Raw genomic sequence first — 57,671 nt, forward strand, 5'->3', positions numbered from 1 at the left:
ATTTGACGACCAAAGGCATCTTTACCTTCGAGGGTCACAATAAAGTTTAAGCTTTTGTTGACCAAACGCGGAAATGGATGAGCTGGATCCAGACTAATCGGAGTCAGTACCGGTGCCACTTGCTCCTGAAAATACTTTTTAATCCACGCAGACTGAGCAGGTGTCAGTTCTCCACGGCGTAAAAAACAGATATCTTCTTCACGCAGCTTTGGCAAGATTTCTTCATTTAAAATACGGTATTGACGTTCAATCGCAGCATGGGCAGTTTTAGAAATAATTTCCAAGACTTGCTTAGGGGTTAAACCATCAGGACTGTGACTTTCATTGCCTAAATCGAGTTGCTCCATCAAACCAGCAAAACGGATTTCAAAAAACTCGTCCAGATTACGCGAGAAAATTAGCAAAAAATTCATGCGTTCAAGTAAAGGATGCAGTGGGTCAACCGCCTGTTCTAATACACGAAGATGGAAATCTAGAATAGAAAGTTCACGATTAATGTAGCGATCGTTATATGTATATTCTGTTTGTGTAGGAGATGGGCCTGCTGCAGTATTCATACCTAACCTATAATTGTTCGAAAGTAATCCTTATCCTCTTAAGTATGCTTCAAAATTATGACAATTTCATAAAAAAAAGCCCAAATTTTTGGGCTTTTTAATCCAGTCTCGAATTAGGGAATATTGCTATAACGCATATATTTTTGAATCATCCGTTTGCGGTATTGCAGTTTTCGGTCATCACGGTGGTCTTGGTAATATTTCGGATTGGGCAAAATAGCGGCTAAAAAGGCAGCTTGCTCGCGACTTAAACTTCTCGCACTTTTGCTAAAATAATGCTGGCTTGCCGCTTCCACTCCGTAAATATTGTCGCCAAATTCAACCGAGTTTAAATAGACTTCTAAAATGCGTTGTTTGGTCCACACCCGCTCCATCATCCAAGTCGCTACGGCCTCTTGGCCTTTACGCAAAAATGATCGCTTATTATATAAAAATAAATTTTTTGCCAATTGCTGGGAAATGGTCGAACCGCCGGCCACCACTTTGCCTTTGTCTTTATTGCGCTCTAAGGCAAACTGCATGCCTGCCCAGTCAAAACCGTGATGTTGCAAAAATTTACCGTCTTCTGCGGCAACAACTGCATTTTTAAGGTAGTCACTGATTTGATCGTAATCACGCCATTGGTGTTTGATTGGCTTAGAGGGTTCAGACCAATAATCCAGACGCATCATCATGGTGGTGTCAACCGGATGAGTGCGCCACCACACCAGACTTGCAAAAATCCAAAGTTGTATCAAAAGTACCAAACTGACAAGTATTAACAAACTACGAACAATAAAAGCTTTCATGTCAGTGAGTTACTCCAAAATATCTGTTTTTTCGTGCTAAGCTTGAAGCTGAATATAGCAAAGATTATAAAAGAATAGCATGGCTGAACTTTCACCTCCTTCCATTCAAAGTAAACTCGAAGTTCACCTTTGGTGGCTGACTGCAGTTTTTATTGCCATTAATGTCGGTTTATTTCTCTGGCAAGTGCTCACAGGCGTCAATATTACCAGCCCAAGTCTGGTCGATGCTATTCGTTGGGGAGCTGATTATGCACCTTTAACCTTTTTAGAGGAACCCACTCGCCTGTTTAGCAGCATGTTTTTTCATTTTGGGCTGATCCATTTAATGCTCAATATGTGGGCACTGTATATTTTCGGCAGTGTGGCGGAACAGCTTTTTGGCCGATTCTATTATTTGGGTTTATATATTCTTGCAGGCCTGATGGGGAGTTTGCTCAGCGGTTTTATCGATATTCAAAATACCTTTGAACTGCTGCAAAGCAATGATCCCAAACTTCTCCCGACTGTCAGTGCCGGTGCTTCTGGCGCAGTGATGGGGATTGGTGGCGCTTTGACTGTTTTATCTTTATTGCCCATCTTGCCGAAGCAGCGTTTCATTTTAGATAAAAAAACCTTGGTGATGGTGATGGGGATTAACTTGTTCATTGGCTTCACCATGCCCGGCATTAACAATGCTGCCCATATTGGCGGCATGCTGATGGGTGCGGTATTAGCGGCTATTTGGTATATGGGACAGCGCGTTCATAAACCTAATTTAGGCTTTACTCTCGGTTTAGTGGTGGGTGCAGTAAGCTGCTATGTATTTTATGATTATTGTATGCAACAGGTTCAAATCCTTGAACCTGTATGGCGTCAGATCCTTGCAGCCATGCGCGCACAGCTGCATTTTTAAAGTTAAAGCATCATTTTTGTGAGATGAATTATTATTGATTCATCTCGCGCAAACTTTGCAGTGGTGGAATATCACATAAATAACTTAAACGATAACGACCAATCAAGGCACACACCACAGTCATTAAAATCGGTAAAATCAGCCAAATTTCCCAATGCGCCTGAATCATCAAATTCATTTTATAACTGGCAATCGCACTAATCACTTCTGCAAACAGGCATGAAACTATCCCTGCCATAAATCCAATGAAGCCAATCTCCACAGTCATCATCTGTTTTAATTTTTGTTTAGAGCTGCCAAATGAACGCAACAAAGCCACTTCACGTTTGCGTTCATCCATCAACAGGTTTAAACAGGCAATTAAGACCAAAACGCCAGAGACACTGACCAATAGCGCGAGTATGGTAATAATCTGTACCAGTACATTTACCAGGCGTTTCACTTCATCCAGAATTAAGCTGACATCAATAAAAACCGTGTTGGAAAATTGTTGAATCACGGAAACCAGTTGCTTTTTATCCTGTTCAGGCACATAAAAACTGCCTAAATAACTGCCCGCATTTTCATCCCTCGTCTTGGGTGCAAAAATAAAGAAAAAATTCGGACTAAAGCTTTCCCATTCCACACTACGCAAGTTAACGACTTTGGCCTGAATCAAACCTTCAGGCAGACTAAAAGTCAGTCGATCGCCTATTTTGATTCCCAGCTCTTGTGCAGTTTTCACTTCAACCGAGACATCACCGACCTGTTTCAATGCTGCTGAGCCCTGCACGATTTTATTATCCGCAGGATATTCTGATGTCTGGGTTAAATTGAGTTCACGGCGTAACGAGTTATTGTTGTCCAGCAATTCATTGGAAAAAGGTTGATCATTCTTTGCCACCAATCGCCCCCGAATATTGGGATATAAAGGTGTGCTTGGCCACCCATGTTGCTCAATCTGGGCTTTGAATAAAGGCATATCAAACGGCGGCAAACCATAAACAAATTGATTTGGCGTACCTTGCGGTAATTGTTGCTGCCAGCGCTCGAGTAAGTCCGTTCGCAATACGGCCAAAACCGTAATTAAACTGAGACCAAGAGCCAAAGCAGTAATTTGAAAGGCAGTTTGATAAGGTGCGCGGACATAGGGTGAAATGGACCATTTCAGACTTTTAATTAATTTTAAGCAGCCCCAAATGATCATATACAGCAGCATACACAAGATGATCATTGCACCTATGACCCAGGCAGTCAGCACAATATTTTCAGTCAGTACCACACTAAACAGCACCAGACTGGCTGTGCCCATCAACAACATCCAGAGCATTGACTGGACTGATTTTTCTTGCTGGCGAATCACCCGAATCGGCGGAGTATTGAGCAGCTGCCATAAACTTGGCAGGATAAAACCCAGCAATACCACGGCACTGGTCAGCATTGCAATCGGTAAGGGGCCAAGCAGCATATCCAAGGCAGAAAACTGAATTTGCAGATGGGGAATCAGCTTGAGCATCAATTGCAATAAACCATAGCCAAGCCCTACTCCTGCCAGACTACCAATCGCCATTGCCACAATTAACACCACACCCAATAAAGTCAGATATGCGCTAAGAATTTGATTCTTTGTTGCTCCAATACAGCGCATTAGCGCAATATTGTCCTGATTTTGCTGTACATAACGCTGACTGGTTAAGGCAATCGCAATGCCGCACAGTAAAATGGTCAAAATATTGGCAAGTTGTAAAAAGGTATCTAAATTGGCAATCGGCTTCATTAAACGGGTATTGCCTTCACTGGCATTGCGTAATTTTAGACTATTCTGTTCATTGTCTATTTTGCTTTGAGCAGACTTATGCAGTTGATTGAAATCCTGTTCAAAGCGTTTGGTCTGTTGGGCAGGCCCTGCCATTAATAACCGGTATTCCACCCGACTGCCCACTTGAATGGCATTGGTTTTCGCTACATCGGCCTGGGAAATAATCACCGTAGGCGAAAAGCCGGAAAAGCCCAGCTCCTGATTGGAATCATGTTCAATTTGAGCGGTGACTTTAAAGCGCCCATCCGCAATATTGACCCGATCCCCGAGTTTGACATGCAACAAATCCATGGCACGATTACTGAGCCAAACCTCGCCTGGCTGAATTTTCTTTGCTTGGGGGATAACCCGAATTTCGCCGCGCAAAGGAAAGGCATCATCAATGGCTTTCACATTGACCATGACAAATTGATCATTGGTATGTGCCATCGAACTAAAGGTGATGACTTCAGATTGTTGCAGGGATAACTGGTCAGCTTTGTGTTGCCACTTTTTTTCAAGCGGCTGATTGTCGCTCAGGACCAAATCCCCTGCCAGCATTTCAGCGGCCTGTAATGCCACGGCATTTTGGATTTGTTCATTACTAAACTTTAGTGCCGTGGTCGCACTGATCGCCAAAGTTAGAGCAATAATCAGTAAGTAAACACCGGTGCTTTTAAAACTCTGGGTCAGTAAAGGTCGAAAGAGTGGATTCATTTCAGCCCTCACCGTTACGATGTTCAATCAAATGACCATCCAACAATTCGAAATGGCGCTGACATTGCTCGGCCAGTTTTGGATTATGGGTGACCAAAACTAAGGTCGTGCCAAATTCACGATTCAGCTGAAATAACAGTTGCTCAATTTCACTGGCGGTTTGTGTGTCTAGGTTACCTGTAGGCTCATCGGCGAAAATAATTTTCGGGTCGCTAATTAAAGCACGCGCAATGGCCACCCGTTGCTGCTCACCGCCCGAAAGCACTTTGGGGGTTTGTGTTGCCTGACGTTCCAAACCGACTTTTTTAAGTAAGGCCAATGCCTTTTTCTCAGCAGCTGCAAAATTAAAATTATTCTGCAAGCGCAGCGGCAACATCACATTTTCCAGTGCGGTTAAATGCGGCAATAACTGGAAAGACTGAAATACAAAACCGATATATTTTAAACGTACCAGCGCACGCTGTTCTTCATTTAATTCAGCGATGGACTCTCCACACACCGCCAATTGGCCCGAGCTGGCTTGATCCAAAGTTGCCAAAATTCCAAGCAAGGTCGATTTTCCTGAACCTGAACGTCCAGTGATAGCAACTTGTTCACCTGCCTGGATTTCAAAGTTTAAATTTTCAAAAATGCACAGCTCTTTTTGTACAAGTTTTATCTTTTGTGTCAGTTGCTGGGCAGAAATAATCACTTGTGGCATGATGGAAGAGTCGCTCCTAACTTGGTTCATAAAATCCCTATATGCAAAATCGCAATTTAAAAACTCGTGTATTTGCTTGTTTGGCGATGCTCAGCCTGTGTCTTGCTCCGGTCGTGGTGCGTGCTAAAACCATTATGATTGTGGGTGACAGTATTAGCGCGGGTTATGGAATTCAGGCACAGCAAGGTTGGGTGCATTTATTACAAAAAAGCCTAGAGCAACAGTATCCGAAACAACATAAAGTGGTCAATGCCAGTGTCAGTGGTGAAACCACCAGTGGTGCTTTGGCGCGGTTGCCTAAATTATTGCAAATTCATAAACCGCATGTTGTGGTGATTGAGTTAGGGGGAAATGATGGTTTACGTGGTCAATCCCCGCTATTGATTCAAAAGAATCTGGCTCATCTAATTCAACAAAGTCAAAAAGCTAAAGCCACAGTGATTGTTTTGGGAATGAAAATTCCACCGAATTACGGTACAGCCTATAGCAAGGCCTTTGAAAAAAATTACCAGATTGTCAGTCAACAGTACAAAGTCAAATTGATGCCTTTCTTTTTGGAAGGCGTTGCAGGTAAGAAAGACTTGATGCAACAGGATTTAGTTCATCCCAATGCCAAGGCACAAAGTATTTTACTGAACAATGCCTATCCCTATATAAAAGGCGCTTTATAAAGCGCCTTTTGTTCAGTTTGAAGCCTGATTTAATTTTAAAAATCAAAGAACAAAACTTCACCTGTTTCTAGAGAGTATTCGGCACCGACAACTTTCAACTGACCTTTGGCAATCAGGCATTCTAAAACTGCAGAACCATGACGCAACTGATTTACAGAAGCAAAGACATTAGAACGAACTGCATGTTTAGACAGTTTAGATAAATCGTTTTTTAGTTCAGTTTGCATCAATGTTTCAACCGATGGTCGAACACGATTGACAATAGACATCAGGTTTAATGAAGGCGGATGATCGGGATTCATTAAGGTATCAATAGTCGCTTGAATAGCGCCACAATGACTATGTCCGAGTACAACCACAACAGCACAATCATAACGTTCTGCAGCAAACTCCACACTGCCTACCTGTGAAGGTGCGACCACATTCCCTGCAACACGGATTACAAATAAATCACCTAGCCCCTGATCAAATACCATTTCCGCAGGAACACGAGAATCGGAGCAACCCAAGACGATGGCAAAGGGATTTTGATTTCCTGCCATTTCCGCCCTTTGCTGATGTGAAAGTTGTTTGGGGTGTGTCGTTTCCCCGGATACAAAACGCTGGTTCCCTTTTTTTAAACGATCTAAAGCTTCTTCTGCTGTTAGCATGCTGGTCTTCCAATGTTTGAAGTTGTAATATTTTAATGCGATGAAATTGGAATGTCACTTGCAAAAAACATAGCTGTTTATTTTATAACTAAGTTACAAAATATTTTATTTCGCGGATAAATTTGACCGAGTGCACGTTTTTAGCACTTCTCGCAACAGACTTCAACAAACAATTCAGTGACATTTCCACAATAATATTTACAATAAACTACAGACATTTTAAAAAAAATTAAATGCAGTCTAATTCAGATGATTTTTATAGTGTTGCTTATAAAAAATTATCGTCATGAATACATTAGGATGATGATCAATGACATTGCTTCACTCGATTTTATCCCGCAGTTTGCAGATGGCATGCCTAGCTATTTCAATCAGTGTGCCGATCTTTTCTCATGCAACTATAAATAAAAAAATCTATGTTGCCCAACCTTCATTCGAAAATTATTTAGCCAAAGAGCGTAGTGCAGCCGGACTACGCAGTAAAACCATTAAAATTGATGATATCACCTGGAGCTACAGTGAAAGTGGCGCGAGCAATAAACCTGCCGTATTGCTCCTTCATGGCTTGGCTGGAAATCGTGATAACTGGAATGGGGTGGCACATTTTTTAACACCTTATTACCACGTGATTATTCCCGACCTTCCGGGCAATGGCGAAACCAAAGTTGCGGATGATTTTGATCTGTCGGTTCCCAATGTCACACAGCGCCTGCGCCGTTTTGCTGAAGCCATTGACGTGGAAGACAAACTGAATGTTGCTGGACACTCGTTAGGCGGCTCCATCGCCACGGTTTATGCATCACAATATCCATTTGATACGCAAAGTCTGTTTCTACTCAATAGCGTAGGGGTTTACAAACAGGCCAATACTGCCTATACCCAAAACCCTTATTTTTTAAAGCATCTGATTGTGTCTAAACCGGGCGATCTGGACGATGTCATGGCTCAAGTCATGCAAAACCCACCGGACTTACCTATTTATTTTAAAAAAGCACAAGAAAAACTGCTGATTTCTCAGTCCGTACAAACTCGCAAAATGATTGACCAATTGATTACGCTGAGCCGTATTTATACCCCTGAATCTTTTGCCCGAATGACGCAAACCATTGAAGCACCCACACTCATCCTGTGGGGCAAGCAAGATAAAATTATTAATGTCGAAGCCGCAAATGAATTACAATCTTTATTAAAGCGTGCCGAAACCCCGGTTATTTTAAATAATGTCGGGCACATGCCTATTTTAGAAGCAGAACAACAAGTGGCGAACTACTATTTGCCTTTTCTCGCAAAAACCCAAAAGTTAAAAAACCCACTTACTGATAAACTTATCCCATTAAATTAGCTTGCAGAGACAGTATGCCGAAACACCCGATGATTGAGCAATTGATTGAAGCTCATCTTGACTTTTTAGAGCAAGAGTTTTCACATACTGCCACTATTCAAAGCGAATTTTTAAATTTTTATCAGTGGTTTAGAAAACAAACCTTGCAGGATATCTGGTCATTTGAGCAAATCAATGCACTCTTGCAGAAGCAGGTTTTAGCTACACCTGCGAGTACTTTTTTAATTGAGCAAATTACCGAACATCTTCGTTTTGCCTTAATTCATCCTGCCAATGAAAGCACTCAAATTGCGGATGTGATTCCGGTATTGACTGTCGATAAAATTGCCCAATATGTCGCGAGTAAAAGTGCACATCGTCAGCGCCTGATCAAAACAGTAGTCAACAGCCCTGCTTTTTCAGCCATGATAACGCAATTAATTCAACATTCCATTCAGGATTATTTGGATAATTCGGTCATGGCAAGACGTGTCCCCGGTGTATCGCGTTTTATGAAAATGGGCAAATCGGTTTTAGAAACCGTAACTGACTCAAATCTGGATGAGACCATTGGTCATTATCTGCAAAAGAATATTTTAAAACTCAGCCAAATGAGTGAGCATGTTTTAAATCAACATTTTGATGATGAGAAGCTGTACCACTTTCAGGCGAATCTTTGGCATAAAATTAAAGATATGCCTTTAACGGTTTTGAAGAATTATATTGAAGTTCAAGACCTGCCGAATACGGTGGGCTTAGGACATGAAATTTGGAATCAGCTGCGCCAGACAGAATACCTAAAACAACAAGTTCATGATGGAGTTTATGCGTGGTATTCACGAAATCAGCAGCGTAGTTTTGACCTGTTACTACGTGACTTGAATATTGATGAAACTTTAATTCAACATGAACTACAGCACTTGTTAGCACCAGTGATTCAAAAGCTAGTTTCATCAGAATACTTAAGAGAACGTGCAAGAACATATTTAGAAAAGTTTTATTATGCAGAAACCGCACAGAAAATTTTAAATATTCAGCCATAAAGAAAAAGCCGCTTGAAGCGGCTTTTTCTTTATTCCATTTATTAGAAATTGGCCACAAAACTGATGCCATAACGACGGCCATCTAAAACCTGATCGCCATCGGCATCTTCTGCTTTTTCATCCAGAATATTATAAACGCCAAATTTACCTTTTAAGCTCGGGGTAAACTGGTAGTTAAAGCCTACATCTAGAAATTGATATGCTGGTGTCGGATCGGACATGGTTGCACGACCTAAATAAGAAGAGGTTTCACTACGATAATGTAAGCGAGTCCAGACATCTAAAGCATCATTGATGTTGTAATCTACAGTCGCATTCAACATATGCTTCGGTATTTGGTTTAATGGCTGACCTTTTAACTCCCCTGATTTTTGCTCAGTTTCGGTATAGGTATAGTTGGTATTTAGATTTACCCCTTCAGCAAGTTCGGTGTCAAATGAAGCCTCTACACCTCGCATGGTTGCTTCATCCACATTAATGCGTGAACTGATAAAGTTCCACAAGCGGAGATTTCCCGTGGCTGCATCAATGCGACCAAAGGGGTCTGCACAGGTCCATGTTGCCGAATTACTGTTGCTTCCATTTGGTGATGAGCAATCGCGTATTTCTGTAATTTTATCTTTATATTCAGTATAAAAGGCAGTTAAAGTGGCTTTAGACTTGTCGCCCTGCCATGCAGTGCCAAGTTCATAGCTCAACGATTTTTCCGGTTTTAAATTATCATTGCCCATAATAAAGGCACTGCCTTTACCGGTCACCGAATGTACATCACCTGACGACTGTCTTAAATCGGGTTGTTTGTAACCGGTAGATACCCCACCCTTAAAGGTCCATGCATCTGTCGGGTTATATACCCCATACAAACGGGGCGAGAAGTTACCATCGTAATTTTCATCGTGATCGTAACGCAAACCCGTGGTTAAGTTAAAAGTATCGGTAATAGACCAGGTATCCTCTGCGAAAACTGCAAATGCCCAACGCTCTAATTCAGTCACAGGCATTTCTAAATTTTGATTGGTTGCTTTATCAACCAATGACTCGTTTTTAAAATATAGACCCGAAATTAAATTGTGATTACTCAACTGCCAATTCCACTGTGTATTGGCAAGCCAGGTTTCAAGCTCAATTCCGCTTAAACCGGAAGTGGTATTTTCACGATCCGGATTTTTTGATTTTTCATATTGAATATAAGAACTGCTGTTCAACACATCGCTATATCGACCATTATGCGTTAAACCCAAGACTTCACGATAATTTCGACCATATGAATCTGCTCCCGTACTGAGAATGGTTTGACCCGCAGTAGATTCAGATTCCTGTTTTGTGAAATTTGCATCAAATTCCAGGTCATGATTATCATTGATTAAATAAGTCAGTCGAGAACTTAAACTTTCCACTTCCGTACCACGAAAGCCGCCTATATAGCTGTCTTCTTCGCGTTTTTGCTTATTTACCCCAAGCTGCATGCCCAGTTTATTTTCAATTAAAGGCCCGGTTAGATAGACCGATGCATTTTTGATATCGCCAGAATGATTTGAATCCTGTAAAACTGTTCCCAGCTCAGCTGTTCCCGACCATTCATCACTGACTTTTTTGGTAATAATATTGATGACACCTCCCATCGCATCACTGCCATATAAAGTAGATGCAGGTCCCCGAATCACTTCAATACGTTCAATCGATGCAATAGGCGGCAAGATATTTTTTTCAAAGCCACTGTCATCGCCATTTGGATTGACGTCTTTAGAATATTGACGTTTACCATTGACCAAAAATAATGTGTAACTTGAACTCATCCCCCGAATACTGACCGTTTGTGCAGAACCAGCTCCTGAAATCACCACACCCGGCGTATTTCTGAGTACGTCAGTAATATCATTATATTGTCTTGCTTCTAGTTCTTCCTTTGTAATCACTGTCATTGATGCTGGAGCTTTGCTTACATCCTGTTCGTAGCCTGCCGCTGTAACCACGATTGTTTCTAACTTGACCGGAGTAGAGCCAGAAGATGTGTTTTGATCAGCTGCAAATGTAACTGAAGCGAGAACAGATAAAATTGAAAGTGAGAGTGCAGATCGAACAATACGCTTGGTCATTCAAGTTTCCCCAAGTGGCAAAATAATGGATAAGTAATGCAATTTTCGTTGCACAGTGTAACAAAAAAATACCTAAATGCAATTAATTATAATAATCATTCTCATTTATTTCTAATTTTCAGGCAAAAAAAATAGCCTCGAATATTGAGGCTACTTTATTTAATTATCTGGACTTATTTAAAATAAGCGCCTTCGGTATTGCTGTGGTCAGTTTGGTCAACGACACGTGATAACTCTGGAACATGTTGTTTTAAAGTAGTTTCAACACCTTGTTTCAAGGTCAAGTCAATTGATGAACAACCTTGGCAACCGCCACCAAATTTCAATACAGCAGTCAGGCCATGTTCTTCATCTTCAATAATTTCAACCAAAGCGCAGTTACCGCCATGTCCTGCAAGACCCGGGTTAATTTCAGATTGCAATACATACGTAATACGCTCTTCAATTGAAGCATCCGCGCCTACGCGTGGCACTTTGGAGTTCGGTGCACGGAAAGTCAATTGACCACCAAAACGGTCTTTATTGTAATCAATTACCGCATCCAACAAATATGGAATTGATGGCGCATCAATATATGCAGCAAAGTTTGGATAATCTTGTTTATAGTCTGTAGGAATCACTTCTTCAGGTGCACTATATGCCATACAACATTCAGCACGAGGCGTACCTGCATTTTCCACAAAAATACGTACAGCAATGCCCGGAGTATTTTGTTTATCAAGTAAATCAAACAAATACTCTTGTGCCGTTGGCGTAATCAATAAATTTGGAATTTCTTCTGCAACTGCAGCGCTGATGTTATCAGTCGACATAATCATATTTCCTCAAGCTGAAGTTATCATTTTAACTGAAGATGTGGGGTAATAAAAAAAAATCAACTAAAATTGTCGGAATTATTATAAAAGTTCATCTTAACACTTCATTTAATGGCATTATTGGTTATAAATATTTAAAAGTTGAACTTTCACTTTATGCTAGATCTACCTTTTAACCATACTGTTTGCCTGATTCTGATTACAGTGGCTGTCTCACTGATTGCATTTTCAAATCAGAAGGTCATGAATCGTCTTATTTTTTGGCCCCCTGCAATGCAGCGTGGACAATATGACCGCTTTATTACCCATGGTTTCGTCCATGCCGATGGCGGACATCTGATCTTCAACATGATTACACTATTCTTTTTTGGGAGTGTGATTGAAAGTTTTTACCGACAGTATTTTTTTGATCTGGGCTTTGTCTTGTTCTACTTAGGCGGCTTGATTGTTGCCATTATTCCCAGTTATCTCAAGCATAAAAATGATCACCAATGGGCAAGTTTAGGCGCTTCTGGTGCAGTTTCGGCAGTCTTGTTTGCTTATATTCTATTTGAACCGTGGAAACTGATTTTTGTTTTCTTTATTCCTGTACCGGCAATTATTTTTGCCATTTTATATGTCGCTTACAGTATCTGGTCAGGCAAGCGTGGCAATTCCCACATCAACCATAGTGCGCACCTTTGGGGAGCCGCATACGGCGTGCTCATGACCATCATTCTTGAACCACGTGTTATGCCACACTTTTTAAATAAGCTGATGCAATTACCTTTCTAAAGCTTATTGTTGAATGAGTCATATGCCAAGATGCTGAATTTTCAGCATCTTTTTTTATGATAAAAGTAAAATAATTCTTATTTGTTAATGATTATCATTTTAAATAATTAAATTCTTTGTTACCCTGCTGCCTAAATTTAAGCGAAGACTACTTGCGAATGAAAACCAAAGTATTATTTTTAAGCGCCGTTTTGGCTTCAGTGGGATTGAATAGTTTGGCCCATAGCGAAGGTTTCAATCTGGTAACAGAAAAGCAAAACATTGAACTGAAACAAACACCGAAAAAAATTGCCGTCTATGAGCTTTCCATTTTAGATAACTTAAACGCCTTAAACATTCAGGCTCAAATTGTGCCTAAAACCACATTTACAGGTAGTTTAGCCCAATATAACCAAGATCAGTTTGTTAAAGCAGGCACACTTTTTGAACCTGATTTGGCTCACTTAAAACAGTTGCAACCCGATTTAATTTTCGTGGGTGGTCGTTCAGCGAAAACGCTGGAAAGCTTGCAACCGATTGCCGCAACGGTTGACCTTTCTCCCAAGACCGACCAGTACATGATTGATTTGAAAAATCGCACCTTGAATCTTGCAAAAGCCTTTAAGCGTGAAGATCTTGCGCATAAGAAATTAAAAGATTTGGATCAATTACAGCTAAAAGTGAAGCAACAGACTGCTAATAAATCAGCAGTTATGCTCTTTGCGGCCGGAGATCATTATATGCCGCATGCCGCAAATGATCGTTTTGGTTTTATCTATGAGTTAACGGGTTTTAAATCTTTTCTTCCGCTGACTGAAAAAACCGATGCTGCTCGCCCTGAAGCTGGATCAATTGAGGCGTTAGCAATACAAAAGAAAAATGCTGAACAGCTAAATGCGGCTATTCAACACAATCCGGATTATTTGATTGTGCTGGATCGTGGAGCGGTGAATACCCAGAAATATGCCAGCAAGGAAGGTATTAAAACCCATCCTGTTTTGGGTCAGTCTGAAGCGGTAAAACAGAATCGCGTTATTTTTGTGAATGCTGATGCCTGGTATATCACTGGCGCAGGTCTGGACAATACTGCATTCATGCTGAAAGAAATCGCTGAAGGCATTTCTAAATAATACTGAATTGATAAAATTTATACATTAAGGAGCTTCGGTTCCTTTGTATTGGGCCTTTTGAAAAAGATTCACACAATTTTGTCATTAAATGCTACCCATCAAAACAATTTGGCATAGATAATGTAGACATCCGTATATTAATGATCAAAAAACGAGATTTTTTGCATGTCCACTTCATTAGATGGTCTTCAATTTCCGATTAATCCAGCTAGCAATAAACCCAGCACCTCACAGACAGGTAAGGAAATTATTGCTGAAGCTTTATCTATTGTTGACAACAAGTCATCAATGAATGCACTTGCGGAAAAAAACTGGCGTAAGCGTTATCCTGTCTATTTTAAAGCCTTGGTTGAACAAGGTATTCGTAACATCAATAATCCGATTACCATTGCAAAACAAGGCTTACACAAAGCCCATCATAGCTTTGACTTCTACAGAAATGGTCAGCGCTATTTGCTTAAAGACATCATGAAGGACATCGATACAGCCAACTTGCATACAGTTCAGCTGAAAGGTGAAAGTGAAGCCACTCCTGAATGGTATGTGCCTTATAAAGGTCAAAACTTGCAAGGTCAGGCTTTACTCGATCAAATTCAAATCTGGCAAGATGCAGGCATTATCGAACCTAGCCATGCCGATGCTTTACGTGCTGCACACGCACATCCTGAATGGTTTGATCTTTCTGATCGCACTATGGTCTTATTTGGTGCAGGTTCTGAAGCCGGTCCACTGACTTGGTTGTCTAAATGGAAAGCCAATATTGTGGCGGTCGACTTACCCAACAGCCGTGTCTGGGACAGAATTTTAAAAACCATTCAACAAGGCAATGCAACCCTATATGCACCCTGTGCGGAAAAATTGGCAGAAGATACGCCAACTGCAATACTGAAAGAAAAACTGGGTGCGGATTTACTCACCCACACACCTGAAATTGCCCATTGGCTAATCCAAAGTGAACATCAACTAGACCTTGCAGCGATTGCCTATTTAGATGGTGAAAAGCACGTCCGCGTATCTATGGCCATGGACAGCATCATGCAGTATGTCAGCGAACAAAAAGCTGACACCAGCTTAATGTTCATGTGCACCCCAACCGATGTCTATGCAATTCCTAAAGAAGTTGTGGAAGCTTCAAATCTTAAGTCACTCCAGCGTTCAAAATCACAACGTATTGTCAGTGAAAGCATTTCAATGCTTTCTGCAAAGCACTTTTTCAAAAAAAATCTGGATGCATTAATTCGCTGTGAAAATGGCCATGACTATGGGATTGCAGACTGTCTGGTGGTGGAGCAAGGTCCAAACTATGCTTTGGCAAAACGCATTCAGCAATGGCGTGCGATTTTGGCGCATCATGATGGACAACGTGTCAGCATCAATATTGCCCCTTCTACCACTACGCATTCGGTGACTAAAAATCCGTTATTGAAAGCCGCATTTAATGGGGCAAGTTTATTTGATGTGGAATCATTTCATCCGGAAACAACCAATGCACTAATGGCCGCATTATGGATTTATGACTTGCGTCATCCAGAATCGGTGGCGAACCCTGAAACACCTTTAGACCATCCCTTAGAGTTGATGATGAAAGGTGCCAATCATGGCGGTTTATGGCGTGTGGCTTATTTGGCCCGCACCGCGCTGCCTTTTGCTGCCCTGTATGGTTTTGCCAATGAAAAATTTCCGCTTAAGAAGATGTTAAAAGTGTTTAATAAATAGAATTATTGGTGATTATTTTAGAATAATACCCTTTCTTTAAAAGATAAGTTTAATAAGAATTAAAAAACAAAAAAACGCTGCAATTGCAGCGTTTTTTTGTTTCAAATAAATCTTTTAAACAAACTGTAAGAACAACCAGAACAAACCACCCGATAAACAGATTGTAGCGGGTAAAGTGAATAGCCATGCAGAAAGAATAGTTTTCACTGTCGCAAAGTTTAGTCCGGATTTATTGGCCACCATGGTACCTGCCACGGCACTGTTCAGTACGTGTGTAGTGGATACTGGCATACCAAAGCCATCTGCTGCTGCAATGGTTGTCATGGCAACGAGTTCAGCTGACATCCCTTGACCATAAGTCATGTGGGCTTTACCAATACGTTCACCCACAGTCACCACAATGCGTTTCCAACCAACCATTGTTCCAAGTCCCAGTGCCAGTGCCACCGCCACTTTCACCCAAGTTGGAATGTATTGCAGGAATGAATCCAAATTGTCGCGGTATTCTTTCACTGTTTTGGTTTGATTGGCTGACATCGCAGGAAGCTGTTCAGCTTTATCTAAACGCTTGAATGCGGTCGTGCTTAAGTACATATCATTACGAATAATCGAAACTTCTTTTTCTGGAATATCTTTTAAATCATTATATTGCGCTACACGATTACCCAAATGATCGGTCAGACTTGCCAAAGCAGGCACAACTTCCGGTGACATTTCCTTAGTCTGAATATAGCTGGTCAGGACTTGACGCGCTTCGCCATCTGAAATGCCGGAATGATTTGCATAAATAGCAGTCGCTGCTTGGTTAGATAATTGATCAAATGACTGAATATGTTCATGATCTAAATTCTTATTTAAAGAATAAGCCAAAGGCACACAACCAATCAAGATTAGCATGATGAGGCCCATACCTTTTTGACCATCGTTTGACCCATGCGCAAAACTTACACCGGTACAGGTGAAAATCAGGATGGCACGAATCATCGGTGGAGGTGGCTTATTGCCTTCAGGTGGTTGAAATAATTCTATTTGTTTTTTAAAGATTTTTTTTACTAATAAAAATACTATTGCAGCAAAAACAAAACCAATTAAAGGAGAAAACAACAAGGCTTTACCGACCTTAATCACTTGGTCCATGTCTACGCCACTGGCACCATTACCCATGTGCAGCAGGTAATTCATAATGCCCACACCTAAAATCGAACCGATTAAAGTATGCGAACTTGACGCTGGAATCCCCAGGAACCAGGTACCCAGGTTCCAGAGAATCGCAGCAATCAGCATGGCAAAGACCATGGCGAAACCTGCGCCAGAGCTGACATTCATGATCAGCTCTACCGGCAGCAAAGCAATGATGCCGTAAGCCACTGCCCCACTTGCCACCATTACCCCGAGGAAATTACAAAAACCTGCCCACATCACCGCAACAGGTGCAGATAAGGCATTGGTATAAATGACCGTCGCTACCGCATTGGCAGTGTCATGAAAACCATTAACAAATTCAAAGCCTAAAGCGATGAACAATGCAGTCGCTAAAAGAATTACCGAATATAAACTGAGTGTTGGAACATGTGCCAAATCGGATGAAAGTTGAAAGCCGATGTACACTAAAGTAGAAATAATAACCGTGAGAAACACCGGCATAAAAAATTTCGGTGTAGGAACATGCACATTCGTCGATTTCGCTGATGCGGATGGCACCTGATTTTGGACGGGAGGAATATTAGAATTCATGCAGACGGTTCAAGGAGATAATAAAATCCCCTTATTGTTCAGTTTAATTGTGACAATTATATGACAAAAAGCTGCCTTATAAAGCCAAATTTTCATAATTGCCTTAATTTAACCCATCCAACTTTATCTTGATGAGCGGAACTGTTTTAAATCCATCACTTTGCATTATTTAAAGCTAAAAATAGTTTGTGCCTCAATATTTCAAAATAAATGAATCCCTATATACAGGATATTTCTAATAATCAGATTGCCCAGCTTGTCGTTATCTGTTGCTGATCATAGCCTGCTGATATTTCAATTCGATGAAAAATTCAGCAGCAAGGGGCTTATTTTAAGCTGTGCCTCACTATGTCGGCTGAATATTCCTCAAAGGCAGAGTAATTCTGCTAAAATGATGCCCATTTTGTATTCCATCGGATTGGGGTTATTTATGTCCACGCTTGCCACCCTAAAAGAGCTTCTCGCCAAACGCATCCTGATTATTGACGGTGCTATGGGTACCATGATTCAACGCCATAAACTAGAAGAAGCGGATTATCGTGGTGAGCGTTTTGCTGACTGGGCCTCTGACCTCAAAGGCAACAATGACCTTTTAGTTCTGACTCAACCGCAGATTATTCAAGGCATTCACGAAGCTTATTTAGATGCCGGTGCAGACATTATTGAAACCAACAGCTTTAACGGCACCCGTGTTTCGATGTCTGACTATCATATGGAAGAGCTGGTTCCGGAAATTAACCGTGAAGCAGCACGTATTGCCAAGGCCGCTTGTGAAAAATATTCAACACCAGACAAACCGCGTTTTGTTGCCGGTGTGCTTGGCCCGACATCGCGTACCTGTTCGATCTCGCCCAATGTAAATGATCCGGCATTTCGTAATATTAGCTTTGATGAACTCAAAGAGAACTATATTGAAGCTGCACATGCCTTAATTGAAGGTGGCGCCGATATTCTGCTCATTGAAACGGTATTCGATACGCTGAACTGTAAAGCGGCTATTTTTGCAGTCAAAGAAGTCTTTAACCAGCTCGGTTATGAATTGCCGTTGATGATTTCCGGCACCATTACCGATGCTTCAGGCCGTACCTTGACCGGTCAGACTGCAGAAGCATTCTGGAACTCGGTTCGTCATGGTGACTTGTTATCAATCGGCTTTAACTGTGCCTTGGGTGCAGATGCCATGCGTCCGCATGTTAAAACCGTTTCAGACGTTGCCAACACTTTTGTTTCAGCGCATCCAAACGCAGGCTTGCCGAATGCTTTCGGTGGCTATGATGAAACGCCTGAAGAAACTGCTGCATTTCTTAAAGAGTTTGCAGAAAGTGGCCTGATTAATATTACCGGTGGTTGTTGTGGTACCACTCCGGATCATATCCGTGCCATCTACAATGCGGTAAAAGATATTGCACCGCGCCAGATTCCCGAGATTAAACCTGCTTGTCGCCTTTCTGGTTTAGAGCCGTTCAACATTGATGAAAATTCTTTGTTCGTCAATGTAGGTGAACGTACCAACGTGACCGGTTCTAAAAAGTTCGCACGTTTAATTCGTGAAGAAAATTATACTGAAGCTTTGGAAGTTGCTTTAGATCAAGTCCAAGGCGGTGCGCAGATTGTCGACATCAACATGGATGAAGGCATGCTGGATTCGCAAGCAGCAATGGTGAAATTCCTGAACCTAATTGCCTCTGAACCGGATATTTCCCGCGTACCACTCATGATTGACTCATCAAAATGGGAAATCATTGAAGCGGGCTTGAAATGCGTACAAGGTAAACCCGTGGTGAACTCGATTTCCTTAAAAGAAGGTTATGACGAGTTTGTACACAAAGCACGCCTGTGCCGTCAGTATGGTGCTGCGGTTATTGTCATGGCATTTGACGAAGATGGTCAGGCTGACACCGCTGCGCGTAAACGTGAAATCTGTAAGCGTTCTTATGATGTATTGGTGAATGATGTTGGCTTCCCTGCCGAGGACATTATTTTTGACCCGAACGTATTTGCAATTGCCACCGGTATTGAAGAACACAACAACTATGCAGTCGATTTCATTGAAGCAACCGGTTGGATTAAACAAAACCTTCCACATGCGATGATTTCTGGCGGTGTATCCAACGTATCGTTCTCTTTTAGGGGTAACGAACCCGTTCGTGAAGCCATTCATGCCGTCTTCTTGTACCATGCCATTCAAAAAGGCATGACCATGGGGATTGTAAATGCTGGTCAATTGGCGATTTATGATGACATCCCGGCTGAATTAAAAGCTGCAGTTGAAGATGTGGTACTGAATCAAAACCAAGGTGAAAGCGGTCAGGATGCCACTGAAAGATTACTTGAAATTGCGGAACAATACCGTGGCAAAGGCGGTGCTCAGCGCGAAGCGGAAAATCTGGAATGGCGTGAACAGTCTGTTGAAAAACGTCTTGAATATGCACTGGTTAAAGGCATTACCGCTTATATTGATGTCGATACCGAAGAAGCCCGTTTAAAAGCGACGCGTCCTTTAGATGTCATTGAAGGTCCGTTGATGTCGGGCATGAACGTGGTCGGTGACTTATTCGGTGCAGGTAAAATGTTCCTGCCGCAGGTGGTAAAATCTGCCCGTGTAATGAAACAGGCTGTCGCTTGGTTGAATCCGTACATTGAAGCAGGAAAAACCGCAGGTCAGACAAAAGGAAAAATTCTGATGGCGACTGTTAAAGGTGACGTGCACGATATTGGTAAAAATATTGTCGGTGTGGTACTGGGCTGTAACGGTTACGACATTGTTGACCTGGGCGTAATGGTGTCTGCAGAAAAAATCCTGCAAACCGCAATTGATGAAAAAGTCGACATTATTGGTTTATCCGGTTTGATTACACCGAGCTTGGATGAAATGGTTTTTGTTGCCAAAGAAATGCAACGTAAAGGTTTCCATGTACCATTAATGATTGGTGGTGCAACAACTTCCAAAGCGCATACCGCAGTGAAAATTGACCCACAATATTCAAATGATGCAGTGATTTATGTCGCTGATGCTTCACGTGCAGTTGGGGTTGCAACCTCTTTACTTTCTCCTGAAATGAAACCTGAGTTCATTAAAGGCTACCGTGAAGAATATGCCAAAGTGCGTGAGCGTATTGCCAACAAGCAACCGAAAGCGGCAAAACTGTCTTATGCAGCTTCAATTGCCAATGGGGTAAAAATTGACTGGGCGAACTATGTGCCACCTAAGCCAAATATTCTGGGTCAGCAAGTTCTAAAAAATTACCCACTTGAAACGTTAGTTCCATATTTTGACTGGACTCCATTCTTTATCTCGTGGAGTTTGGCAGGCAAGTTCCCTGCAATTCTCAACGATGAAGTGGTGGGTGAAGCGGCAACAGATTTGTACGAACAAGCGCAAATCATGCTGAAAGATATTGTAGAGAACAAGCGTTTTGATGCACGCGCCGTGTTTAGTCTGGCTCCTGCAAAACGTACCGGTGCAGATACGGTTTCAATTTACGATGAAAATCAAACTGCAACGCACAAGTTCGAGCATACCCGTCAGCAGTCTGACAAAGTTTCAGGTAAACCGAACTTCTCACTCGCTGACTTTATTGCACCTGAAGATGCGAAACTTGAAGACTACTTGGGTGGTTTCACGGTATCGATTTTTGGTGCGGAAGAAATGGCGCACGAATACAAAGCCAAAGGCGATGATTATTCTGCAATTTTGGCACAGTCTTTAGGTGACCGTTTTGCAGAAGCTTTTGCTGAACATTTGCATGAACGTATTCGTAAAGAGTTTTGGGGTTATCAAGCGTCTGAACAATTGTCGAATGATGAACTGATTAAAGAGAAATATGTCGGGATTCGTCCTGCACCGGGTTATCCGGCCTGCCCTGAACATTCGGAAAAAGCGACCTTGTTTAGCTGGTTAGATTCAACCAATGCCATTGGTACTGAACTGACTTCTAGCTTTGCAATGTGGCCACCTTCAAGTGTCAGCGGTTTCTATTATAGCAACCCGCAGTCTGAATACTTTAATGTCGGCAAGATTGCACAGGATCAGCTGGATAGTTATGCAGAACGTAAAGGCTGGTCGATGGATGAAGCGAAGCGCTGGTTAATGCCAAACTTAGATGATTCGATTGATATTTAAGACTTGATGTAAAAAATCCCCTCTGAATGAGGGGATTTTTATATACAACTATTATATTTTTGCTAATATTTAAAAGAACCTTTGAGAATAAAACATGCAACTAACTAAAATTGAAAGACTTAATTTAATTCATCAATACTTAATTCTAGAAAAGCTATACCCTGAATCTCAACCCCATTATTCAGAGTTAAGACAAGCTTTAGAAGATGGATATTCACTACATTACTCTTGGTGCTTTGAATCTTTAGGAAATGATATGCCTGAAGATGAATGTAGAAAAGTTTTAGATATCCTTGATATGTACAGAGCAATTGCCTTCAGTTCTGAAAAAATCAAATCCATTAAAGTTACTGAGCATTATTATAATATCTTTAGAGGTTTTGATGGAAATGAAGAAGGTCAATATATGCAATACACCAATTTTTTTATTAAAAAATTAGGTCGATTTGATGAGCTGTTATATGGAAATGAAAATAGATCGTTCAACTCACATAGTAATATGCTTAAAATATACTCAAGAATGCTAAATATTTGGATCAATGAAATGAATAAAAATTACGATTTAAACGAAGAACAAATATTAAAAATTCTAGAAGCTTAAATATGGAATTAAACACAGGACTTACATTGCTTTCCGTTGTTTGTACAGGGGCAACTGTTTATTATACTTTTACATCCAAGAAATACTTTACTGTTGTTCAAGAATACTTTCAAACTGTTAAAAAGCATGAAATAAATAACACTTTAAAAGTAGCTGCTGCTGAAATGAAAAAGTTCGGCGCGGGATGTACTGAAGCTAGTTTAAAAGGATTATCTCCTAAGTCACATTCTACAACTTGCTCAAAGGTACAAGATGTAATATCAGAACTTAGACGTAATCAAAAATCTTTACGTACTAAATCTTTTAAAGTAGATGAGATAGTGAATGAACTAGATAATCTTTTATTGATTTTCTCTAGAATTGCTGTTGTAGAGACTAGTTTGTTAATGACTAATGACAAGCCATTGTACGATAAACTCAATGAATTAGAATCCCACTTCGACCCTTCAACCTCTATTCCAACTCCTTAAAGTATGTAATCCCTCCTAACCTCCCTTTAAAAGGGAGAAACTCCTTGAATTCTATGTCGTCATTAAATTCGTGTGAAGTCCCCCTTTATCAAAGGGGGATTTAGGGGGATTCTAATAACCGAGTAATTACGTCATAAATTACTTGAACCACCACATCCGTTTCGTTCAAAATCTGCTGATTATCAAACCTCAACACCCTCAAACCTAACTCTGCCAAAGCAACATCACGAATAGAATCGGCTTCTAAACCTTGAATTGTATAGTGCTGCCCACCATCACATTCAATCACCAAATTGACTACTGGACAGTAAAAATCTACGATGAAATTTAAAATTGGTTTCTGTCTATAGAACTGCAAACCTAAAATTTGCTTGCCCCGAAGCCGTAGCCAAAGTAGTTTCTCAGTTTCTGTCATGTTGTTGCGTAATTCGCGTGAGGCTTGTTTTAAGTTTTTATTGTAGAGTTTCATTTTTATTCTCTTGTAAATCTCCCCTGACCCCTCTTTAGAAAGAGGGGAATGTCATTTGATCAAAAGAATTACGTGACCGCTCCTCCCTGAACAAGATTTAAAGCATTGCTTTAAAGGAAGTGCGATAAAGGAAGAGATAATCCAGCACTTTTAAATTTTCAATGTCTGCAAATTTATCACTGTCTACAAAATAATAGAGTCATAAAATTACCTCCAAAATCAATAATTGTAATTTTTTCAATGTACTAAAAAATCATTTCCAAATCAGTAAACCGCTAAAGACGTATTACTCACCAGCTCCAGATAATTTCTCACCTGATTTCTACCCTGGCGTTTAGCCAAATATAAAGCTCGATCGGCCAGACGAATGATCTGTTCTTTATTTAAACTGGTTTGAGAGAGTGCTACACCAAAACTTGCACTCACTTTTAAAATCTCTTTGGTTTCTAACTGAATTTCTTCCTGCTCAATTATTTTACGACACCGTTCTGCAATCTCAATCGCTTGCTGTAAATTTTGTTCTTTTAAAATCAGAATAAATTCTTCACCCCCAAAACGCCCCACAATATCCTGATCCCGTGTAATGGCAGATAAAATGGCAGCAACGCGTTGCAAAACCATATCTCCAACTTCATGACCATGTTGGTCATTAATCAGTTTAAAATGATCCAGATCCAGTAAAATTACAGCATAAGCTGTTTTTTTCTTGCGTTCTAAAGCGCTGAGTTGTTCACCAATATAACGACGATTAAACACATTCGTCAGCACATCGGTTTGGCTCATTCTTTTGATATTTTTTTCACGCCGACGCCATTGCGAAAGTAAAATTTCAAAAAACAAAATCGAAACCAGCAAGATCGGCAGATAAACTTCCGCCATACTTCCGATCCAGAATTCATTATGATAAAACTCGCCATCAGTAAGTACATCACTAAACACAGGCGCGTAACGAATCACGCCATTAAAAGTTAAGTAACTAATAATGATGACAAAAATAAGAGCAGGTATCGCAATACTATAAATAATTTTGCGTGAATAAAATACCAGTCCAATCAGGACGATATTGATAAATCCGGCAATGGTGGCGGGGCTGTAAATACCAATGGTATAGCCCGCATAAATCATCGTGCCCCCAAAGAACATCGGCGAAAAGTAAGAAATAACTCTCCGGAATTTTCTATTTCTTTTATATCTGAAACTAAAGCCAGCTATAACGATAAAAATGATTAAAGTGATAAACACACTGATAATACGGATTAAAAAAAAGTCCGCATTAATCCAGACAGCATTTTTAGCGGAGAAATAACTGACCAGATACCATTTAATTGCACTGACTTGGCAAAATGCCCCAAAAATCAGCAGTAAAACCCCTTTATCAAAATTAGGCCAGTTAATAATTAAATTATCAGATTCGAGTAAATGAAACTTAAATCTGCCCCAATAATAAAAAATCAGCGTAGGTATTTTTTTAAACAAGTTCATAGACTTACTTACTATACTTATAAGTTATAAAATTTTTATTGCTTTATATTTATAGCACAAAAATCATACAATTAAGACTTATATCCGCTGAATAAACAACACTCCGTCTAAATGATCCACTTCATGCTGCACAATCCTTGCAACAAAACCCTTATAGATCGTTTCTATGGGTTCACCTTGCAGCGTTAAATAACGCACTTTTACTGTTTCCGCTCGCGCCACTTGAGCACGCTCATTTGGGACACTTAAACAGCCCTCTTCACCCAGAACAGTTGCTTCAGACCTTTCTAAAATTTCAGGATTTACCATCACCACTGCTTCCAATTCCGGCGCATCGGGATAACGCAGGTTAGGACGTGAAGCGACAATAATCATCCGTTTAGAGACATAAACTTGAGGAGCGGCAATACCTACACCATTACGCTGCCTCATGGTGGTAAGCATGGCTTCAGCAAGTTGATTTAACCACTCACTATTCAGCTCAGACTCTGCAACTTCAGCCGCTGTTAAAGTCAAAATTGCTTCACCACGCTGTGCAACAGGTAAAATGATACTCATAAACTCTTCCCGACCTAACAATAAAACTAAATTCAATATGATTTTAAATCACAAATTTTGTATAAATCTTAGCGCTAAAAAGCAGACTTTCGTATTCTATTTTTGATACGTGTATTTCACCTTTTCTGTAAATCCAGGCGAGCTATGCGACGTGAGATATTTTAAGCATATTTTAATTTTACTTGGTTATAATCAGTTCAAATCCTTTATAAATATAAAATAATGACTACCGCCCAACTCCTTCTCGGTGTTCTTTTTAGTTCAATAGGCTTAGGCTATTTCCTGTATGGAAAAAAGCAGAAAGTTACTGTGCCTTTGGTCTGTGGCTTGGTACTGATGATCTTCCCTTATTTTGTGGAAAATACCACGATGCTCACCACAATCGGTATTATCCTCTCGATTTTGCCCTACTTCGTAAAACTCTAATATCCACACAGATCATGAAGGACTATTCATAAATTTAAGTTGTAGCAGTCCAAAGAAAGATTGATTTTTCATATAAATAACAATTGATTAAAATCAAAACATTACTACTATTTGTACCTGCGATGACCCATACAACCAGCACGGAAGCACCTGCACGTCTAAGCAGTGAAGATAAACGCACCCTTGGACTTTCATCACTCGGTGGCGCACTCGAATTCTACGACTTCGTCATTTATGTCTTTTACGCCAAAATCATTTCTGAACTGTTTTTCCCAACTGGCTTAAGCCCTTTTTGGGCGATGCTGAACACTTACGGTATTTTTGCCGCGGGTTATTTTTTCCGCCCACTTGGTGGCGTGGTTATGGCACATTTTGGTGACCTGATAGGACGTAAACGCTTATTCAGCCTGTCGATTTTGCTCATGGCACTTCCAACCTTAATGATTGGTGTCATGCCGACCTTTGAAAGCATTGGCTATGCGGCACCTTTATTGTTGTTACTGATGCGCATGGTACAAGGGATTGCCATTGGCGGCGAAATTCCTGCGGCTTGGACTTTCGTTTCCGAGCATGTACCGGCAAAGAAAATTGGGTTTGCGAACGGACTACTCACCGCAGGACTATCTTTAGGGATTTTACTCGGCGCCCTGATGTCTTTATTTATTTCAATCAAGTTTTCAGAAACAGAAATTCATGATTGGGCTTGGCGCATTCCATTTATTGCAGGGGGTATTTTTGGTTTAGTCGCACTTTATTTACGGAGCTATTTAAAAGAAACCCCTGTATTTAAAGCGATGCAAGCACGTAAACAACTTTCCAAAGAAATGCCAGTAAAACAGGTTTTAGCAGAACATAAAACCGCTGTTGTGATTGGGATGCTCTTTACCTGGTTCCTGACTGGCTGTGTCGTGGTGCTGATTTTAGCAATGCCTAACCTCTTGGTCGGTGCTTTTGGTTTTGAACGCGCCGCTGCCTTTAAAATGCAAAGTGCCGCAATTGTCATGCAAATGCTCGGTTGTATTGTGGCAGGACTGTTGGCTGACCGTTTTGGCGCAGGCAAAGTGATTTTATTCGGCTCCCTCGCTGTCGCGATTATTGCAGGTATTTTCTATAATAGCCTGGGACATGTCGCTCCCTCCACAGTGTTCATGCTATACATGTTGCTCGGTTTGTTCTCGGGAACTGTGGGCATGGTCTCTTACAGTATGGTGAAAATGTTCCCGGCGCAAATCCGCTTTTCGCGGCATTTCATTTTCCTATAATGTTGCCTATGCCATAGCCGGCGGTATTACTTTGCCATTGGTGCAATGGCTAAGCCTGTATAGCAATATTGGCGCAATGTATTACATTTGGGGGGTATGCGTGGTCTCATTCTTTACTGCGATGCTTTATAGAAACAAATTTGAAAAATAGGATGTATCAGCATCTGCAATTTCTACAGCGCATAATCTGGTAAAAGATTAATCCTTCATAAAAAAGCCCTTCAATCAAAGGGCTTTTTTTATCTTCCTTAAGCAGAGAGGTTTTTCTTTAATTCATCTTCAACAATCTGGATTTCCAAATCACTAAATTTACGAATTTCCCCTTCCGCATGTTTTTCCAGCATACCGGCAACCAAAGGAACTTTAACTTTTACCTGCCAGTGTAAGGTAATGTGAATTTTCTGGTCATCTCCAGTTACTGATCGTTCACAGTTGGCTTCTAAAGGTAAATTTGCTCCCAATTCTATAGTCGACGTTAAAGCTTCCAAATTAGTGATATCGGTACGCTTCAAACGGAAAGCATCTTTAAGCAGTTTTTTTGCGATATCCGGAATATTCACATCTAAATTATAGGCACGGCGTAAAGTATAAGTACCGCCATGAATCCGAGATTCAATAATTTCTAATTTTTCACCGGGAATACGTCTGCACACGGCTTCGTGCAAAGCTGTATCTGCTGCAAGTCGTTTAAAGTCGTCAATTGAAACGCCCTGAATTGTAGAGTTCACAGTAAAACGATGTGCCATCTTTCTATCCTTGTTTTTTATTGGTTGTTTTGAATACTTATAGACCATTCAATCATCACTAAGCCAGTGCATTTGGTCGCTGTTTATTTAATTGAATTTTAGTGACGCTGTCATTGACCGCCCATAACCAACTATTGATCGTATATGCCACAGCGTATTTCAATTTTCTCAGAACAGGAAATACTGAGGAAATGGTTTCTATATTCAATGATCGCATAAAACTGTTCAGCACCATCATCCAGTCCTGTCGCTGCCCATGTGCTGCCTTTGGGAAAATCATTGAGCCACTCAGCCTTATAAAAATCTGAGACTGAATCAAATTGAATATAGTGTTCAGGTGCTGCTTGAATCCGTGCTGCCATTTCATCAAATTGCTGCAATTGATGTTGGATAAAATCTATCAGCATATGCGCCATCCAAGCATGCTATCCAAAGCTATTTATACACCCTTAAAATGCGTGATGGCCTGTTTCTTTTTCACTTGTTGCCACTGCCACCAGCCAAAAGCCGCCAAGCCGACAAAGGCGGCATACAATCCCGCAGTCAGGAATAAGTCTTTATAAATAAACATGCCCACATAAATGATATCGACGAAAACCCACAATACCCAAGTGGCAATATGTTTACGACTGGTCCAATAGGTGGCCAGTAAACTAAACGCTGCCAATTGTGAGTCCAGCATCGGTACAGCTGCATCGGTGAAGTGTTTCAACGTTAAACCGAAAATCAAGCCGCCCACTGCTGCAAGTGACATTTGCAGAATCACTATTTTACGCGCAATCGGTTCAATCCGAATTTCATGATCTTGCTGTTTGCCCTTCAACCAGTGATAGAAACCATAAAAGTTCACCACTATAAAAAAGAACTGCAAAATGGTCTCGCCATACAGCTTAAATTCATAAAATAAATAAGCATAGAGAACAAAGGCTGCGAAGTTAAACCACCAGCACCACATATTCCGTTTAATGGTCAAGGTTACCCCAATAAGACTAATAATGACGGCAACAATTTCTAAAGGTGACATAGCAATAAACAGGCGAGCAAAGTGTGTTTGCTATTATGAAAAAAATAGCGCTGAACGCAAGATAAATTATACCAATTCAACCCTGTAATCTGACCGATACCTAACCTTTTTCGCACTATGCCCATTCATTTCAATATGAATTGAAATTAGACTGCCTGATTGACAGTTTTCTAACGACCGTTTAAAAATATAAACAATGCTCCAGGTAGAAGAATAAAAATGTCACAACAACAAGGAAAAATCAGCCGGGAAATTCGCGGGTCGCTGTTTTTGATTGGGCTCGACCGGGCGACAAAAAGAAATGCCTTTGATAGCCATCTGATTCATGACTTGTCACTGGCCTTAACCGAATATGAAGATCATCCCGAGTTACGCTGTGCAGTCATCTTCGCTCATGGAGATCACTTTACTGCGGGTCTGGATCTGGTTGAATTGCAACCCAGACTGAGTAGCGGCATATTTAACTACGATGAACATCAGATCAATCCGTGGGGAACCAGCGGACGGCAGCGAAAAAAGCCGGTAATTGTTGCAGTGCAAGGTTTTTGCTATACCGCAGGTATAGAGTTGATGCTCAATGCCGATATTGTGATTGCTCAGGACAATAGCCAGTTTGCACAAATGGAAGTACAACGCGGCATTTTACCTTTTGGTGGTGCAACAGTTCGTTTTGTACAAGCTGCAGGTTGGTCTAAAGCGATGCGCTACTTGCTCACTGGAGACACATTCGATGCCCAAACAGCGCTGGCTTTAAACCTGATCAATGAAATCACCACTGAAGCACCTCTTAACCGAGCGATTGAACTGGCGGAACGCATTGCTCAAGCTGCACCACTTGCCGTTCAAGCCACGCTAGCCTCTGCCAAAGAGGCCGCTGAACATGGTACAGAAACAGCATTTGCCAATTTACAACAACATCTCACTCCGTTATTAACCACTCAGGATGTACAGGAAGGTGTTATGGCAATGCTGCAACGACGTGCACCCGAATTTAAAGGTCAATAATTTCAAACTTAATTATTGATGGCAACCAATGATTATGCGGTCGTTAAAACTTAAGCCAATGACTTTAATCAAACATGGCTATGTACATCTTTCATTTCGAATTTGTGCTCTTCCCCGAAACGGTCGACACGAGCATAAAACACCCCATAACGTCCAACATAATATTCCAAAGACTGATCGTAGAAAGTCCAGTAAATAGACCATTCTTCTAAATCTAGCTTGCGAATCTTGGTTTGGGTTTTAGCGGGCATTTTTCTTAAGACCTCTTCTTGAACCACAATCGCCTGACTCAAATTTCGTTCACTCAAGTGGCGCTCAAAAAATATTTGGCAGACATCATCAAATAATTGTTGCTCGTATTCCTCCACTTCATCTACACGTGCTTCCTGGGTGGATAATGGCTTCGTTGATGTAGAGGCAGTTTTATCTAAATCGGCGAGCTGCTTGATTTTGAATTGTTGAAAATGTTGATTAATCTGAAATTTAAAAATGACTTTCCAGAGTCCAATAAACGCAATAAAAAGACTCAACCACAAGAGTATTTTCACCATAGACACACTCTCACGAGTAAATAATTGTTATTTTTATATTTATAAAACAATTTGAGTAAAAATCATACAATTTTTAAAATTATATATTATGAAAAATGTTGCTTCGAAGACGTTTCCTTTCAGGTTGCCTATTGCATATGCTCAATATCCGCTTGCGATCTGGCTCGCTTTGGACAGTCAATTCAACAAAAACCTTGCACGACATGTGGACTTTTTGCATAAGGTCTTGCACTCTATTCCGTGATTATGACTTCGAATAATCACCCGAATATGCAGTTTTCACTTCGTTCAACAACACAATCAATCGATCAAATAAAAAATCCCGAATGAGATACTCAATCGGGATTTTACAAAAAATTTAACGCGAACAACTTTTCATTATTCAATACGAATGATTTTACCGTGATCATCATGATGAACCATACTGATTTTTTGCTGACGTCCTTGCTCAATCTCCTGAACAGGTAAATCAAAATGATCCCCATAATCGGTCATGGTTTTGACTGGAGTCTTGTTTACGACTTTGGAGGGAATAAAATTTGCCCACAATAATAATGCGACTACACAGGCCAATAATGCACTTATGCCATGTTCAATTCCCAGACCAAAAGCTGAAAACAATTGATGAATCAGGTGCTGTTTTTGCAAACTCAAGACCCCAATCACAATTAATAATGGACGCCATAAAAACAGCCATACAGCCCACATCATGGCCGTAGAGGTATTGGAAGCATAACGTTTATGCCAGGGTAATAAACGGCGTAAATCAATAATTAAAGAATTATTTTTCATTTCGGATGCTCTGAATTATTGACAGTTGAGGTACGCATACCGCGATCTGGACTGACCCAGCGTGCACGCTTGCCATCCCTGCGTAACAACACTTTTGGAAATGCCACAATACTGGCCGACAGCGTAATTAACCAAAATACGAACGGATACCAGATCATCCAAAAATAATTTTTTCCCAGACCCGGTTCATAACGACTGTCCATCCATTTGCTCAAAGCAAACTGCAACAAGCAGGTTGCCCCAAGTAGCATGCCGGTTCCATATGGCAGAAATGGCGAACTGATCCCATTGATTCCAAGCGGAATAACAAAATGTATTAACCAAAGAATCGCCATAAACAGCATTAAATAAGACCACACCAGCGTCAGGATCAGTTCAAATAATAAGGGCCATAAAAAATTCAGCTGCGGTTTAAACAGTACATCCATATTTTTAATTAAGACTTGTGCCCCACCCATCGCCCAACGCAAGCGCTGTTTCCACAAACCATTAAAAGTTTCAGGCATTAAAATCCACACCAAGGCATTCGGCTCAAAATGAATGTTCCAGCCGGCGCGTTGCAACTTCCAGGTAATATCAATATCTTCGGTCAGCATGTCGGGTGACCAGTAGCCGACGTCATGCACAGCACTTTTACGAAATGCAGTAATTACCCCAGAAACCGTAAACAGTCGACCAAAACTGCGTTGTGCACGTTTGATCATCCCCACGATAGAAGAAAATTCTCCGACCTGAATACGCCCAATTAAAGTGGACCGGGTACGAATCCGTGGATTGCCGGTGACAGCAGCGACCGTTTCATCTTTCAGAAAATGGCGCAGCATCCAGGTTGCTGCATGCGGATCGAGTAAGGCATCACCATCAATGCCAAGCAAATACTCAGCCTCGGTCAACAGGCTTCCCGCCTGTAATGCCATGGCTTTGCCTTGGTTCTGTGCCAAATGCACCACACGCAGCTTTTCATGCTGTGCAGCCAAACGGTTTAAGACGTCTGCGGTGTTATCTGAACTGCCGTCATTAATCGCAATGACTTCGAAGTTTGGATAATCCAGTGCCAAGGCGTGACTTAAGGTTTCTTCAGCGTTATCCCCTTCATTAAAACAAGGCACGAGCACGGCTACTTTGGGATAAGCAGCCAGTGGCGCAGGGTGCTGATATGGTGGATCTTGTCGTTCTTTCCAATAAAAAATCAGTGCACCTATCATCCATAAATACGACATGAACAAGGGATAATAAAAGACAAAGTGCAAAGCAGAATGCCAAAAGTGCTGGAGCGTTAACATATTAAATTCCTTTAAGGAACAAGTTTGCTTGATTTCAAATCAAAGGCTTTGCGTAACACTTGCGTATTGGGATGATCTTGAATCGGATCATCTGGATAGTAAGCCACGTGCATTACACCTTGTTCATATAAAGATTGAATAGTTTGCGCCATCTCTTCTGATGGAACTTTCTGATTGGTTCGCCAGTTCACTGCCTGCAATTCAAAGACGGTTTTTTTGATTCCCTGTGGAAATTGCTTCACGCGATTGACAATATCTCGATAAAAAGCAGCGTTATTGGGTGCTTGCTCCATATAGGGCATCGCCATAATGGCGGTGAAATCGTAACGGTTGATGGACTGTTCTAAAGACTGTGAATACCAGTTTTCCGCATAGGGTTTTAATGCAACTTGCGCATATAAATTACGTGCGGTGAGTAAAAAGGGTTGATACTGACGTACTTGTTGTGCCAGTTGCAGGGCAAAGTCATCAATATATTTGGTTTTATAAGCAGTCCATTTTTGCAGCTCAGCATCATTGCTACGAATTTTGGCTAAATCGGTCGGCAAACCAATAGCTGCATAAGCTTGTAAGGCTTCAGGACTGGCATCTTCATAGTCCGATAAGGTGGTATCGTCGTGGAATAAAATACCGTTAAAAGGCACAGATTTGGCCAAGTCCTGATAAATCCCGCTAATGGTTTTGCGCACCTCCGGTGAAAAAGGGCTTAAACGACGATAGCCCATATTCAAATGCTTTGTATCAACGGCTTGCTGGGTTTCAACCACATCTTGGGACACTGGATTGTTTTTAGGTAATTCCCAGGCCAATAATGGCATCCACGCATATACGCGCCCCACTTGAGTACGGGTCTGAATTTGCCAGGCGACACGGTTAAACAGGTCTGCGCGCATCGGCAAATAATGATTGGGGAAATACACCATATCCGCCGAGCCGTTGGCATCAGGATCGGAAAAGGCCTGTAAATACACGGTATTCACTTTCATCGCCACAATCCGGTCCAGTAAATGATCGAGATTACGTTCCTGCTGAATCGGATCTTTGTCATAAATGTAATCTAAATCGATATGCATAATTTTTTGCGGACGATTATTGTCGCCCAAATGTTGCTGTCGATTTTGAATTTCTCGCGCCAAATCTGCTGTGGTCATATTGCCTTCAATCAAAATACGATTGAGCTGCCCCAATGAACTTTTTGCCGAATCTGCGCCATCATCCAGACTGATGGCAACAGGCATACCCAACTGTTTAGCAATTTTTACGGTCTGCATATTATAGTGACCATAAGGCCAGACCATCACCCGCGGTGATTTCAAACCGTGGGCAATGAGTAATTGGTTATTCTGTTTTAAATCATTGGAAATACGCTGTTGATAGTGGCTATCGTCTTCATAGCTTGCAGATTTAGCATCATATAACCGTGTAACAGCCGCAGGTTCCAGATTACCCTGTGGGTTACCTACAATACCCCGATGCAAGTTATAACTATGACTAGCGATTTCCACTAAACCACTGTCTTGCATCTCTTTCAATTCTGCCCAGGACAGCATTTCTTTACGTTGAATCTGCTCACCTGAAAAATTAACATTTTGATCACTTTTAGGTTCTAACCATGAACCGACCACTGCCAGAACCACAGGAATTTTATTGGCTTTAAGAATTGGATAGGCATTTTGATAAAAAGATGCATAACCATCATCTACCGTTAATAAAACCGGTTTTTTAGGCAGGCTATATTTCCCTTGATGAGCCTGAATAAGCTGATCAACATTAATAAAGTGAAAACCATTTTTTTTCAGCCAATCAATATGTTGCTGAAATTGGGTGGTACTCACTGCATATTCAGGAATAAGTGCACTTTTAGTGTTGATAATTTCATGATAACCAATCACCGTTAGGGTTGGATTATGTGCTGGCGTTTGGCTCCAGGCTAAATGGGGAATCTGCAATAAAACTGCAGAAAGAGAGATGGAAAGCAAAGTTGCAAGCAAGCGAGATTTCATTAAAAGGTGCTCAAAAAATCATTTTATTCTCTGAATCCCATCCATCGCCTATCCCTAGGGTGCTTTCCTTTTTATGATGTGTGACATTCAGTAGTTCAACATGCTTTTTATCCCACTAAACTGAAATGAATCTTAAAAATAATAGCGTGATGAAAATAAACGTTTTAAAACACAACGACATGTCTATTTTTTAATCATGCCATTAGATTTAAATAAACGACTGAGATTGATAAGCACATGACTTTAAAATATGAATGCAGTCAGATTAAATAAACTACCTGTTGCTCTGATTAACGCTGCTGACGTCAGGGACGAAATGCTTGGTATTGATCTCGACCTGCGTTCTTTGCAGCATAGAGCTGAACATCCGCTGCTTTCATCAGTTCGTGAATATCGGCATAGGGATGATTTTGATCCATCCAGGATACGCCCATACTCAAGGTCACATAGGACTTTTGGTCAGGCCTATTTAAATGTTCTAAGCGTGCTTGTCTTACTGCATTTAAAACCTGTTGCAATACATTTAACACCACCTCACTGGGAACATTATGCAGAGTGATTGCAAACTCTTCCCCACCATAACGTGCTACATAAGCTGAAGGTGGCAAGGCGCGCTGTATAATTTTAACCAAATCTTGCAAGATCACATCGCCCTTCAAATGGCCATAGTAATCATTATAATTTTTAAAAAAATCTACATCTAACATGGCAAATGCCAAAGTATGATTGGTGTGATTTTTTGTTAGGGTAAATAAGCGCTGAATTTCAGCATTTAAAGCACGCCGGTTAAATGCACCTGTTAATGCATCAATTTGAATTTGTAACTCTAACTGTTGATTGAGCTGATTTAATTGCAAGGTGCGCTCTTGTACTTTCTGATCTAGAGAACTATTTAGCTCGAGTAAATTATTGTTCAGTTGCTCAACATGATGAGTATGCTTTGCATAATTTTTGGATTGCTGAAACATAATGAGCAAGGCATAAAAACTCGTTGAAATAAAAGTCAGATTAAATGACTCGATTAAATTTAAGGATAATAAAAAGTCATGTACCAATGTGACACACAACAAAATAACCGCCCATAAATTAATGCTGGAATACTGTTGTTTATGTTTCAGGTTTAAATAAAAACCATAGGCAAAATTACAGATAATGACCAGACTAAATGAAAAACTATAAAATGCTAAATACTCAAAAACTTCCGGTTCAGTAAATAAAGTGATAATAATATCAACAACAAATATCGACATTGCGACAAAATAAACAATTGGATGTAAATAACGCCAGTTGAGCAAATACATATAAGTCAGAAAAGATGCGATTGTAAAATAGGTAAACAGATACTCTAATCGCACGCCCCAAATCCAGCTAAGATTTGTAAATGTAGTATAGGCATAAGGTGCTGAGAATAAATTATGTAAGGCAAGGAAAAAAATAAAAATACCAAATATAAATACCCTGATGCTGCTACGATTAATTTTTCTTTGAAAAATTGAAAACATTAGTGTAAATAGGCTTAAGCCTAATACTGCTCCACATACTAGGCCAATACTCATCATCAGCTGCTGGAACTGCCGGGTAATGGTTTTCCCAAGGCCAATACGCATCGGATTTTCTAGGCCGCCATGCAGAGGATTAAAATTTGAGGCTTGAATGCTCAGGGTGAAATATTCTTTTTGCACCACAAAAAATGCAATTCTGGGTGCATTTTCAGTTTGATGACTAATTTTATCTTTTCCCACTTCACCCACACGCAATAAAAAATCCCCATTCAAATACATCCGGTAAGCACCGAATTGATTGGGAATAAAAATGGCGATACGTCGTCCAACATATTCTTTGGGTAGCTTAAAATGCCCAATAAAAGTACCGTAGTTTTTATTGGTACCTGTCAGTGCTTTGAAGGAAATCGGTAAATTCACCGTTTCAGATTTTAACACTGCACTGGGTTTAACAATCAGCTGTTGAGGATAATACTGCCATGATCCTTTTAAGGGACTGGTACTGTTTTCAGTAAACTCAACTTGATTGAGCATTTTTTGTTGTAAATAATAAGATTCAGATGCGGCATCATACTGTGCCCATGCGTGCTTTTGCCACGAGAAGACGCATAAACATGCAATAAGAAAAATTTTCAAAAAATATATTAAATTATGGCTCTTATCCAAAAAGCGAATCATCCTTAAATTACGCCTGGCTATAATCTAATGTAACGATTAAAAAAGAAAACTCAAACAATTTTTCATCTATTTTGCAAGATTCATCCTTGTATCTTGCAGAATATTTATTCATTAGAAATCAATAAATATTAATCACGGGTTTTTACGTCAAACAATTCAATTTCAAAAATCAGGTTTGAGTTTGCAGGAATAATTTTGCCCATTTTCCGTTCACCATAAGCCAAATGCGCAGGAACCAGTAATTTACGCTTGCCACCTACTTTCATGCCCATAATGCCCTGATCCCAGCCCTTAATCACACGGCCAGTACCAATCACTGTTTCAAAGTAATTGCCACGGTCAATAGAGGAATCAAACTTGGTACCATCTTCCAGCCAGCCTGTGTAGTGGGTGGTAATCAGTGAGCCTTTAACCGCTTCCTTACCCTCACCTACTTTTAAATCAATAATTTCTAATTCATTTGTCATGGTCATTTACCTGATCAGAGTACTCAATTTTCAATGGCTATTATAAACCGGATTGCATTGATTTCTTGATGATTTAAGGTTTCAATATTTAAAAACTCAGCTCTTGGATATTCGAATCGTTGAGTAAATAAGCGGTCAATTTTTTATGATTTTCAGCGGAGCCGATTAAAATCCAGCGGCCACTTATTCGATTTTCGGTTTTATGTTGCACACTGCGAACCACCTTCATGTCATAAGTCCTAAATAAATCTTCATATTGATCTAAAGTCTTGTGTTGATAAGGACAAATAATTCGATAGGTGCGGGCATGACTCCGGGCTTCTATACGTTCCTGAACATAGATCAGAAAAATAAGCACGATTAAAACAATGAAGGTGGAAAAAAGACTTAACAATTCATAACCAGCACCTGCAGCCATGCCCAATGCAGCCGTCATCCAGATGGTGGTTGCGGTGGTAATTCCGGAAATACGGTTTTCATCTTTAAAAATGACCCCTGCCCCGACAAAACCCAAACCTGTCAGGATATTGGCTGCAATTCGATCCGGACTATCAATACCAATTTTTAAAGACAGAATGGTAAACAAACAGGAACTGAGACTGACCATGATCATGGTTCTGAGTCCAGCAGATTTACTGCGATACTCACGCTCAGCACCAATAATGGCACCAATACCCAGGGCAATCAGCAAACGATATAAATCATCAGACTGCATTATCTACCCCTTTCATTGTTATTGTTTTAAGGTATACGCAATTTTGTCATCAGGATGCAAGCCTAAACCTGCATCCTGCTTATATTTACTGTAACTGTTCCCATTCAACCAGAACTTGCGCATGCTCGCCAATCAGCGTCCATTCACCATCCATGACGTTTAACTGTAACTGCATGGTGCGTTGACATAATTGTGGCAGTGCATCTGTGGTTGCTGTAGAAAGTTTCCAGACCTGAACATTACTTAAGGTTTTTAATTTGCTGTTACGCTTATACCATTCATCGACTGAAGAACCATAAGTTATCACTGCAACTTGCTTGCAACGCGCACTGGCTTTTTTAACTTTATCTTCATCTGGACTACCGACTTCAATCCATTTGACCAATTGACCGGTCAAGTCTTTTTGCCACAAGGCCGGTTCATCGGTTTCAAACAGGTCTTTGGTAAACTCTAAAGCTTCATCAGCAAAACGCGCATAGGCCAAAATACGTACCATCAAACGCTCAATGGTTTCAGATGGATGTTGAGCCATGGTCAGTTGATAATCAGCATATTGATGATCATCCATATTGGCAATATTCAAATCAGCCTTATAAATCGTTGCTTTAAGCGCCATAAAAGAGTCCTCAAATTTGGCGCTTAGCATATAAGATTTGAGCTACATTTGCTGAGTTGTTTTATCGGTTTCATCCAAATTCAGCTGGCATTGAAATAATTGATCTTCAAAATCTTGCCAATCACGCTGATCTTGCACAATGATTTCAATACGATTATCAATGCCCTGTTCTGAAGACTGATAGTTAAATTGCTCCGGATTAAAATTAAAGGTTTTCCAGCCCTGATTGGTATTAAAAATACCTTTAATGCGAAGCCAATTCTTTTGTTCACACAGTAAATCCAGCAATGCATAAAAATCGAACTGCCAACGTTTGGGCAATTTCCACCCTGCTACACTATAGCCTTGTGTGGTCTCGACATAATGATAGGGCAACTGTTTAATCTCGGGCAGAGTTTGCACGCTAGAAAATGTTTTTTGAATTTTAAGTAAGGGTTGAATCTTACGTTCAGTCACGACATAAGGCAGATCAATTTGCTTAAGGGAGATTTCAGACTGCCCACTCATGAGCCAAGTTTGCTGATAGGCCTGATATTCTTTCTTTAATACTTCCAAAGCCTGGTGATCTGCAAAATCCATGCGATCCGCATGGGATACCACAATCATCTGCGCAGCTTTTAACTGATCTGCATACAGATTTTGCTTGCTCCACTCACGATCATGCAAACGTGAACCGTCCACCACCGTCACTAAGGCTCTCATTGAAATACTCTGGTGCCAATGTGGTTCGGTGAGCTGTTCCAGTAATTGTGCAGGATGTCCCAAACCGGTCGGTTCGATAAATAATCTGTCCGGTTTTGTTTCAGACAATAAGCGAGATAGCGCAATTTGCATGGGTAATTGACTACTGCAACACAAACAGCCGCCCAATAGCTCCTTGACTTCATAACCTTGGTTTTGCGGTAACATCTGCTGATCAACCCCAATTTGCCCAAACTCGTTCATCAGCACTGCCCAAACTTCATTTTCAGGCTTTTGACTGAGTAAATGTTGAAGCAAGGTGGTTTTTCCAGCGCCCAAAAACCCGGAAATGATATGCGTAGGGACAGCTTGTACAGCAGAAATCAGTTTCAAAACTTGCTCGCTATTCATGGAAGAAAAATTAATCAATGCAGTGATAAAGCAATTCACACCACCGAACTGCATAAGACTCCACTTTAATTTCTTCATGGATTTATGGCAATGTATCCGTACTATTTAAAAAAATTAAACAACGTTGGTATTAAATTTTACTTATATAAATGAATTAAATATCTGAATTAAAATCAGTACTATTACGCTCTTTTTACTGTATTCCAAGAGCAAATTGCTGAACAACCTCCTTATAATTTGAAAAATTTATTTACATTTAATCTATTCAGCAATGTTATTAAAACCATCACTCTCTGCTGGTTTGTTCATTTTCAGTAAAAAACAAGCGCTCAGGAAGCTGATCTAGAAATATTTTTATACATTTCTTATGCATTCTTTTAAGTATTTTTTACAGTAAATGTACAACAAATACTTACTTGTGATTTTTATGTTAACCGGCCTGTTTCACTTTGTTGCTTTGATTGCTCCCCTGTCTCAGGCTCTTTAGCATGAGCGCTGTCCATATTTTTGTGATGATAAATATGGATTCAATAACTTTTTAAAGAATAACAGGATGCTTAAAATGAAATTAACTCAACTATTACTTGCTTCAACTTTTACCATTGCTGCTGCAACCACGTTTGCCGCTAGTGCGGATAAACAAAGTACAGAAGAAAAAGTGATTGTTTCTACTCAAGAACAACCTAAAACTGTAAGCTCTGAAAGTGCTGCAGCCAAGCCTACATCAGCTCAACCGGCTTCAGAAGTCGCTGTAGAAGAAGCATCGGCTAAACCTGCGCAATAACATTCCAACTCGATCTCTAAATTATTACCCCCACCTTGTTCACCCAAGTTCATACTTGAGCGATCAAAGCTGAATTATGCTCATAATTCAGCTTTTTTATTTTAGGAAAGATTTCTATAAATGATAGAAATAAATGATCATTCATTTAAAAAACCATATAGTTAAATATACATATAATTATTATTTTTCAAATATTTAAAATACCAATAAAATTCTTTGTGTTTTGTTTTCATTCAACATATCTACTATGGCATAGCTTGTTTAGACCCTCAAATTCACCGTTAATACAGTTAAATGTGAATTGATTGAATGGACATTCGCTATGAGCAACAAAACAAATTACACCACTGAAGTGGCAATCTTGGGCGCAGGTCCTGTTGGTTTAACCATTGCGAACTATTTAAGTAAACAAGGTGTTCAAGTCACTATTATCGAGCAGCTGGATAGTTTGATTGACTACCCACGTGCCATTGGTATTGATGATGAATCTTTACGTACCATTCAATCACTTGGTTTGGTCGATCAAGTATTGCCGCATACTACCCCGAACCATGCGATGCGCTTCTTAACCCCTAAAGGTCGTTGTTTCGCTGACATTCAGCCTCTTACCCGTGAATTTGGTTTCTCACGTCGTAACGCATTTATTCAGCCTCAAGTAGACAATGTGTTACTTCAAGGTTTAAAGCAATACGATAAAACTGAAGTGCTTTTTTCACGTCAGCTAAATGAATTTACCCAGGATGAAAATGGTGTAACCCTTAAAATTCAGGATAAAAACCAGAAAGAAGAAACAATTCAAGCAAAATATTTAATTGCCTGTGATGGTGGCAACTCGATTGTACGTCGTACTTTAAAAATTGCTTTTGATGGTAAAACAGCTCCAAATCAATGGATCGTAATCGACATTGAGAATGATCCATTAGCAACACCACATATTTACTTATGCTGTGACCCAGTGCGTCCATACGTGTCTGCTGCGCTTCCGCATGGTATTCGTCGTTTCGAATTCATGGTAATGCCGGGTGAAACTCAGGAAGAACTTAGCCAGCCAGAAAATATTGCAAAACTGCTGTCTAAAGTTTTACCCAATGCTGAAAATATTGAAGTAATTCGTCAACGTGTATATACGCACAATGCGCGTATTGCCGATAAATTCCGTGTTGACCGTATTTTACTTGCCGGCGATGCAGCACATATTATGCCGGTATGGCAAGGTCAGGGTTATAACAGCGGTATGCGCGATGCCTTTAACCTGGCTTGGAAAGTTGCGCTGGTGGTACAAGGTAAAGCGACTCCAGATTTGTTGGACTCTTACCAAGTTGAACGTAAAGATCATGCCAAAGCAATGATTGATCTTTCTGTGATGGCAGGTCATGTACTTGCACCACCTAAAAAGTGGCAAGGTTTCGTCCGTGACGGTATTGCCTATGCATTAAATTATATCAAGCCAATCAAACAGTATTTGCTTGAAATGCGTTTCAAACCGATGCCGAAATATAACGATGGTGCCTTGCTTGCAGATGGTAAAAAGGAATCGCCAATCGGTAAAATGTTTATCCAGCCGCATGTAAAACTTGAGTCTGGTGAAAAAGTTTTACTGGATGACGTCATTGGCAACGACTTTGCCATTATTGCCTGGGGCGTGGATCCGCAATGGGGACTCAGTGCGACCACCATGCAAGTCTGGAAAAATTTAGGTGTCAAATTTATTCAGATCATTCCTGAAGTTCAGTTTGGCAATGAAAGTCGCAAGAAGTTTGACGGCGTGATTACACTAGGCGATATTGGTACCGATATCCGCACCTGGTTTGGTAAAACATCAGATTCGGTTGTCATTTTACGCCCTGACCGTTTTGTGGCAGCACTTGCAATTCCACAAACTTTAGACCACGTGAGCCAGCAGTTATTCAAAAAGCTTCATGTAAAATAATCAAGCAACTGCATGATATTTAGAATCTGACCACGCAAAAGCGTGGTCTTTTTTTTAGATGATCTAAATGAAATGTAGCGAAAAGGGTATCACGTATTTATTTTTTGAAACCATGGTATATCTTTCATCGAATCCCGGCTTCCGATGAGTTGAATAAAAGGCTTGAACTCATCCAGAGAAGGCAAGATTTTGAAAGAGATGGCAAAAACCAGCCAGTAGGCCAGAAATAAATCTGCTGCTGAAACTTTCTCGCCAAGCAAATACGGATTGGCCTGTTGCATGCCCTGTTTTAGGAAAGCGAATAACGTTTCCTCATGACCAAAGGCTAAGCCGATTTTTCTTTTTTCAATTTGTTCTTTAGACACATCAAGACTCTTTAAGTCCATATATTCGGTCAAGGGGCCATGACAGAAGAACATCCATTTCAGATATGCTCCACGTTTGGGATCATCTAAGCTAGGTGCCAAACCTTTTTCACTGTATTTATCTACCAAATAGGTAAATATTGCAGCCACTTCTGATATCACGATCCCTTGATCGACCAGACACGGTACTTTCCCCATGGGATTAATCTTTAAATATTCAGTTTGATGCATTTCTTCATAGGGAACTTGTATCTGTTCAATCTGATCTTCAATTGCCAGTTCTTTTAGCAAAGGAAAAAGCGTCATTCCACGTGATTGAGTATTGTTATAGAGCTTCATCATTTTTGTTCAATCTATCTTGTTGTTTTAAATATTGAGTATAAAGCGCTAAAACAGTTTGTGCCTTGTGCTTCTGTGCATCGTTGTTATAGATAGAATGGGGGGGAAATGGTTCTGTGAAACCTTGTGATGTTGCACGATATCTTTGATTTCTTAAAACATTGCGCAACATCGATGATTTTAATTTTTAAAAAAATCCCATATAAAACTGTTCTTTCAATATTTTCAAAATCAGTTCAATCACTTGATTTTTTTGTCCTTTCCGGTAACTGGCATACAAGTCAATCATCGGCAAAGGCTCAATGGTATTTTTCACCACAATTTTGTCACCCAACAATGGGATGACATAAGCCGGTACCAGACTCCAACCGACACCCATTCCAACTAAATTCACATTCAATAAAATATTGGTCGATTGCTGTACCACATTCACATTCAGTTTCGATTGCTTAAAGAAATCGGTAATAATTTTATACAGTTGAGGGGAAGCAATTTCATCACTCACAATAAAATCTTGGTTGTTAAAACTCTTGATACTGACGAGACGCTGCTCGGCAATCGCGCTATCTTTCGGCACAATTAAAGCCAAAGGCTCGCTAAAAATTTGCACATGCTCAAGTTCACTTGATTCATCAATATAGCGAGTAAAAGCAATATCAATATCGCCTTTCTTTAACGCCTTGAACTGATTGGCATCGGTCATACTGTGAAAGTTAATTTTGATATCAGGAAAATGTGCCCGAATATTCGGCATGATATAGGGAAAAATTTTCATTTCCGCTACCGGAACAAAGCCAATATTCAGCTGATCTTTGTTTAAATTGGCAATTTGACGGGCATTTTGAATGGCCTTTTCAGCATGTTCCAGACTTAGAAGTGCCTCTTTTAAAAATGCTTTGCCTTCTTCAGTCAGTTCTACTTTACGATTCGACCGAATCAACAGCTGTACTCCAACTTCCTGTTCAAGGTCTTTAATTTGCTGGCTTAAAGAGGGCTGTACCGTGCACATACGTTGTGCAGCTTTCGTAAAATTCAGCTCTTCTGCCACTGCAACAAAATAGCGTAAATGACGTAATTCCACAGCCGTACCTCTTTATTTGGGTTGTTTAAGTGATGCTGCAACTGTGTATTTATAGACACATAAGGTTGCCACAGTAATGACAGCGCAGAATAGATAAGTCTTTTGATAACCATAATAGGCAATGATCAAGCCAAGAACTACCGAACCAATAGCCATACCCAAATCAAACAAGGTGAAAAAGGTCGAGACTGCATGTCCCATTCGCTGCTTGGGCACAGACTGAATCGCTAAAGTTTGAAAACAGGGAAATAATGAACCATAACCAATCCCAATAAATATAGCAGATAGCCAAAGAATCCATTGGTTTGAAATAAAACTCACCACCACCAAGCCTAAAGCAAAGAAAATAAACGAAGGATAAATGACGGCGCTGGCCCCTTTACGATCATAAATTTTTCCAACCCACGGTCTTACTACAATCATGGAAATGGCGAATACAATAAAAAATAAACTGGTATAGGCGAGTAAGTCCTTAGATTCACTATATGCGGTAATGAAGCTCATAATACTGGAATAGGCAAATGCAGTCAGCAATGCGACAAAGCCAATCGGAACTGCACGCATTTCAATAATGTCATGCAAACCCAACCGTTTTTCTTCTACTTTATTTGGTAATTTATCGCATTTATTTTCTTGTACCGGCACCATTAAGCAAAAAATAAAGCCCAGGCAGATCACAGCACTTAAAATGGCAAACAGCATCATAAAGTCGGTAAATTGAAGCACGGTTAAAGCAATCAAGGGGCCAAATACCACGGCAAGATTAGTCGACATGACAAAATAACCCATCCCCTCACCTTTACGATGATCCGGAATATAATCATTGGCAATCGGCACGGTGACCGTGGTTAATACACTAAACCAGATGCCGTGAACAAAGCGGATAATCAGTAAAGCCCACATGCTATCTGCAAACAAATAGCTAAAAGAAAAAAGCACAAATAAAAATTCGGAACCGCGAAAGGATATTTTTTTTCCCAATTTTTCAACAATCAATCCTGAAAATGGGCGAACTGCAATTGAAGACAGCAGAAATAAGGTCAGTGCCAAACCTGCTTCTTTGACCGTGCCACCTAAATCCTTCATGATGTAAATCGGCAAAATGGTCAAGAGCGCATAATAATACGTAAATAAAAACAGGTTATTAAACAGACACAATAGAAAAGAGCGATTCCATAAACGCCCGGTACTCGTTGCAGACATAATGACCCACTTCCGTGTAGCGTAGCGCTACTTTTGAATCAGAACGGGTTGCATCAGCAAACCCACTAGATTTTGAATATACGTTTCATCCGGCATACGATTGAAGAAAATAATCTGATAATGAATAGGACCATACAGCGCATCCAGCATCAGCTCAAATGGATAGTCAGCAATAATTTCATGACGTTGAATGGCGATTTGAATCAGCTTGCGGGTTTGCACACGGCGCGGCAATAAATACTGTTTAAAGAACTCACCCGCAGCTTCACGATGCTCAGCCATGACGACCAAGAGTGCCCGTCCAACCGGATGATTCAATGCATGCGACAACTTTAAAAGTTGCTGATTCAGATTAAATTGCAAACTTTGTTGAAAATCCAATTCAAATACACAAGCAGTGTGCTCTTTAAAGGCATCGAAAACCAAATCAGACTTATGCTTCCACCAGCGGTAAATTGTTGATTTTCCTACCCCTGCACGTGCAGCAATATCTTCTACAGTTAAATGGCTGTAGTCATATTCTTCTAATGCTACGACAACAGCTTTCAAAATACATTGCTTACGGCGTGACGTTTTTTCTACTTCTACTTCAGTCATGAAATCACCAAAACGAAACGATACGTATCGTTTTATAATATGCCGATTGAGTCTAGTTGTACAGACATCACCCTCATTTCATCTCAAAAAAAGACCGCTGAGTAGCGGCCTTTTTTCATTCAATGCTTATTATCACTGTGAAGTTTTCTTATAAATACTACACGATGGATGATGATTTTCTTGAAGACGTGCCACTTTGCGCTGTTCAGCCGCTTCAAAACGGCAACGCTTCCAGTCATTATCTAAATTGAGCGCTGGAATCTGTTGTGGCTTACCATTTTCATCTACAGCGACCATAGTGAAATAACAGCTATTGGTATGGCGGACGGTACGTTTTTGAATATTCTGTGCCTCTACACGAATCCCGATCTCCATAGAGGTACGCCCTACATGGTTCACGCTAGCCAGGAAAGTGACTAATTCTCCCACATGGATCGGTTCTTTAAAATTGACTTTATCAACCGATAAAGTTACCACATAACTTCCGGAATAACGGCTGGCACATGCGTATGCGACTTGATCCAACAATTTTAAAATTGTTCCACCGTGAACATTACCTGAAAAGTTAGCCATATCTGGGGTCATTAAAACCGACATAGTTAATTCAGACTGGTCATCTAATGCTGGAGCAATTTGATCTAATGGGGACATCGCGTTCTCTAGACTCTCGGATAGACAATAGTATTAAGCCATTATTATATCGTTTTTCCACGAAATAGAATGTCAAAATCGGCAATATAATCATCATTATTATTTATAGTGATTTTAGTATCATTCAAAAAAATATATAACTGTTTATTTAACATACTGTATCTACTATATTTTTAATTTATCCTTGTTTTATAGAATAAATACTCAAAAATTGACTACAAAAAATACACGCACATAAATTTTAAACCCTTTCATTTTTAAATAATGAGCTGGTGAGTATAATTAAGACTCAATCAAAATCTATTTACAGATATTCTTTTAAGAATTTAAGGGTGCAATAATAGAATACAGCCTATTCAATAATATTAAGCAACGATTTTACGTAACATCTCTCTGGAAATATTGCCATAACTGAGCACATTCTGTTGATCGAGCTGTGTTTCAATACTTAAGGTACCATCCGCATTTTCTGCAGTCACTGTAAAAACAAGATGTTCCATTGTCGCCATTTTGACTTTATCCTCGATGCTGATTGTTTCTATATTCATCCTGCTGTTATTCATTTAACTCACCTTACAAAAATATATTTTCATATTGACTCTAATAAAGTTGAGTTTATTGACTTTTCACTCAGCGGTAAACTTAAATCATTGAACAAAAACATATTAATATAAAAATATTATAGTATGAAACTTTTAGACACTTAATTAATTTTACTCAGTAATATCAATTGATTAATTTATCTTTACACTAAAATTCAGCTTAATTTGCATACTTATCAATCGAACTTAGAATACTTATGACCGTATTAAAAACAGGAACAAAGCTTCATTATAAAAATTTATGCCTTGTTCTTAGCATTCCTTTTTTCAATTTATTTAAACTTCCCACTAATCATGCACACTCAATTGTTGAGTTGCAGTTCTAGAGTGTTTTTGACTGAATACAATTGAAATAGCATTTAATTGATTTTGTGCTGCTATTGCGCCCGCTCGTATGGTCATTTCACGGCCTCTAACATCAAAAATATGTGCTTTTTCTCTTAAATCAGGCTGAATTACAATATCTGCATGTTTCAGCTCTTCACTGGCCAAATGATTTTGCATGATATTAATATTTTGGTTAAACAAACCCCAAAGATTACTGGTTTCGGTATGCATGGGTTGAGCCAAAATGTCTACTGCAATAATAATATCTGCACCCAGATCACGTGCCACATCTACAGGTACAGGACTGACCAGGCCACCATCGACATATTCATCTGTACCGATTTTAGTAGGAACGAACATGCTGGGAATAGACACTGAAGCACGTACTGCCTGCCCGGTGTTGCCATAATTAAAGACCACTTTCTTGCCTTCTTTTAATTGTGTCGCTACCACATACATCGGGGTTTTAAGCAATTCTAACGGGGTATTGTTCACTTGTTGATTAACGTAGTTTTCAACTTTTTTGCCGTCAAAAAAACCTTTTATATCCAGTTTTACATCACGCACATCCTGGGCTTTCATATTCAAGGCAATATCACGTAATTCGGTCGCTGTTTTACCACTGGCATAAATAGAGCCGACAATACTTCCTGCACTGGTTCCTACAATAAAATCAGGATGAATCCCTTGTTGTTCCAATACTTGAATGACACCAATATGCGCATAACCACGAGCCCCGCCACTCCCAAGCACCAAAGCAACAATCGGACGATTTTCCTGTTTTTTTAATTTTTTAAAGTCAATGCGGTCGGCATGTACTTGTGCATCTACACTGGGAGATTCAGATAAGCCTGTAGAACCTACAGTAAGCTTAGAATATGGAACACTTTGGCATCCCGCTACACTTACTACAGCTAAAGCAATATAACCAAATTTGATATTTATCATGAACCACCCAAAGATTAATAAGCTTATCTTTTAAAAGTCGTACAGTTTAAGAACTATATGTTTTTCACATTGTAGTATTTCGTTAAACTGCCATCAAAAAATACTAAACTTTAAAAGATCGCTCCGAATGAATTTGCCTATGCCATCTCTTCATTATCGCACTATTTTCCTGACTTTTCTAAAATTAGGTTGCCTCGCATTTGGTGGGCCAGCGGCGCATCTGGTGTTTTTTCATCACACTTTTGTGAAGCAATTAAACTGGCTAGATGATCAGCAATATGCCCAGCTGCTTGCTTTGGCACAAATTTTACCTGGCCCAACCAGCAGCCAGGTAGGTTTGGCCATTGGCTATGTAAAAAAAGGCTATTGGGGTGCTGTGCTTGCATGGTTAGGTTTTACCTTACCTTCAGCAATCTTAATGACTATGGTTGCAGTATTGGGTCAGCAATTGTTCCCACTGCTTTCTTCAGAATTTTTTCATAGTATTCAACTGATTGTTTTGGCTGTAGTGGCTTGGGCGTTCTGGCAGATGCTGGGCAATTTTTGCACCCGACTGTGGCAATACATTTTAATGCTGGGTTCGACCTTATTTATTTACACTGTTCCGCTGCCAATGAATCAAATTATAGTGATATTTATAGCCGCCTTGGTGGGAATATACTTAAGCCCCAGATTGTCTAAAATCAAAGAAAATAAAACAGAAAAAAATTCTTTCAAGATTGCTATTTTTTCTCCTCAAAGATCTCATGCCTATCTTTGGTTAATTCTATTTATACTGCCTTTTTTCATCTTTCTCGTTCTGAACTGGCAGCAAAGCAGTATATTGCTGCAAACTGTAGAAAGCTTCTATCGTAGTGCCTCTCTGGTTTTTGGTGGCGGACATATCGTTCTACCTTTCTTACATCAGGATTTCGTTGCAACGGGTTTAATTCCTGCCGAGAAATTTGATTTAGGTTATGCTTTTGCCCAGCTCATGCCTGGTCCTTTATTCAGCTTTGCCAGTTATGTGGGTGCACTCCTAACTTTAACCCCCTATCCGATTCTCAATGCCTGTATCGCTACCTTAGCCATATTTTTGCCTTCCTTTTTTCTTGTTTTTGGAACTTTGCCCTATTGGTCATGGTTAATGAATCAAGCCGATATTCGTCATGCAGTGGTGGGAATCAATGCGGCAGTGGTGGGTCTTTTACTGTGCATGGTCATACAAATGGCACAACATTATATTGTAAATATTACTGATCTTATATTTATTGCCGTAGTCATCGCCTTACTCAAAACCAAGCTGCCCGTCTGGTTGAGTTTAATTGGTAGTTTTATGACCTACCAACTCATTCTGGCCTTTTATAATGTTCAATAATAAAAAAGCCCTAGATTACTAGGGCTTTTTAGAAATACATTCAGACTTATACAAAAAACTTAAGAATCACTTGAATGACGGTGGCGTTAATTAAATCGACAAAGAATGCCCCACATAATGGAACAATCAAGAATGCCTTATGCGAAGGGCCATACATATTGGTAATGGCCTGCATATTCGCTACGGCAGTAGGTGTCGCACCCATACCAAAACCACAATGTCCTGCAGAAAGTACGGCAGCATCATAATTTTTACCCATAACGCGGAAAGTCACAAATGCCGCATAAAGTGCCATGGTTAGTGTTTGAGCACCCAGAATAACCACCAATGGGCCAGCCAAATCAGACAATTGCCATAACTTCAAAGACAGTAATGCCATAGCGAGATAAAGCGATAAAGAGGCATTTCCGAATACATCAATTGCACGGTCGAAAATTCCAACTTTAAATACCCCTTCCAGCACATTTCGCAGAATAACACCGCCGGCTAACGTCCATACAAAGGTCGGAAGCTCAAACCAGCTTCCTTTACTAAAGCCAGTCATGAATTCAGCAAAAGCTAAACATGCCGCAAACATACCCAAAGTAGTAATCGCATTATCAGCCGTAATTAAACGCACCTGATGCGGATATTCAAATTGGGTAAATTCAGTGGAATCGGTATCGGCATTCAGTGTTGAATCACGGTCTTCTCTTTGCTTATTGCTACGTGGCTGGGCAAGTTGATGACGGTTAATCAACATTTTGGCCAAAGGACCGCCAATGATGCCGCCAATGATTAAACCAAAAGTTGCACTGGCCATACCCAAGGCTAAAGCACCTTGAATGCCATGTTCAACTTCTAGAATCTCACCCCAAGCACCTGCCGTACCATGCCCACCCGTCAAGGTAATCGAACCCGCAATTAAGCCAATTAAAGGATCGATTCCTAGTAAAGTCGCTAAGCTAATACCGACAAAATCTTGCACGATAATAAATGAAGCCACACAAACCAGGAAAATCACCAGCCCCAAACCACCTTCTTTTAACTTGCTAAAATTTGCACTTAGACCAATAGAGGCAAAGAAAATCAGCATAAAACTGGTTTGGAGTTCAGTACTCGTAGAGATGCTCAGACCCCAAATATTGTGCACAAATAGTGAAGCAATTGCAGCCACTAGGCCACCGGCCACGGGTTCCGGAATATTGTAACGTCTTAAAAAATCAATTTTATTGACAAGAAACCGTCCTAATAAAAGAACGATTACCGCTGCAATGAGCGTATAAAAGGCATTAAAAGTAAATTCCATCATCATTGTCCATAAAATAGTTGGATTCTTTTTGTTCTATAGCCTTAGTATTTCTTGAAAGAAAAAAAGCTCAAGAACCATTTGGTAAAGACCAAACAAAATAAAAGCTGTACAACAAAAAGGAATATAGAAAAATTCATTTTGATGAAACTACGAACAAGGAGATTATTTTTTCATAAAAATGAAAAAATATAAAAAAGACGACGCAAGTTACCATATTGTTGGAATTCAAAGAAAGAACATTTCCTTAAATCCCTACTAACCCGCTCACTCATGAGAGATCGTCTCATTTAAAGCTTCTAGTCCTCATCATGCCAATATCTGCAGGATATGCAAAAACAGACATGCATTTTCAGCAATGATAAAGCTATCACGCCAAGTAATGTTCAAAAAAGGATATATTATCCAGATTTTCTAATTAATGTCTCTGTTTTTTTACAATTTTGCTTATTGCGAAAAATCAGGCTGTTTAAAATCTATTTCTTATAAATAAAGATTTTTTATAAACAACTCATCATATTGTGAAAGCACAAATAAAAAAAGAGGCGAATAAATCGCCTCTTTTTGTTAGATATTTCTAAACTTTTTGATTAGAAATTATATTTCGCCATTAAACCTACACGGTTATCTTTAAATGACTGTCCAGCGAAGGTATCACGTTTGCCATTAAGGTATTCAATACCTAAGTCAATCGGCTTAACCGGTGAATAGATAAAGTTAATCCATGCTTGTTGTACTTCTTCATTCGCTGCAGTATTAAGTCGTGCGTAGTCAGTACCATCATCGGCAAAGTGTGCACCATATGCCAATGTTGAACGTAACTTAGGCGAAATTTTATAAGTTGCACCGACCTGAACAGCATTAAACTCATTCTGTTCAACACTGTTGTTCACAGGATCAACTACATAAGCTGAATTACTGCCATATAAATAATTGCTGTTACCCACTACATGTGAAACATCTGCCGATACTTTTAAAGGATCAGTGATTTGATAATTCACCCCTGCAGCTATACCCCAGGCTGTTTGTTTCTCATCTGCAGCAGTTGATTTATAATTCTCAACTAACGCACGTGCAGAAACAGAACCTTTGCCTTCTGCAAAGCCCTGAGTTAATTTTGCAGTTAAGTTTGGCAGGCTGTATTTAATATCTGTAGCAGTAGCAGCACTATCACCCTTTTCTGCAGATATAAGTAACTGAGTAGCAGGAGCGAGTTTAAGGCTATAACGTACTTGAGGCATACGTGCTGTGCCACCACCGATATTGGTATTAAAGTCAATCATTTCTGGTGCATGATTAGACAAGAAGTTAGATGTGGTTTGACCAAATAACCAGTTGTTATAAGTTAAATAAGCATGACGGATACGTAAATTTTCAGTCGCACTTGCAAAGTCAACTTCAACTTTACCACCGACTTGTGCGTCCCCTACTGGGGTATTAAAATCAAGACCAATACGGGTAGTTTTCGCTGTCGCACGTAATTTATCTCTGGTCGTACCCGTACTAGTATGAGTACTATTGAAGTCGTTATCTGCACCTTCAATAATATAGTTGGCATCGCCACGAATGAAACCATACATATTTACACTTGAACCGGCTTTGGTTTTAAAACCAGTTGTTAATTCAGGTTTAGCTGCTGGTGCTGCTACAATCTGAACAGGTTGAACTTTAACTAGTTCAATTTGAGTTTGCTGCTGTTGTTGAACTTGATGTTGCTGTTGCATTAAAGATTTTAATGTTTCAACTTCTTGACGTAGTTCTTGAATTTGTTGTTGTTCAGTTTTTCCTGCATGTGCTGTGCTTACCATTACAGCAGTCACTGCTAATGCTAAACTTTTAGCCATAAATTTACCGTTGAGTAAGCGACTCATTCTAATCTCCAATTTAAATATTTCGCATCCGTGCATAACTGACCCTTAAAAACCCAAAAAATCAATGAAAAAATCATGATTTAAAATTATAAAAAGCTTTAAAAATCATTGCATTTTCTGCTTATTAGTACAGTGAAAAAGCTTAATGTATTATAAAAGTACAACATATGTAAGCCATATGTTGCCCTCAATCTATCAAGTTCTCTGCTTGATTAAAATCAGTTTTCTTAAGCAATGCTTGAAAAATAATCTTCTTTTTAGCTCTTTCTTTAAAAATAGTGAATAGATTCTTTAGCTTAGCAAAAATCCATACAAAATCTCATGCTCAAATACTAGACTAATGTATATAGGGACTTAGTTCCAAAAAACTCATTGCAAAAGGAGTTTTTATGAATTTGCAACAAGTTCGCCATGTTGATGATGCGATTACTTCACGTCATTCCGTACGGGCTTTTTAAATAAAGCGGTTAATGCGCAAATTATTAAAGACATTTTAACTGTGGCGAGTCGGGCACCCTCAGGAACCAATACACAACCTTGGAAAGTTTATGGGGTGACTGGGGAAAAACGTGATGAAATGGTTGAACGGGTATGTAAAGCACAAATGGAACTGACTACCCAGCCAGAACTTGTAAACCAATACAAAGAGACTTTTGCATATTATCCAGAAACGTGGATTTCACCGTTTATTGAGCGTCGCCGTGAAAATGGCTGGGGTTTATACCGATTATTAAATATACAAAAAGGTGAAAAAGAACAAATGGCGCGCCAGCAACTGCGCAACTTTCAGTGATTCGATGCGCCTGTCGCTCTATATTTTACCGTGAATAAGATTATGGGGATTGGCTCTAAAATGGATATTTCCATGATGATTCAAAATATCATGATCGCGGCTAAAGAACGTGGTCTGTATAGCTGTCCTCAAGCGGCCTGGAATCATTTTCATCCGATCGTACTCGATGTACTAAATGCCCCGGAAGATAAAGAAAAGAATTGGTCTGTACCATTGCCTTGGGTTATGCTCATCCGGATGCTATCGTAAATAGCTTTATTACCCCACGTATTGCGGTATTGCGGTTGAAGAATTTACTGTATTCCTGGATGAGTAAGCGGGATAAATAAACCGGTTCAATTCATCTAACAATAAAAAGAGACCTTTAATAGCGTCTCTTTTTATTACATTTTTTGTTTGAGCTTTAAGCTTAAGTTTTTGCTTGCTCATGGGGTGCAGGCGGATTTAATTGCATGATCGCCAGCAAAGTTACAGCTACAAACATGAGCATCACTAAACCCATGTTTAAAAGTGAATTCCAAATCAGGAAATTCAGAATCACACCACCGAGTAAACCACAGGCAAACTGCATGCTCCCCATAATGGCACTGGCGGTTCCTGCACGCGACCCTTGTTCCGACATGGCCAAAGCCATGGCATTCGGTCCAGTAAAACCAATCCCCGCAACCGCCAAAAACATGCCTGAGAGTACTATCCACAATGGGATCTGACCGATCAGACCAGCAATGGATAAAATAGACGCACCTATCAGTTGAAGCATGCCACCTATTTTCAAACGAGCGAGTACCGAAAATCGATGCGCCAGTTTTTTATTTAACGTAGATAACAACATAATACCAAAGGCATTTAAACCAAAGGCATAAGCGAATTGCTGCTGATTCAAACCATAATCATCCATCAATACGGAAGCCGATGAACTGATATAGCAAAATAATACGCCACCCGAAAAACAGCCCGCCAACATCGGCACTCTAAAACTGCGATCAATAAAAATGGTCGCATATAGCCTGCATATCTGGTTGAGATTCAATTTTAAACGGCGTTCAGGCGTCAGGCTTTCTTTAAAGAAAAAGTGGACGCACAGCAAGCAGACCACACCCATCAACATTAAAAAGACGAAGACGGCCTGCCACGCAAAAAACTTCAATACGACTGCGCCCAGGCTTGGCGCAATAATCGGTGCAATCCCCATTACAATCATCATACTGGCAAAGGCTTGTGCAGAAGCTTGCATGTCCAAACGGTCACGAATAGCAGCCCGGGCAATCACTACCCCGACACAGCCCCCAACGGCCTGTAAAATACGCGCTGCAATTAAACTCCATTCATCAGTTGCAAAGACACATAACAGACTTGCTACGATATAAAGCATCAAACCAAAATACAGGGGCGGTTTACGGCCAATTCGATCGCTCAAAGGCCCATAAATCAGTTGTCCCAATGCCAGACCTAAAAAATAGGCAGGTAAAGTATTGGCCACTATTTGTGTACTAACCCCAAAGTCATTGGCCATTTGCGGTAAGGCGGGTAGATACATATCTATGGATAAAGGACCCAAAGAGGTCAATAAAGCCAATAGAATGATCCAACTCGTCGCATACTGCTGTCTATCTCTAATTTCCGACATCTGCTGTTATTCAAATTGAAGACTGTATATTTTCAAGTCTATACCGAACATAATAAAATTTCTGCTAAAGATAAGTGAATATTCATCTTATATTCATCATATAATCCGCATCGAAAAATAAAGCACTTTAAGGATTGGGGTTTGAATACTTGGTTGGTTCAGCTGAAAAAAGCAACCTATAACACCACATTTCTATACACAATACGTATGTTGATTATCTTTGGGGGAACTGCATTTTTTCCTTATTTAATCGGTAATCAAATCCTTACTATTCCTCTTTCATTAGCAGTGGTTGCCGCAGGCTTAGGCGACATCGATGATCGCTTCTCGGTCAGAATAATGAATATGATTTATACCTACATTGGTTTTTTCATTACTGCCACTGCCGTACAGCTTTTATCTCCTTACCCCTTTGTGTTTGCGTGTGGCTTTATTGTCGCATGTATCGGATGGATCTTATTGGGTTCATTGGGTAGAAGATATGCGTCAATATCATATGGATGCTTGGTGGTGACAGTCTATGCAATGCTGGGCGTACATCTATTTGAACCATGGTATGTACAACCAGCCCTGCTTGTTTCTGGCGCGGTCTGGTACGGTTTAATCTCTACGATCTTTTTTTTACTCTTCCCTATCCGCAGAGTACAAGATCAATTGTCCCTTTGCTATTCATCCTTAGCCGATGTGCTCTTCGCAAAATCAAATTTGTTTGATGTTGAAATGACAGCTCAAACATATCAGCGAAGTATGATTAGTTTATCTTTTGAAAATAGTCATTTGGTGAGCATGTTCAATGAAATGCGTAGCACCTTATTAACTCGGCTAAAAGGTGACCGTGGCCGACTAGATACACGTCGAAGCCTGCAATATTATTTTGTAGCTCAAGATATACATGAACGTGCTGACTCCTCCCATTTTGATTATCTTAAACTTACCCAAATTTTCCAACATAGCGATATCATGTTCCGCTTTCAAAGGATCTTTTCTTTACAAGCAAAAGCCTGCAAGGATTTAAGCGATAGCATTTTACATGGTCATTTTTATAAACATAATCCAGAATTTGAAGTCAAGTTTCAAAACTTAAGAATTTCAATCGAAAAACTTCGGGATGAGAAAACTTATGATCTAAGTTGGATTAATTCTTTAAGCTCTCTTTATCAAAATCTGAAAGCCATTGATCATCAACTGAATAATATCGAAACAGAACAACATATAAAACATGACCATGACAAATCTCTAGACCACCAATTAAATGATGATGACTTAAAAGGCTGGTCTGATATTGTGATTCGAGTCAGGCAAAACTTAACACCCGAATCTATTTTATTCAGGCATGCGATTCGTTTATCTACTGTTCTTTTTGTCGGTTATGTTCTGGTTGAGATTACCAATATTCCATCGGGTTTCTGGATTTTATTGACCTCAGTCTTTGTCTGTTTACCGAATTTTAATGCCACCAAACGTCGTTTATATTTAAGAATTTCAGGGACTTTTATCGGCATTATTATTGGTTATATTGTGCTTTATTTTGTACCTTCTTTGGTCGGACAACTATTAATACTCACGATTAGTGGTGCACTCTTCTTAGTATTGCGTAGTAAGCAATATGCGCAAGCTACCGCATTTATCACGATTTTAGCCTTAATTAATTTCAACTTTGATGGCGTAGGCTATGAAGCAGCTATTCCACGTTTAATCGATACGATTATTGGCTGTTTCCTCGCATGGCTCGGTATTCTGTTCATTTTTCCAGATTGGAAGTTTCGCAACTTACCAAGAACGATTCAGCGTTCCTTAAAATCGCAAAGTGAATATTTAGCAGAAGTGATTACTCAATATCGTGAAGGTCGAAATAATAGTTTAAATTATCGATTGGTGCGTCGTGCTGCCAATAATACAGATGCCGAGATTGCCTCACTCATTTCCACCCTTGAAACAGAGCCTGACTATGATCCAACGCATAAAGCTTTAGCATTCGAATTTTTATGTTTAAATCATACATTCTTAAGTTACATTGCCGCATTGGGCGCTCATCGTGAAATAATTGAAGCGCCTGAAATTCTGGATTTACTAGATTTGGCATTGAAAGATATTGAACTTACTTTTTTGAGTGATGAAATGCCAAACCTCAAAAGTTATACTGTCTTAAATACAGTACAGCAGCACTTAAATGAATCTGCTCTTGATGTTTCTAAATCACTCATCGTTATTCAACAGCTTTCATTGATGTTTAGCATGTTGCCGCAATTGAACCATTTAAAACAACAGCTGTGCAGACCGAAAATCAATGATTTTGCAACGTCATAAACTTAACGATATAGATGCATAAACTATATAAAAAATATTTTTCCATAGTAGACTTCATTGAATACGTCTTTAAATCCATAAACGTATTCAATGTTTTCAATATGTTTGACCTGAAAGTTTGATAAGGATTTAATCTTGAATAGCTGGCTCATTAGACTTCGTAAAGCAACCTATAACACAACATTCATGTACAACATCCGCATGATCATTGCTTTTTCGGGTACAGCCTTTGTTCCTTATCTTTTAGGTAACCAACTCCTCACCATCCCGTTGACCTTAGGAGTGGTCGCAGCTGGATTAAGTGATATTGACGACCGTTTTTCGGTTCGTATCATGAACCTGATTTATACTTATATCGGCTTTTTTATTACCGCCA

Annotated in this window: 50 protein-coding genes and 2 pseudogenes (2 of these 52 running past the window's edge); 19 read left to right on the forward strand and 33 right to left on the reverse strand. The window is 39.9% G+C overall.

Annotation, left to right across the window (positions count from 1 at the left end; all coding sequences use genetic code 11):
* Together ppk1 and mtgA are read right to left on the reverse strand one after the other, a co-directional pair.
* Positions 1-557, reverse strand: partial view of a polyphosphate kinase 1 gene (gene ppk1 / locus AY606_RS10745; RefSeq protein ID WP_067868162.1) — the start only. Its footprint begins 1,525 nt before the window's first position; the window shows 557 of its 2,082 coding nt (coding positions 1-557); its start codon is at positions 555-557; its stop codon lies beyond the left edge, outside the window.
* 113 nt (positions 558-670) lie between these two features.
* Positions 671-1,345, reverse strand: coding sequence for a monofunctional biosynthetic peptidoglycan transglycosylase (mtgA, locus tag AY606_RS10750; protein WP_067868166.1), 675 nt, complete (start codon positions 1,343-1,345; stop codon positions 671-673).
* 79 nt (positions 1,346-1,424) lie between these two features.
* Here mtgA and AY606_RS10755 point away from each other — a divergent pair, with 79 nt between their 5' ends.
* The gene (locus AY606_RS10755; RefSeq protein ID WP_067868169.1) at positions 1,425-2,237 is read left to right on the forward strand and encodes a rhomboid family intramembrane serine protease; all 813 of its coding nucleotides are present in this window, start codon (positions 1,425-1,427) and stop codon (positions 2,235-2,237) included.
* Positions 2,238-2,268: 31 nt separating this feature from the next.
* Here AY606_RS10755 and AY606_RS10760 read toward each other — a convergent pair whose 3' ends face one another.
* Complete coding sequence (locus AY606_RS10760; protein WP_067868172.1) at positions 2,269-4,731, reverse strand: ABC transporter permease; 2,463 nt, start codon at positions 4,729-4,731, stop codon at positions 2,269-2,271.
* A 1-nt stretch (position 4,732) separates the two neighbouring features.
* Positions 4,733-5,461: an ABC transporter ATP-binding protein gene (locus AY606_RS10765; protein WP_067868175.1), complete on the reverse strand. Its 729-nt coding sequence runs from the start codon at positions 5,459-5,461 to the stop codon at positions 4,733-4,735.
* A 56-nt stretch (positions 5,462-5,517) separates the two neighbouring features.
* Here AY606_RS10765 and AY606_RS10770 point away from each other — a divergent pair, with 56 nt between their 5' ends.
* Positions 5,518-6,102: an arylesterase gene (locus AY606_RS10770; protein WP_502692125.1), complete on the forward strand. Its 585-nt coding sequence runs from the start codon at positions 5,518-5,520 to the stop codon at positions 6,100-6,102.
* A 35-nt stretch (positions 6,103-6,137) separates the two neighbouring features.
* Here AY606_RS10770 and AY606_RS10775 read toward each other — a convergent pair whose 3' ends face one another.
* Complete coding sequence (locus AY606_RS10775; protein WP_067868181.1) at positions 6,138-6,752, reverse strand: carbonic anhydrase; 615 nt, start codon at positions 6,750-6,752, stop codon at positions 6,138-6,140.
* 310 nt (positions 6,753-7,062) lie between these two features.
* On the opposite strand from AY606_RS10775, the gene AY606_RS10780 reads away from it, so the two are divergent.
* Positions 7,063-8,094 (forward strand): alpha/beta fold hydrolase, encoded by a 1,032-nt coding sequence (locus AY606_RS10780; protein WP_067868185.1) that lies wholly within the window; start codon positions 7,063-7,065, stop codon positions 8,092-8,094.
* Between the two features lie 14 nt (positions 8,095-8,108).
* On the forward strand, positions 8,109-9,116 hold the full coding sequence (locus AY606_RS10785) for a hypothetical protein (protein WP_067868188.1): 1,008 nt from the start codon (positions 8,109-8,111) through the stop codon (positions 9,114-9,116).
* A 41-nt stretch (positions 9,117-9,157) separates the two neighbouring features.
* On the opposite strand, the gene AY606_RS10790 is transcribed toward AY606_RS10785, so the two are convergent.
* A complete protein-coding gene (locus AY606_RS10790; RefSeq protein ID WP_067868190.1) occupies positions 9,158-11,212 on the reverse strand; it encodes a TonB-dependent receptor domain-containing protein in 2,055 nt (684 codons plus the stop codon).
* A 173-nt stretch (positions 11,213-11,385) separates the two neighbouring features.
* The gene (gene nfuA / locus AY606_RS10795) at positions 11,386-12,024 is read right to left on the reverse strand and encodes a Fe-S biogenesis protein NfuA (protein WP_067868192.1); all 639 of its coding nucleotides are present in this window, start codon (positions 12,022-12,024) and stop codon (positions 11,386-11,388) included.
* Positions 12,025-12,183: 159 nt separating this feature from the next.
* Here nfuA and AY606_RS10800 point away from each other — a divergent pair, with 159 nt between their 5' ends.
* From AY606_RS10800 to AY606_RS10810, 3 genes are all read left to right on the forward strand, one after another.
* A complete protein-coding gene (locus AY606_RS10800) occupies positions 12,184-12,801 on the forward strand; it encodes a rhomboid family intramembrane serine protease (protein WP_067868195.1) in 618 nt (205 codons plus the stop codon).
* A 158-nt stretch (positions 12,802-12,959) separates the two neighbouring features.
* A complete protein-coding gene (locus AY606_RS10805; protein WP_067868199.1) occupies positions 12,960-13,910 on the forward strand; it encodes an ABC transporter substrate-binding protein in 951 nt (316 codons plus the stop codon).
* 165 nt (positions 13,911-14,075) lie between these two features.
* On the forward strand, positions 14,076-15,626 hold the full coding sequence (locus AY606_RS10810) for a hypothetical protein (RefSeq protein ID WP_067868201.1): 1,551 nt from the start codon (positions 14,076-14,078) through the stop codon (positions 15,624-15,626).
* A gap of 114 nt (positions 15,627-15,740) precedes the next feature.
* Here AY606_RS10810 and AY606_RS10815 read toward each other — a convergent pair whose 3' ends face one another.
* On the reverse strand, positions 15,741-17,360 hold the full coding sequence (locus tag AY606_RS10815; RefSeq protein ID WP_067868204.1) for an inorganic phosphate transporter: 1,620 nt from the start codon (positions 17,358-17,360) through the stop codon (positions 15,741-15,743).
* A gap of 430 nt (positions 17,361-17,790) precedes the next feature.
* Between AY606_RS10815 and metH the strand changes: the two genes are divergently transcribed.
* The 3 genes from metH (at position 17,791) to AY606_RS10830 (ending at position 22,554) form a co-directional block, all read left to right on the forward strand.
* On the forward strand, positions 17,791-21,483 hold the full coding sequence (gene metH / locus AY606_RS10820; protein ID WP_067868206.1) for a methionine synthase: 3,693 nt from the start codon (positions 17,791-17,793) through the stop codon (positions 21,481-21,483).
* A 94-nt stretch (positions 21,484-21,577) separates the two neighbouring features.
* Positions 21,578-22,084, forward strand: a complete 507-nt coding sequence (locus AY606_RS10825; RefSeq protein ID WP_067868209.1) for a YfbU family protein — start codon at positions 21,578-21,580, stop codon at positions 22,082-22,084.
* Positions 22,085-22,086: 2 nt separating this feature from the next.
* A complete protein-coding gene (locus AY606_RS10830; protein ID WP_067868212.1) occupies positions 22,087-22,554 on the forward strand; it encodes a hypothetical protein in 468 nt (155 codons plus the stop codon).
* Between the two features lie 100 nt (positions 22,555-22,654).
* On the opposite strand, the gene AY606_RS10835 is transcribed toward AY606_RS10830, so the two are convergent.
* The 3 genes from AY606_RS10835 to def form a co-directional block, all read right to left on the reverse strand.
* Entirely contained in the window at positions 22,655-23,023 is a 369-nt protein-coding gene (locus AY606_RS10835) for an endonuclease domain-containing protein (protein ID WP_067868216.1), read from the reverse strand.
* A gap of 264 nt (positions 23,024-23,287) precedes the next feature.
* Positions 23,288-24,148, reverse strand: a complete 861-nt coding sequence (locus tag AY606_RS10840; protein WP_171255391.1) for a GGDEF domain-containing protein — start codon at positions 24,146-24,148, stop codon at positions 23,288-23,290.
* Between the two features lie 435 nt (positions 24,149-24,583).
* Positions 24,584-25,063, reverse strand: a complete 480-nt coding sequence (gene def / locus AY606_RS10845; RefSeq protein WP_067868218.1) for a peptide deformylase — start codon at positions 25,061-25,063, stop codon at positions 24,584-24,586.
* A gap of 222 nt (positions 25,064-25,285) precedes the next feature.
* Between def and AY606_RS15845 the strand changes: the two genes are divergently transcribed.
* Together AY606_RS15845 and AY606_RS10850 are read left to right on the forward strand one after the other, a co-directional pair.
* A complete protein-coding gene (locus AY606_RS15845) occupies positions 25,286-25,489 on the forward strand; it encodes an amino acid transport protein (protein WP_081408400.1) in 204 nt (67 codons plus the stop codon).
* Positions 25,490-25,611: 122 nt separating this feature from the next.
* A pseudogene (locus tag AY606_RS10850) lies at positions 25,612-26,902 on the forward strand (MFS transporter).
* 97 nt (positions 26,903-26,999) lie between these two features.
* Here AY606_RS10850 and AY606_RS10855 read toward each other — a convergent pair.
* The 3 genes from AY606_RS10855 to pnuC all read right to left on the reverse strand — a co-directional run bounded on the left by AY606_RS10855 (position 27,000) and on the right by pnuC (position 28,521).
* Complete coding sequence (locus AY606_RS10855; protein ID WP_067868222.1) at positions 27,000-27,497, reverse strand: DUF2505 family protein; 498 nt, start codon at positions 27,495-27,497, stop codon at positions 27,000-27,002.
* A 131-nt stretch (positions 27,498-27,628) separates the two neighbouring features.
* A complete protein-coding gene (locus tag AY606_RS10860; protein WP_067868422.1) occupies positions 27,629-27,904 on the reverse strand; it encodes a hypothetical protein in 276 nt (91 codons plus the stop codon).
* Positions 27,905-27,936: 32 nt separating this feature from the next.
* On the reverse strand, positions 27,937-28,521 hold the full coding sequence (pnuC, locus tag AY606_RS10865; RefSeq protein WP_067868236.1) for a nicotinamide riboside transporter PnuC: 585 nt from the start codon (positions 28,519-28,521) through the stop codon (positions 27,937-27,939).
* Positions 28,522-28,740: 219 nt separating this feature from the next.
* On the opposite strand from pnuC, the gene AY606_RS10870 reads away from it, so the two are divergent.
* Positions 28,741-29,526, forward strand: coding sequence for a crotonase/enoyl-CoA hydratase family protein (locus tag AY606_RS10870; protein ID WP_067868239.1), 786 nt, complete (start codon positions 28,741-28,743; stop codon positions 29,524-29,526).
* 68 nt (positions 29,527-29,594) lie between these two features.
* On the opposite strand, the gene AY606_RS10875 is transcribed toward AY606_RS10870, so the two are convergent.
* The 9 genes from AY606_RS10875 to AY606_RS10915 form a co-directional block, all read right to left on the reverse strand.
* Positions 29,595-30,077, reverse strand: coding sequence for a hypothetical protein (locus AY606_RS10875; protein WP_067868242.1), 483 nt, complete (start codon positions 30,075-30,077; stop codon positions 29,595-29,597).
* A gap of 378 nt (positions 30,078-30,455) precedes the next feature.
* On the reverse strand, positions 30,456-30,869 hold the full coding sequence (gene pgaD / locus AY606_RS10880) for a poly-beta-1,6-N-acetyl-D-glucosamine biosynthesis protein PgaD (RefSeq protein ID WP_067868245.1): 414 nt from the start codon (positions 30,867-30,869) through the stop codon (positions 30,456-30,458).
* Complete coding sequence (gene pgaC / locus AY606_RS10885) at positions 30,866-32,152, reverse strand: poly-beta-1,6-N-acetyl-D-glucosamine synthase (RefSeq protein ID WP_067868248.1); 1,287 nt, start codon at positions 32,150-32,152, stop codon at positions 30,866-30,868. Before pgaC ends, pgaD begins: the two co-directional genes overlap by 4 nt.
* A gap of 11 nt (positions 32,153-32,163) precedes the next feature.
* A complete protein-coding gene (gene pgaB / locus AY606_RS10890) occupies positions 32,164-34,155 on the reverse strand; it encodes a poly-beta-1,6-N-acetyl-D-glucosamine N-deacetylase PgaB (RefSeq protein ID WP_067868252.1) in 1,992 nt (663 codons plus the stop codon).
* Positions 34,156-34,460: 305 nt separating this feature from the next.
* Positions 34,461-36,335: a GGDEF domain-containing protein gene (locus AY606_RS10895; RefSeq protein ID WP_081408401.1), complete on the reverse strand. Its 1,875-nt coding sequence runs from the start codon at positions 36,333-36,335 to the stop codon at positions 34,461-34,463.
* A gap of 128 nt (positions 36,336-36,463) precedes the next feature.
* Positions 36,464-36,802 (reverse strand): FKBP-type peptidyl-prolyl cis-trans isomerase, encoded by a 339-nt coding sequence (locus AY606_RS10900; RefSeq protein WP_067868427.1) that lies wholly within the window; start codon positions 36,800-36,802, stop codon positions 36,464-36,466.
* Between the two features lie 88 nt (positions 36,803-36,890).
* Entirely contained in the window at positions 36,891-37,517 is a 627-nt protein-coding gene (locus AY606_RS10905) for an MgtC/SapB family protein (protein ID WP_067868255.1), read from the reverse strand.
* Between the two features lie 85 nt (positions 37,518-37,602).
* The gene (locus tag AY606_RS10910; RefSeq protein WP_067868258.1) at positions 37,603-38,133 is read right to left on the reverse strand and encodes a YaeQ family protein; all 531 of its coding nucleotides are present in this window, start codon (positions 38,131-38,133) and stop codon (positions 37,603-37,605) included.
* A gap of 42 nt (positions 38,134-38,175) precedes the next feature.
* Entirely contained in the window at positions 38,176-39,207 is a 1,032-nt protein-coding gene (locus AY606_RS10915) for a CobW family GTP-binding protein (RefSeq protein WP_067868430.1), read from the reverse strand.
* A gap of 580 nt (positions 39,208-39,787) precedes the next feature.
* Between AY606_RS10915 and AY606_RS10920 the strand changes: the two genes are divergently transcribed.
* Positions 39,788-40,009, forward strand: coding sequence for a hypothetical protein (locus AY606_RS10920; protein ID WP_067868261.1), 222 nt, complete (start codon positions 39,788-39,790; stop codon positions 40,007-40,009).
* 322 nt (positions 40,010-40,331) lie between these two features.
* Positions 40,332-41,939, forward strand: coding sequence for a bifunctional 3-(3-hydroxy-phenyl)propionate/3-hydroxycinnamic acid hydroxylase (locus tag AY606_RS10925; RefSeq protein WP_067868264.1), 1,608 nt, complete (start codon positions 40,332-40,334; stop codon positions 41,937-41,939).
* Between the two features lie 89 nt (positions 41,940-42,028).
* On the opposite strand, the gene AY606_RS10930 is transcribed toward AY606_RS10925, so the two are convergent.
* The 7 genes from AY606_RS10930 to AY606_RS10965 form a co-directional block, all read right to left on the reverse strand.
* Positions 42,029-42,643, reverse strand: a complete 615-nt coding sequence (locus tag AY606_RS10930; protein WP_067868267.1) for a glutathione S-transferase family protein — start codon at positions 42,641-42,643, stop codon at positions 42,029-42,031.
* Positions 42,644-42,830: 187 nt separating this feature from the next.
* The gene (locus tag AY606_RS10940; RefSeq protein ID WP_067868275.1) at positions 42,831-43,724 is read right to left on the reverse strand and encodes a LysR substrate-binding domain-containing protein; all 894 of its coding nucleotides are present in this window, start codon (positions 43,722-43,724) and stop codon (positions 42,831-42,833) included.
* A gap of 12 nt (positions 43,725-43,736) precedes the next feature.
* Positions 43,737-44,927 (reverse strand): MFS transporter, encoded by a 1,191-nt coding sequence (locus AY606_RS10945; protein WP_067868277.1) that lies wholly within the window; start codon positions 44,925-44,927, stop codon positions 43,737-43,739.
* A gap of 27 nt (positions 44,928-44,954) precedes the next feature.
* Positions 44,955-45,524, reverse strand: a complete 570-nt coding sequence (locus AY606_RS10950) for a TetR/AcrR family transcriptional regulator (RefSeq protein WP_067868280.1) — start codon at positions 45,522-45,524, stop codon at positions 44,955-44,957.
* A 132-nt stretch (positions 45,525-45,656) separates the two neighbouring features.
* Positions 45,657-46,175 (reverse strand): acyl-CoA thioesterase, encoded by a 519-nt coding sequence (locus AY606_RS10955; RefSeq protein ID WP_067868282.1) that lies wholly within the window; start codon positions 46,173-46,175, stop codon positions 45,657-45,659.
* A 365-nt stretch (positions 46,176-46,540) separates the two neighbouring features.
* Positions 46,541-46,723: a hypothetical protein gene (locus tag AY606_RS10960; RefSeq protein ID WP_067868285.1), complete on the reverse strand. Its 183-nt coding sequence runs from the start codon at positions 46,721-46,723 to the stop codon at positions 46,541-46,543.
* Between the two features lie 342 nt (positions 46,724-47,065).
* A complete protein-coding gene (locus AY606_RS10965; RefSeq protein ID WP_067868288.1) occupies positions 47,066-48,052 on the reverse strand; it encodes a patatin-like phospholipase family protein in 987 nt (328 codons plus the stop codon).
* A 139-nt stretch (positions 48,053-48,191) separates the two neighbouring features.
* Here AY606_RS10965 and chrA point away from each other — a divergent pair, with 139 nt between their 5' ends.
* Positions 48,192-49,409 carry a chromate efflux transporter gene (gene chrA / locus AY606_RS10970; RefSeq protein WP_067868290.1) on the forward strand — a complete coding sequence of 406 codons (1,218 nt, stop codon included), beginning with the start codon at positions 48,192-48,194 and terminating at the stop codon, positions 49,407-49,409.
* 46 nt (positions 49,410-49,455) lie between these two features.
* Here chrA and gltS read toward each other — a convergent pair whose 3' ends face one another.
* The gene (gene gltS, locus AY606_RS10975; protein ID WP_067868293.1) at positions 49,456-50,697 is read right to left on the reverse strand and encodes a sodium/glutamate symporter; all 1,242 of its coding nucleotides are present in this window, start codon (positions 50,695-50,697) and stop codon (positions 49,456-49,458) included.
* Positions 50,698-51,287: 590 nt separating this feature from the next.
* Positions 51,288-52,568, reverse strand: coding sequence for a DcaP family trimeric outer membrane transporter (locus AY606_RS10980; RefSeq protein WP_067868296.1), 1,281 nt, complete (start codon positions 52,566-52,568; stop codon positions 51,288-51,290).
* A 389-nt stretch (positions 52,569-52,957) separates the two neighbouring features.
* On the opposite strand from AY606_RS10980, the pseudogene AY606_RS10985 reads away from it, so the two are divergent.
* Positions 52,958-53,677, forward strand: a pseudogene (locus tag AY606_RS10985) (nitroreductase).
* Between the two features lie 93 nt (positions 53,678-53,770).
* Here AY606_RS10985 and AY606_RS10990 read toward each other — a convergent pair.
* Entirely contained in the window at positions 53,771-54,988 is a 1,218-nt protein-coding gene (locus tag AY606_RS10990) for a multidrug effflux MFS transporter (protein ID WP_067868298.1), read from the reverse strand.
* 141 nt (positions 54,989-55,129) lie between these two features.
* Between AY606_RS10990 and yccS (AY606_RS10995) the strand changes: the two genes are divergently transcribed.
* Together yccS (AY606_RS10995) and yccS (AY606_RS11000) are read left to right on the forward strand one after the other, a co-directional pair.
* On the forward strand, positions 55,130-57,295 hold the full coding sequence (gene yccS, locus AY606_RS10995) for a YccS family putative transporter (protein ID WP_067868300.1): 2,166 nt from the start codon (positions 55,130-55,132) through the stop codon (positions 57,293-57,295).
* 135 nt (positions 57,296-57,430) lie between these two features.
* Positions 57,431-57,671 carry the beginning of a YccS family putative transporter gene (gene yccS, locus AY606_RS11000; RefSeq protein ID WP_067868304.1) on the forward strand. It continues 1,934 nt past the right edge of the window, so the window shows 241 of its 2,175 coding nt (coding positions 1-241); the start codon lies at positions 57,431-57,433; the stop codon falls past the right edge of the window.

It is taken from the genome of Acinetobacter sp. SFB, from assembly GCF_001647545.1.
GTDB lineage: Bacteria > Pseudomonadota > Gammaproteobacteria > Pseudomonadales > Moraxellaceae > Acinetobacter.

Bases quoted from the DNA above. Each gene is read 5' to 3' on its own strand.
- mtgA (WP_067868166.1), bottom strand. From the start codon at position 1,345: ATGAAAGCTTTTATTGTTCGTAGTTTGTTAATACTTGTCAGTTTGGTA.
- AY606_RS10755 (WP_067868169.1), top strand. From the start codon at position 1,425: ATGGCTGAACTTTCACCTCCTTCCATTCAAAGTAAACTCGAAGTTCAC.
- AY606_RS10760 (WP_067868172.1), bottom strand. From the start codon at position 4,731: ATGAATCCACTCTTTCGACCTTTACTGACCCAGAGTTTTAAAAGCACC.
- AY606_RS10765 (WP_067868175.1), bottom strand. From the start codon at position 5,461: ATGAACCAAGTTAGGAGCGACTCTTCCATCATGCCACAAGTGATTATT.
- AY606_RS10770 (WP_502692125.1), top strand. From the start codon at position 5,518: ATGCTCAGCCTGTGTCTTGCTCCGGTCGTGGTGCGTGCTAAAACCATT.
- AY606_RS10775 (WP_067868181.1), bottom strand. From the start codon at position 6,752: ATGCTAACAGCAGAAGAAGCTTTAGATCGTTTAAAAAAAGGGAACCAG.
- AY606_RS10780 (WP_067868185.1), top strand. From the start codon at position 7,063: ATGACATTGCTTCACTCGATTTTATCCCGCAGTTTGCAGATGGCATGC.
- AY606_RS10785 (WP_067868188.1), top strand. From the start codon at position 8,109: ATGCCGAAACACCCGATGATTGAGCAATTGATTGAAGCTCATCTTGAC.
- AY606_RS10790 (WP_067868190.1), bottom strand. From the start codon at position 11,212: ATGACCAAGCGTATTGTTCGATCTGCACTCTCACTTTCAATTTTATCT.
- nfuA (WP_067868192.1), bottom strand. From the start codon at position 12,024: ATGTCGACTGATAACATCAGCGCTGCAGTTGCAGAAGAAATTCCAAAT.
- AY606_RS10800 (WP_067868195.1), top strand. From the start codon at position 12,184: ATGCTAGATCTACCTTTTAACCATACTGTTTGCCTGATTCTGATTACA.
- AY606_RS10805 (WP_067868199.1), top strand. From the start codon at position 12,960: ATGAAAACCAAAGTATTATTTTTAAGCGCCGTTTTGGCTTCAGTGGGA.
- AY606_RS10810 (WP_067868201.1), top strand. From the start codon at position 14,076: ATGTCCACTTCATTAGATGGTCTTCAATTTCCGATTAATCCAGCTAGC.
- AY606_RS10815 (WP_067868204.1), bottom strand. From the start codon at position 17,360: ATGAATTCTAATATTCCTCCCGTCCAAAATCAGGTGCCATCCGCATCA.
- metH (WP_067868206.1), top strand. From the start codon at position 17,791: ATGTCCACGCTTGCCACCCTAAAAGAGCTTCTCGCCAAACGCATCCTG.
- AY606_RS10825 (WP_067868209.1), top strand. From the start codon at position 21,578: ATGCAACTAACTAAAATTGAAAGACTTAATTTAATTCATCAATACTTA.
- AY606_RS10830 (WP_067868212.1), top strand. From the start codon at position 22,087: ATGGAATTAAACACAGGACTTACATTGCTTTCCGTTGTTTGTACAGGG.
- AY606_RS10835 (WP_067868216.1), bottom strand. From the start codon at position 23,023: ATGAAACTCTACAATAAAAACTTAAAACAAGCCTCACGCGAATTACGC.
- AY606_RS10840 (WP_171255391.1), bottom strand. From the start codon at position 24,148: ATGATTTATGCGGGCTATACCATTGGTATTTACAGCCCCGCCACCATT.
- def (WP_067868218.1), bottom strand. From the start codon at position 25,063: ATGAGTATCATTTTACCTGTTGCACAGCGTGGTGAAGCAATTTTGACT.
- AY606_RS15845 (WP_081408400.1), top strand. From the start codon at position 25,286: ATGACTACCGCCCAACTCCTTCTCGGTGTTCTTTTTAGTTCAATAGGC.
- AY606_RS10855 (WP_067868222.1), bottom strand. From the start codon at position 27,497: ATGGCACATCGTTTTACTGTGAACTCTACAATTCAGGGCGTTTCAATT.
- AY606_RS10860 (WP_067868422.1), bottom strand. From the start codon at position 27,904: ATGCTGATAGATTTTATCCAACATCAATTGCAGCAATTTGATGAAATG.
- pnuC (WP_067868236.1), bottom strand. From the start codon at position 28,521: ATGTCACCTTTAGAAATTGTTGCCGTCATTATTAGTCTTATTGGGGTA.
- AY606_RS10870 (WP_067868239.1), top strand. From the start codon at position 28,741: ATGTCACAACAACAAGGAAAAATCAGCCGGGAAATTCGCGGGTCGCTG.
- AY606_RS10875 (WP_067868242.1), bottom strand. From the start codon at position 30,077: ATGGTGAAAATACTCTTGTGGTTGAGTCTTTTTATTGCGTTTATTGGA.
- pgaD (WP_067868245.1), bottom strand. From the start codon at position 30,869: ATGAAAAATAATTCTTTAATTATTGATTTACGCCGTTTATTACCCTGG.
- pgaC (WP_067868248.1), bottom strand. From the start codon at position 32,152: ATGTTAACGCTCCAGCACTTTTGGCATTCTGCTTTGCACTTTGTCTTT.
- pgaB (WP_067868252.1), bottom strand. From the start codon at position 34,155: ATGAAATCTCGCTTGCTTGCAACTTTGCTTTCCATCTCTCTTTCTGCA.
- AY606_RS10895 (WP_081408401.1), bottom strand. From the start codon at position 36,335: ATGATTCGCTTTTTGGATAAGAGCCATAATTTAATATATTTTTTGAAA.
- AY606_RS10900 (WP_067868427.1), bottom strand. From the start codon at position 36,802: ATGACAAATGAATTAGAAATTATTGATTTAAAAGTAGGTGAGGGTAAG.
- AY606_RS10905 (WP_067868255.1), bottom strand. From the start codon at position 37,517: ATGCAGTCTGATGATTTATATCGTTTGCTGATTGCCCTGGGTATTGGT.
- AY606_RS10910 (WP_067868258.1), bottom strand. From the start codon at position 38,133: ATGGCGCTTAAAGCAACGATTTATAAGGCTGATTTGAATATTGCCAAT.
- AY606_RS10920 (WP_067868261.1), top strand. From the start codon at position 39,788: ATGAAATTAACTCAACTATTACTTGCTTCAACTTTTACCATTGCTGCT.
- AY606_RS10925 (WP_067868264.1), top strand. From the start codon at position 40,332: ATGAGCAACAAAACAAATTACACCACTGAAGTGGCAATCTTGGGCGCA.
- AY606_RS10930 (WP_067868267.1), bottom strand. From the start codon at position 42,643: ATGAAGCTCTATAACAATACTCAATCACGTGGAATGACGCTTTTTCCT.
- AY606_RS10945 (WP_067868277.1), bottom strand. From the start codon at position 44,927: ATGTCTGCAACGAGTACCGGGCGTTTATGGAATCGCTCTTTTCTATTG.
- AY606_RS10950 (WP_067868280.1), bottom strand. From the start codon at position 45,524: ATGACTGAAGTAGAAGTAGAAAAAACGTCACGCCGTAAGCAATGTATT.
- AY606_RS10955 (WP_067868282.1), bottom strand. From the start codon at position 46,175: ATGTCCCCATTAGATCAAATTGCTCCAGCATTAGATGACCAGTCTGAA.
- AY606_RS10960 (WP_067868285.1), bottom strand. From the start codon at position 46,723: ATGAATATAGAAACAATCAGCATCGAGGATAAAGTCAAAATGGCGACA.
- AY606_RS10965 (WP_067868288.1), bottom strand. From the start codon at position 48,052: ATGATAAATATCAAATTTGGTTATATTGCTTTAGCTGTAGTAAGTGTA.
- chrA (WP_067868290.1), top strand. From the start codon at position 48,192: ATGCCATCTCTTCATTATCGCACTATTTTCCTGACTTTTCTAAAATTA.
- gltS (WP_067868293.1), bottom strand. From the start codon at position 50,697: ATGGAATTTACTTTTAATGCCTTTTATACGCTCATTGCAGCGGTAATC.
- AY606_RS10980 (WP_067868296.1), bottom strand. From the start codon at position 52,568: ATGAGTCGCTTACTCAACGGTAAATTTATGGCTAAAAGTTTAGCATTA.
- AY606_RS10990 (WP_067868298.1), bottom strand. From the start codon at position 54,988: ATGTCGGAAATTAGAGATAGACAGCAGTATGCGACGAGTTGGATCATT.